General features: G+C 43.9%; 54 protein-coding genes, 1 tRNA gene and 4 pseudogenes. 18 read left to right on the top strand and 41 right to left on the bottom strand.

Annotated elements, in window-relative coordinates; all coding sequences use genetic code 11:
• Positions 1-173, top strand: a pseudogene (locus tag A9957_RS02355) (IS1634 family transposase); the annotation flags it as partial.
• A gap of 86 nt (positions 174-259) precedes the next feature.
• Here the strand turns inward: A9957_RS02355 and nth are convergent.
• From nth to dusB, 6 genes are all read right to left on the bottom strand, one after another.
• Positions 260-925 (bottom strand): endonuclease III, encoded by a 666-nt coding sequence (gene nth, locus A9957_RS02350; protein ID WP_292343047.1) that lies wholly within the window; start codon positions 923-925, stop codon positions 260-262.
• 25 nt (positions 926-950) lie between these two features.
• Positions 951-1829 carry a pyruvate synthase subunit PorB gene (gene porB, locus A9957_RS02345; RefSeq protein ID WP_096712060.1) on the bottom strand — a complete coding sequence of 293 codons (879 nt, stop codon included), beginning with the start codon at positions 1827-1829 and terminating at the stop codon, positions 951-953.
• Entirely contained in the window at positions 1826-3040 is a 1215-nt protein-coding gene (porA, locus tag A9957_RS02340) for a pyruvate synthase subunit PorA (protein WP_292343045.1), read from the bottom strand. Before porA ends, porB begins: the two co-directional genes overlap by 4 nt.
• Complete coding sequence (gene porD, locus A9957_RS02335) at positions 3041-3301, bottom strand: pyruvate synthase subunit PorD (protein ID WP_096712062.1); 261 nt, start codon at positions 3299-3301, stop codon at positions 3041-3043.
• Positions 3301-3846 carry a pyruvate ferredoxin oxidoreductase subunit gamma gene (locus A9957_RS02330; protein WP_096712063.1) on the bottom strand — a complete coding sequence of 182 codons (546 nt, stop codon included), beginning with the start codon at positions 3844-3846 and terminating at the stop codon, positions 3301-3303. Before A9957_RS02330 ends, porD begins: the two co-directional genes overlap by 1 nt.
• 190 nt (positions 3847-4036) lie before the next feature.
• A complete protein-coding gene (gene dusB, locus A9957_RS02325) occupies positions 4037-4990 on the bottom strand; it encodes a tRNA dihydrouridine synthase DusB (protein ID WP_096712064.1) in 954 nt (317 codons plus the stop codon).
• A 67-nt stretch (positions 4991-5057) separates the two neighbouring features.
• Between dusB and A9957_RS02320 the strand changes: the two genes are divergently transcribed.
• The 3 genes from A9957_RS02320 to A9957_RS02310 are packed head-to-tail and all read left to right on the top strand — an operon-like array spanning position 5058 to position 6811.
• Positions 5058-5609: a dephospho-CoA kinase gene (locus tag A9957_RS02320; RefSeq protein WP_096712065.1), complete on the top strand. Its 552-nt coding sequence runs from the start codon at positions 5058-5060 to the stop codon at positions 5607-5609.
• The gene (locus A9957_RS02315; protein WP_096712066.1) at positions 5596-6030 is read left to right on the top strand and encodes an RNA-binding domain-containing protein; all 435 of its coding nucleotides are present in this window, start codon (positions 5596-5598) and stop codon (positions 6028-6030) included. Before A9957_RS02320 ends, A9957_RS02315 begins: the two co-directional genes overlap by 14 nt.
• Before the next feature lies 1 nt (position 6031).
• Positions 6032-6811 (top strand): sugar phosphate isomerase/epimerase family protein, encoded by a 780-nt coding sequence (locus A9957_RS02310; protein WP_096712067.1) that lies wholly within the window; start codon positions 6032-6034, stop codon positions 6809-6811.
• Here A9957_RS02310 and A9957_RS02305 read toward each other — a convergent pair.
• The gene (locus A9957_RS02305; RefSeq protein WP_096712068.1) at positions 6801-6971 is read right to left on the bottom strand and encodes a type II toxin-antitoxin system ParD family antitoxin; all 171 of its coding nucleotides are present in this window, start codon (positions 6969-6971) and stop codon (positions 6801-6803) included. The genes A9957_RS02310 and A9957_RS02305 overlap by 11 nt on opposite strands.
• A gap of 576 nt (positions 6972-7547) precedes the next feature.
• Positions 7548-7621 (bottom strand) — tRNA-Lys (locus A9957_RS02300).
• 773 nt (positions 7622-8394) lie between these two features.
• On the opposite strand from A9957_RS02300, the gene A9957_RS02295 reads away from it, so the two are divergent.
• From A9957_RS02295 to A9957_RS02285, 3 genes are read left to right on the top strand one after another with little or no spacing between them, the layout of a single operon-like run.
• Positions 8395-9084: a metal-dependent transcriptional regulator gene (locus tag A9957_RS02295; protein WP_096712071.1), complete on the top strand. Its 690-nt coding sequence runs from the start codon at positions 8395-8397 to the stop codon at positions 9082-9084.
• Entirely contained in the window at positions 9068-11041 is a 1974-nt protein-coding gene (gene feoB, locus A9957_RS02290) for a ferrous iron transport protein B (RefSeq protein ID WP_308736810.1), read from the top strand. Before A9957_RS02295 ends, feoB begins: the two co-directional genes overlap by 17 nt.
• A 51-nt stretch (positions 11042-11092) precedes the next feature.
• A complete protein-coding gene (locus tag A9957_RS02285; protein ID WP_096712072.1) occupies positions 11093-11311 on the top strand; it encodes a hypothetical protein in 219 nt (72 codons plus the stop codon).
• Between the two features lie 2 nt (positions 11312-11313).
• Here the strand turns inward: A9957_RS02285 and A9957_RS02280 are convergent, their stop codons facing one another.
• The 7 genes from A9957_RS02280 to A9957_RS02250 all read right to left on the bottom strand — a co-directional run bounded on the left by A9957_RS02280 (position 11314) and on the right by A9957_RS02250 (position 16198).
• Entirely contained in the window at positions 11314-12105 is a 792-nt protein-coding gene (locus tag A9957_RS02280) for a C15orf41 family protein (RefSeq protein WP_096712073.1), read from the bottom strand.
• The gene (locus A9957_RS02275; protein ID WP_292343043.1) at positions 12092-12763 is read right to left on the bottom strand and encodes an endonuclease III domain-containing protein; all 672 of its coding nucleotides are present in this window, start codon (positions 12761-12763) and stop codon (positions 12092-12094) included. Before A9957_RS02275 ends, A9957_RS02280 begins: the two co-directional genes overlap by 14 nt.
• Positions 12735-13115, bottom strand: a complete 381-nt coding sequence (locus A9957_RS02270) for a hypothetical protein (RefSeq protein ID WP_096712074.1) — start codon at positions 13113-13115, stop codon at positions 12735-12737. The genes A9957_RS02275 and A9957_RS02270 overlap by 29 nt, the downstream gene beginning before the upstream one ends.
• Before the next feature lie 27 nt (positions 13116-13142).
• Entirely contained in the window at positions 13143-13991 is an 849-nt protein-coding gene (locus A9957_RS02265; RefSeq protein ID WP_096712075.1) for a ribose-phosphate diphosphokinase, read from the bottom strand.
• 62 nt (positions 13992-14053) lie between these two features.
• Positions 14054-14521 (bottom strand): cyclic pyranopterin monophosphate synthase MoaC, encoded by a 468-nt coding sequence (moaC, locus tag A9957_RS02260; protein ID WP_292343041.1) that lies wholly within the window; start codon positions 14519-14521, stop codon positions 14054-14056.
• A 13-nt stretch (positions 14522-14534) separates the two neighbouring features.
• Positions 14535-14720 (bottom strand): hypothetical protein, encoded by a 186-nt coding sequence (locus A9957_RS02255; protein WP_105460256.1) that lies wholly within the window; start codon positions 14718-14720, stop codon positions 14535-14537.
• An 11-nt stretch (positions 14721-14731) separates the two neighbouring features.
• Positions 14732-16198, bottom strand: coding sequence for an NAD(P)H-hydrate dehydratase (locus tag A9957_RS02250; protein ID WP_292343039.1), 1467 nt, complete (start codon positions 16196-16198; stop codon positions 14732-14734).
• 189 nt (positions 16199-16387) lie between these two features.
• Here A9957_RS02250 and A9957_RS02245 point away from each other — a divergent pair, with 189 nt between their 5' ends.
• The 3 genes from A9957_RS02245 to A9957_RS02235 are packed head-to-tail and all read left to right on the top strand — an operon-like array spanning position 16388 to position 19778.
• Positions 16388-17797: a DHH family phosphoesterase gene (locus A9957_RS02245; RefSeq protein WP_367121669.1), complete on the top strand. Its 1410-nt coding sequence runs from the start codon at positions 16388-16390 to the stop codon at positions 17795-17797.
• 7 nt (positions 17798-17804) lie between these two features.
• Positions 17805-18440 carry a YkgJ family cysteine cluster protein gene (locus A9957_RS02240; RefSeq protein WP_292343038.1) on the top strand — a complete coding sequence of 212 codons (636 nt, stop codon included), beginning with the start codon at positions 17805-17807 and terminating at the stop codon, positions 18438-18440.
• A 51-nt stretch (positions 18441-18491) separates the two neighbouring features.
• Positions 18492-19778 carry a 3-isopropylmalate dehydratase large subunit gene (locus tag A9957_RS02235; protein WP_292343036.1) on the top strand — a complete coding sequence of 429 codons (1287 nt, stop codon included), beginning with the start codon at positions 18492-18494 and terminating at the stop codon, positions 19776-19778.
• 121 nt (positions 19779-19899) lie between these two features.
• Here A9957_RS02235 and A9957_RS02230 read toward each other — a convergent pair whose 3' ends face one another.
• Positions 19900-20331, bottom strand: coding sequence for a CBS domain-containing protein (locus A9957_RS02230; protein ID WP_241646038.1), 432 nt, complete (start codon positions 20329-20331; stop codon positions 19900-19902).
• Between the two features lie 129 nt (positions 20332-20460).
• Between A9957_RS02230 and A9957_RS02225 the strand changes: the two genes are divergently transcribed.
• The gene (locus A9957_RS02225) at positions 20461-20754 is read left to right on the top strand and encodes a phosphoribosyl-ATP diphosphatase (RefSeq protein WP_096712081.1); all 294 of its coding nucleotides are present in this window, start codon (positions 20461-20463) and stop codon (positions 20752-20754) included.
• Between the two features lie 4 nt (positions 20755-20758).
• Here A9957_RS02225 and A9957_RS02220 read toward each other — a convergent pair whose 3' ends face one another.
• Complete coding sequence (locus A9957_RS02220) at positions 20759-21634, bottom strand: CBS domain-containing protein (protein ID WP_096712082.1); 876 nt, start codon at positions 21632-21634, stop codon at positions 20759-20761.
• A gap of 117 nt (positions 21635-21751) precedes the next feature.
• Between A9957_RS02220 and A9957_RS02215 the strand changes: the two genes are divergently transcribed.
• Positions 21752-22702, top strand: a complete 951-nt coding sequence (locus A9957_RS02215) for an NOG1 family protein (protein WP_292343034.1) — start codon at positions 21752-21754, stop codon at positions 22700-22702.
• 1 nt (position 22703) lies between these two features.
• Here A9957_RS02215 and A9957_RS02210 read toward each other — a convergent pair whose 3' ends face one another.
• The 12 genes from A9957_RS02210 to A9957_RS02155 all read right to left on the bottom strand — a co-directional run bounded on the left by A9957_RS02210 (position 22704) and on the right by A9957_RS02155 (position 30823).
• Positions 22704-23810, bottom strand: a complete 1107-nt coding sequence (locus A9957_RS02210) for a pyridoxal phosphate-dependent aminotransferase (RefSeq protein WP_292343032.1) — start codon at positions 23808-23810, stop codon at positions 22704-22706.
• 3 nt (positions 23811-23813) lie between these two features.
• Positions 23814-24416 carry a 6-phospho-3-hexuloisomerase gene (gene hxlB, locus A9957_RS02205; protein ID WP_292343031.1) on the bottom strand — a complete coding sequence of 201 codons (603 nt, stop codon included), beginning with the start codon at positions 24414-24416 and terminating at the stop codon, positions 23814-23816.
• Between the two features lie 5 nt (positions 24417-24421).
• Positions 24422-24931, bottom strand: a complete 510-nt coding sequence (locus A9957_RS02200) for a hypothetical protein (protein WP_096712085.1) — start codon at positions 24929-24931, stop codon at positions 24422-24424.
• A 14-nt stretch (positions 24932-24945) separates the two neighbouring features.
• Positions 24946-25305: a DUF2073 domain-containing protein gene (locus A9957_RS02195; RefSeq protein ID WP_105460368.1), complete on the bottom strand. Its 360-nt coding sequence runs from the start codon at positions 25303-25305 to the stop codon at positions 24946-24948.
• A 5-nt stretch (positions 25306-25310) separates the two neighbouring features.
• Complete coding sequence (locus A9957_RS02190) at positions 25311-25946, bottom strand: Era-like GTP-binding protein (RefSeq protein WP_105460250.1); 636 nt, start codon at positions 25944-25946, stop codon at positions 25311-25313.
• Positions 25947-26028: 82 nt separating this feature from the next.
• Positions 26029-27042, bottom strand: a complete 1014-nt coding sequence (locus A9957_RS02185; RefSeq protein WP_105460249.1) for a phosphate uptake regulator PhoU — start codon at positions 27040-27042, stop codon at positions 26029-26031.
• A 79-nt stretch (positions 27043-27121) separates the two neighbouring features.
• Entirely contained in the window at positions 27122-27793 is a 672-nt protein-coding gene (locus tag A9957_RS02180; protein WP_164909079.1) for a protein-L-isoaspartate O-methyltransferase, read from the bottom strand.
• Complete coding sequence (locus tag A9957_RS02175; RefSeq protein WP_096712089.1) at positions 27739-28392, bottom strand: HVO_0476 family zinc finger protein; 654 nt, start codon at positions 28390-28392, stop codon at positions 27739-27741. Before A9957_RS02175 ends, A9957_RS02180 begins: the two co-directional genes overlap by 55 nt.
• Positions 28393-28432: 40 nt before the next feature.
• A complete protein-coding gene (speB, locus tag A9957_RS02170; protein ID WP_096712090.1) occupies positions 28433-29302 on the bottom strand; it encodes an agmatinase in 870 nt (289 codons plus the stop codon).
• A gap of 8 nt (positions 29303-29310) precedes the next feature.
• A complete protein-coding gene (locus A9957_RS02165) occupies positions 29311-29694 on the bottom strand; it encodes a translation initiation factor IF-5A (protein ID WP_096712091.1) in 384 nt (127 codons plus the stop codon).
• 74 nt (positions 29695-29768) lie between these two features.
• Complete coding sequence (locus A9957_RS02160; protein WP_241646036.1) at positions 29769-30101, bottom strand: methylated-DNA--[protein]-cysteine S-methyltransferase; 333 nt, start codon at positions 30099-30101, stop codon at positions 29769-29771.
• A 26-nt stretch (positions 30102-30127) separates the two neighbouring features.
• Entirely contained in the window at positions 30128-30823 is a 696-nt protein-coding gene (locus tag A9957_RS02155; RefSeq protein ID WP_096712154.1) for a matrixin family metalloprotease, read from the bottom strand.
• A gap of 82 nt (positions 30824-30905) precedes the next feature.
• On the opposite strand from A9957_RS02155, the gene A9957_RS02150 reads away from it, so the two are divergent.
• Positions 30906-31673 carry a thermonuclease family protein gene (locus tag A9957_RS02150; RefSeq protein ID WP_096712093.1) on the top strand — a complete coding sequence of 256 codons (768 nt, stop codon included), beginning with the start codon at positions 30906-30908 and terminating at the stop codon, positions 31671-31673.
• 253 nt (positions 31674-31926) lie between these two features.
• Here the strand turns inward: A9957_RS02150 and A9957_RS02145 are convergent, their stop codons facing one another.
• Entirely contained in the window at positions 31927-32214 is a 288-nt protein-coding gene (locus tag A9957_RS02145; protein ID WP_096712094.1) for a MazG nucleotide pyrophosphohydrolase domain-containing protein, read from the bottom strand.
• Between the two features lie 10 nt (positions 32215-32224).
• Entirely contained in the window at positions 32225-33046 is an 822-nt protein-coding gene (gene hisF, locus A9957_RS02140; RefSeq protein ID WP_292343029.1) for an imidazole glycerol phosphate synthase subunit HisF, read from the bottom strand.
• A gap of 97 nt (positions 33047-33143) precedes the next feature.
• Here hisF and A9957_RS02135 point away from each other — a divergent pair, with 97 nt between their 5' ends.
• The 3 genes from A9957_RS02135 (at position 33144) to cbiQ (ending at position 35570) form a co-directional block, all read left to right on the top strand.
• Positions 33144-33446, top strand: coding sequence for a hypothetical protein (locus A9957_RS02135; protein ID WP_292343026.1), 303 nt, complete (start codon positions 33144-33146; stop codon positions 33444-33446).
• Between the two features lie 466 nt (positions 33447-33912).
• Entirely contained in the window at positions 33913-34773 is an 861-nt protein-coding gene (locus A9957_RS02130; protein WP_096712097.1) for an energy-coupling factor ABC transporter ATP-binding protein, read from the top strand.
• Positions 34764-35570, top strand: a complete 807-nt coding sequence (cbiQ, locus tag A9957_RS02125) for a cobalt ECF transporter T component CbiQ (protein ID WP_096712098.1) — start codon at positions 34764-34766, stop codon at positions 35568-35570. Before A9957_RS02130 ends, cbiQ begins: the two co-directional genes overlap by 10 nt.
• Here the strand turns inward: cbiQ and A9957_RS02120 are convergent.
• From A9957_RS02120 to cbiM, 3 genes and pseudogenes are all read right to left on the bottom strand, one after another.
• A pseudogene (locus A9957_RS02120) lies at positions 35529-35976 on the bottom strand (hypothetical protein). The gene cbiQ and the pseudogene A9957_RS02120 sit on opposite strands and share 42 nt — an antisense overlap.
• A gap of 241 nt (positions 35977-36217) precedes the next feature.
• Complete coding sequence (locus A9957_RS02115; RefSeq protein ID WP_241646034.1) at positions 36218-36526, bottom strand: PDGLE domain-containing protein; 309 nt, start codon at positions 36524-36526, stop codon at positions 36218-36220.
• A complete protein-coding gene (gene cbiM, locus A9957_RS02110; protein WP_096712099.1) occupies positions 36523-37182 on the bottom strand; it encodes a cobalt transporter CbiM in 660 nt (219 codons plus the stop codon). The genes A9957_RS02115 and cbiM overlap by 4 nt, the downstream gene beginning before the upstream one ends.
• A 232-nt stretch (positions 37183-37414) precedes the next feature.
• On the opposite strand from cbiM, the pseudogene A9957_RS10560 reads away from it, so the two are divergent.
• Positions 37415-37654 (top strand): annotated as a pseudogene (locus A9957_RS10560) (hypothetical protein); the annotation flags it as partial.
• 141 nt (positions 37655-37795) lie between these two features.
• Complete coding sequence (locus A9957_RS02105; RefSeq protein WP_096712102.1) at positions 37796-38161, top strand: transposase; 366 nt, start codon at positions 37796-37798, stop codon at positions 38159-38161.
• 340 nt (positions 38162-38501) lie between these two features.
• On the opposite strand, the gene A9957_RS02100 is transcribed toward A9957_RS02105, so the two are convergent.
• From A9957_RS02100 to A9957_RS02070, 7 genes and pseudogenes are all read right to left on the bottom strand, one after another.
• Positions 38502-40268, bottom strand: coding sequence for a ribosome biogenesis/translation initiation ATPase RLI (locus tag A9957_RS02100; RefSeq protein ID WP_292343024.1), 1767 nt, complete (start codon positions 40266-40268; stop codon positions 38502-38504).
• Positions 40269-40298: 30 nt separating this feature from the next.
• Positions 40299-40685: a hypothetical protein gene (locus tag A9957_RS02095; protein WP_096712104.1), complete on the bottom strand. Its 387-nt coding sequence runs from the start codon at positions 40683-40685 to the stop codon at positions 40299-40301.
• Positions 40686-40769: 84 nt separating this feature from the next.
• On the bottom strand, positions 40770-41753 hold the full coding sequence (locus tag A9957_RS02090) for an MBL fold metallo-hydrolase (protein ID WP_096712156.1): 984 nt from the start codon (positions 41751-41753) through the stop codon (positions 40770-40772).
• A gap of 105 nt (positions 41754-41858) precedes the next feature.
• Positions 41859-42128, bottom strand: coding sequence for a co-chaperone YbbN (locus tag A9957_RS02085; protein WP_096712105.1), 270 nt, complete (start codon positions 42126-42128; stop codon positions 41859-41861).
• 132 nt (positions 42129-42260) lie between these two features.
• Positions 42261-43049 (bottom strand): coenzyme F420-0:L-glutamate ligase, encoded by a 789-nt coding sequence (cofE, locus tag A9957_RS02080; RefSeq protein ID WP_394328852.1) that lies wholly within the window; start codon positions 43047-43049, stop codon positions 42261-42263.
• The gene (gene thiC / locus A9957_RS02075; protein WP_367121656.1) at positions 43042-44286 is read right to left on the bottom strand and encodes a phosphomethylpyrimidine synthase ThiC; all 1245 of its coding nucleotides are present in this window, start codon (positions 44284-44286) and stop codon (positions 43042-43044) included. Before thiC ends, cofE begins: the two co-directional genes overlap by 8 nt.
• Before the next feature lie 24 nt (positions 44287-44310).
• Positions 44311-44588: pseudogene (locus A9957_RS02070) on the bottom strand (methylenetetrahydrofolate reductase); the annotation flags it as partial.

Raw genomic sequence — 44588 nt, 5'->3', positions numbered from 1 at the left:
TGCGATATGAGTATGATGAACTCAAATCTAAGTCTACAAAATTCATTAAAAATAGCTTATTGAATTTGACAGTTACCGTGGATTACATGAGAAATAAGGCAAAAAGATACATTTACGCTAACTTTGATGCTATAAATACACTGATTTTAAGGCAAAAAGGGATGAAATCGTAGAAATTGACTTGAATTATTTAATACTGTCAAATGGTTTTTCCTGACAAAAAAGTGAAATTTTTAGGTTGGAAGAGGAGACGGTTTCTTCAGCAAGGAGTGGATACTGTCAAACTTGGGTTAATACTAGAAGGACAGAGATGACGTACAACACATTCTCCACAGGCGGGTTTGCGGGCAAAACATATGTTCCTGCCATGTAATATCAGGGTCAGGGAAAAATCATCCCACTCACTTTGATCGACAAGTTCTATCAGATCCTTTTCAATTTTGACAGGATCCTTATTTTCAGTAAAACCCAGTCTTGTAGCAAGACGTTTGACGTGGGTATCCACAGCAATACCCGCTTTTACACCAAAACCCCTGGCAAGCACTATATTGGCAGTTTTGTGAGCCACCCCGGGCAGTTTTAACAGGTCTTCCATCGTGGATGGAACTTCACCCCCAAAATCCTCGATGATAATTCTGGCACTCTGTTGCAGATGTTTGGCCTTGTTGCGGTAAAAACCCGTGGAATAAATATCCTTTTCCAGTTGTCGGATGTCCGCATCCGCATAATCAAAAACCGTGCGGTATTTCTTGAACAACTCACGTGTCACTTTATTGATCTGCACATCCGTACTCTGGGCTGAAAGAATAGTGGCTACCAGCAGTTCCAGAGGGTTTTTGAAATGCAGAGCAGGCTGCGGATCAGGATACTCCTTTTTAAGAAGTTCCCATATTTGAGGGAAATTAGAAAGATTACTTGCCGCCATAGAAAAAGAAAAGGAGATTTCAGACTTATTCAAGCCCGAAATCTTCAATGTTTTTATCTGCAAGTGCCTGGATCAGTTTGAGTTGTTCCTCTCCGCCTTCCATTTTGAAAAGATGTTTGAACCTTTTCTGCATCTTGAGATAATCCTCGACAGGCTTTTTCTGTTTGCCTATTTTGCGTACCTTTGTAACTTCACCATTCTCCATTTCATACAGCGGCCACAGACCGGTCTGTACTGCCAGTTTTGCAACTTCCACAGTCTTGGAAGTGTCAAAACCCCATCCTGTGGTACAGGGCGCATGGGCATGAATGTAGGTTGGGCCTTCAATCTCGGTTGCTTTCTTGATCTTTTTGATCATATCCCTGGGATAACCCAGGGAAGTTGTAGCAATGTATGGAGAACCATGAGCTGCCATAATTGCAGGCATGTTCTTCTTGGGCCTGGGGTTCCCATAGGAAACCTTTCCGGCAGGGCTTGTTGTGGTAGACGCATCAAAGGGTGTAGCACCACTCCTCTGCACACCGGTATTCATGTATGCCTCGTTATCGATACATACATAGGTTATATCATGGCCTCTCTCAAAGGCACCGGAAATGGATCTCATCCCGATATCAAGAGTAGCACCATCTCCTGCCAGAGCGATTACCTTGGTATCACCTTTATTACCCATTGCCTTAAGGGCAGCCTCCACACCGGAAGCCACAGCCCCTGCATTCTCGAAGAGGGAATGAACCCACGGGACCTCCCAGGAAGTTTCAGGGTAAGGTGTACTCATAACTTCCAGACAGCCGGTAGGGGATATAATAATACAGTCCTCTCCTGCGGCCATAAGGGTGAACTTGGCCACCATTGCATCACAGCAACCTGCACAACCACGGTGTCCTGATGTAAACAATGATTTCACAACAATTCCTCCTTCAGATCAGCATATTTGCTCTCAGTGTTGATACCCGAAGAGATTATGCCTTTAGCTTCCTCCACTATATCCTCAATGGTTTTTTCGGGTATGTCACGACCACCGTGTCCGATCATCCGGCCCACTATCGGGACATCAACCTTAGTATTATACAGGCTTGCCTTGGTCTCGGTAAACAGGGATCCTTCATTGAGTCCCAGGGAGATGTTCTTGTCAAGTGCGACAACAACCTTTGCATCCTTGATAACATTCTTTATTGCTTCTGCCGGGAATGGCCTGAAAGTCCTTACTTTAAGTAAGCCGATCTTGACTCCCTTCGCACGGAGTTTATCCACGACATCCCTGATGGTTCCTACAAGTGAACCCATAGCCATAAGGATTATATCAGCATCTTCTGTCTCGTATTCATCGATCAGACCACCATAGTACCTTCCAAATATTTCATAGAACTCATTGGCAGCTTCTTCTATCTTGGGCAGGGCATTATCCATTGCCTGTTGCTGCAGGTACCTGAATTCGGTATATACAGTCGGGTCTGCAAAGGCACCGAATGTAAGCGGGTTTTTAGGATCGAGTGAGTATTCCGGTTCATAAGCAGGCAGATATTCATCCACAAGGTCCTGTTCCAGCAAGACCACGGGCTCATAAACATGAGACAGGATGAAACCGTCCATACAGGTCATTGCAGGCATCATTACATCCTTATCTTCTGCAACCTTGTAAGCCTGAGCGGTCATATCCGAGATTTCCTGCAGATCTTCGGCATACATCTGGATCCAGCCTGTATCCCGCTGAGAGATGGAATCCTGCTGGTCGTTCCAGATATTAATCGGGGCACTGACCGCACGATTTGCGATGGTCATTACAATCGGCAGGCGCATTCCTGATACGTTAAAAAGCACCTCATGCATCAGTTCCAGCCCCTGTGAGGTGGTGGCTGAATAACACCTGGCACCTGCTGCTGCAGAACCTACAAGAGCCGAAAGGGCGGAGAACTCTGATTCGACTGTTATATATTCACAGTTTGGAATCTTACCATCGGCCATGAACTGGGAAAGGTCCTCCACAATATGGGTCTGTGGTGTGATAGGATATGCGGAAATAACATTTGGCCTGCATACCTTCACAGCATGGGCCACTGCATAGGAACCTTCGGCCACATCCATCTTATCCTTGTCAAGGGTACGTATAACTGTCATTTATTTCTCCTCCAGTACCATATCAATGGCTTCCGTGGGACATTCATTGGCACAGATTCCGCATCCTTTGCAGTAATCATAATCAAATTCAAAGAATCCGTCGTCCATGGGTAGTACTGCCATATCAGGACAGAGCAGTTCACATAATTTGCATTTGATACATTTGTCGTAATCAAAGACTGGTCTGAAAGTTCTCCAGCCACCTGTCTTGTTTACCCTCGTGGTACCGGGTTGACAGACTCCTCCGAGTTGTATGCTCATTATTTATCCTCCGCCATCAAGTCATAGGCTTTCTGCACAGCCTCTGCATTTTTCTCTCCTATTTTACCAGAGAAGCGCCCCTTTACTGCATTAACAATTGAACTGGCCCTGACCTCGCCCGTTGCACCGGCAAAGGCTCCTAAAAGAACAGTATTGACAATAGGCCTTCCAATGATATCAAGAGCTACCTTTGTTGCATTCACGGTCATTATACGGGCATTTGTGTCAAGATCAAAATCTTCCGGAGCAAAATCAGAATTAATAAGTATGATACCATCATCTTTTGCCCCGCTGTCAATATCCACTACCTCAAGAAGAGTGGGGTCCTGAACGATTATGTAATCTGGTTCATAAATCTGGCTTCTGAGCCTGATTGGGGCATCACTGATCCTTGTGAAAGCCTGAACCGGCGCTCCACGTCTTTCGACACCAAAGGCCGGGAATGCCTGGCTAAACTGGCCATCCTCAAAAGCGGCGCCTGCCAGTAGTTCGGCTGCTGTAACCGAACCCTGTCCGCCTCGACCATGTATTCTTATTTCTTTCATCTGTATTCTCCGTAACAAACGTAATGAACATATATTGTAGATAGCGGATACGAACCCGCATGCATCAACAATTACCGTTTGGATGGTAATTGGAATAAATGCAATGTTTAATTGTGTAGAATAGCTAATTATTATTTAGTTTTTCGGTGATAACAGATAAAAATTATTTTAAAAAATCCTAAAAGAACAATTATGACTCCTTGCATAGCATTCCCATCCTGGAAATGATATCATCACTACTCTTTACGTTCTGGATGGATTTGCGAAATGACCTGGAACCTGCAAGACCCCTGGTAAACCACGCAGAATGTGCTGCCAGGTTTACATTTTTGTCCAACCCATAGGTTTCCAGCAGTTTCAGGTATTCCTCCAGACTGCTTTTTCTCTGATCACAACCGGCTGGAGGGGACTCCGTGCCGCTTTCAAGAAATGACCCTATCCTTGAGAAGATATCAGGATCTCCCATGGCTGCCCGCCCTATCATAAGACCGTCACATCCCGTATATTCAAGAACCTGGGCAGCAAAAACACCGTCCCGTATATCCCCGTTTGCAATAACAGGAATTGATAGTTCCTCTTTTATCCTGCGAGCGTGCAAATGATCCGCCAACCCCGAATAGTGCTGCATGGCAGTCCTTCCATGGACTGTTATGGCCGAGACACCGGCGTTTTCAAGCCTTGATGCAAGTTCCACAGTCTGTGACACATCCCTGAATACGCGTATCTTTACAGTCACAGGCACATTTACTGATTCCACCACACACTGTATAATATTTTCCAGCACATCGGGTTTTTCCATAAGCTTTGAGCCCGCACCCGTTTTTCGGATTCTGGGAGACGGGCAGCCCGCATTGATATCTATAATTGAAGGAGATGATTCATTTTCAATCAGGCAGGCAGCCTTTGCCATAGAAACCGGAGAATTGCCAAATATCTGGACACCGAATATACCCTCATCCGGAAAACTTAGAGCCATCTGATGTGATTTTGCATTGTCGTGCAGTATCGCCTCGGAATTGATCATCTCGGTAAAAGCAAAAGATGCACCCCTACGCCTGCAAACTACCCGGTAGGCAAGATTGGTTACCTCTGCCATTGGAGCAAGCAAAAGGTTTCCTCCAAGCCTTATCTTTCCGATTTGCATGATATTCCATAGGGATAACGATATATAAATAATAACATATCATAGGGCAGGAGAGGAGAAACAACTCATGAAAATAATAGCCTTTGTAGGAATGCCCGCCTCCGGGAAATCCGAAGCCTCAAAAGTGATCCGTAATATGGGAATTAATGTAATCAATATGGGAGATGTGATACGGGAAGAGGTCAAGCACCGCCAGCTCGATCCAACAGACAGCAACACTGGAATGGTAGCCAATGACCTGAGGGACAAAGAAGGCATGGATGCAGTTGCCAGGAGATGTATCCCGAAAATCAAACAGAATGATAACGATGTTGTTGTGATCGATGGCATCCGCGGGATTGCAGAGGTGGAAATTTTCAAGAAAGAATTTGGAGATGAGTTTTCATTAATCGCTATAAGCAGTCCTATTGAAAACCGGTTTAAACGTGTGCGTAAAAGATGCAGAAGCGATGACATGCAAAAAATCGAAGATTTGAAAATCAGGGACGAAAGGGAGATGAAATGGGGAATGGGTCAGGCAATGGAAACTGCCGATGTAACCATTGACAACACCGCAAGTCTCAAGGAATTTAGAAAACAGGTGAAAGATACGGTGGGAAGAATAAATGGCCAGCGTTAAGTTTTGGGCCCGTGTAAATCCAACAGAGGATGTCTCAAAGGTATGCGAGGCGCTTACAAGGATTAGTGGTCTTGCACCCCGTTTAGATGATAATATCGCAGTTATAGATTGCAACCATCGTGACCTGCAAATATTCCACCACCTGCTGCGGGATGAAGCAATCCTCGATACCGCAAGGTCCGTTCTCGAAAAAGGAATACACAGCCCGGAAGAAAAAATAAGTTTCATGCTCAATAAACAGGTTGCTTTTGTGGGACGCATCAGTTTTCCTGCAGGAGAAGAAGAGCTAGGGTCGATCCATGTGGAAATTAAATGTAATGAAGGGGAACTGGAAGATATAATTAACTGGTTAGCCCCTCCCACAGAAGAAGGAAAACCTGTTTATGAAAAGGAAATGCCCCCATTAAGAGAAGGTGAGTAAGTTGCCACCGGCAATCGGGTTTTCTGCAAGAGCAAGCGGGGAAATGCCACTTGAATGGGCTTATGAACTGGAAGAGATGGGATATTCAGCAATTGAACTTGTACAGGAAGGAAAACAGAAAATTACTGCTGAAAACATTGACAGGATACAACAGATAAAGGATACAACAAACCTGACCTTCACAATACACCTGCCGTTTTCTGACATAAACCTTGCAACCCTCAATCCCGGTATACACAAAGAAATTATAAGGCAGATGGGACATTGCCTGCACATGGCATCAGGTCTTGCTGAAATCGCAGTAATCCATCCTGGTTATCTCTCCCCTGAAGGAGCATTATATCCCGAAAAAGCCTGGGACAATACGATAGGATCACTGAAAGAGATAAGCACGATTGCAGAGGATAAAGGAATTACGATTGCACTGGAGAATATGCCAGATATGCCTCACATATTTGGAAAATATCCTGCTGAAATACTGGAAATAATAGAAAAGGCAGATTCGGATAATATAGGCATGACACTGGATATTGGCCATGCCAATACAATGGGCTTGCTTGATGAGTTTCTGGATTCCTGCAGAGAAGTAATGATCCATTCCCACATACATGACAACCATGAAAAAAGGGATGAACACCTCCCTCTTGGCAAAGGCTGTATTAATTGGAAAAAAGTATTTGACAGGGTTGACGGTTATGAAGGGTTGTTTATTACAGAAATGAAAAATCTGCAAAATGGTACAGAATGCATGGAATATTTGAAATCAAATCTTATTCTTTAATTCTTCCGTGCCTTGTGTCCACATCATCCATCCTATCCAGTAATTTACGGATTGCAGTCCGAATAGCATCCGACTGACTCACGAATTTCCTATCTACCCCTACATGACAATTAAGATCATCAAGCAACTGCTGGGGGATATCCACACTAACCTTGGGCATAAATCTCACTCTCCTGTGAATTTTATATAAGATAATAACTGATAATACATATAAACAACTCGTTGAAAACGGGCCTAAGAAAATAAAGTTGGCATACGTTCAATTATGTTTATAGAATAAGGGGAGTTCTATTTCAACAACCGGATACAACATATTTTTGGGATTTTACAAAATAATAAGCTCTATATTGAAACCTATAGAGGAAAAGCCAGACACAAAATACTCTGGTATTGAGTGGGATGTATCACACAAGCGGCTCAAACCTGGGGAAATATCACAATAACGGGCAATACTAAGCCCGACGCCCGCATAAACATGATCGTGAGATTCAAGGTGGCAGTTGAGGTGCATGATGGCAGGTACAGTCATGATTTCCGGAAAGTGCAAATTCCAGAAGGCCGAATGAATTTAAAGTCCAAACAAGGCCTGTTAAGAACATGACATTTACCGTTAAAATGTTGATGCCTTCCCGACAACACAGGGATGCTGAAGAGTCGGTGGCCACATACATAGACACAAATGTGCCTTCCGGCACCTTCAATATATTCTTAGATTAAAATAAGAAAAGCAAATAGGCGGGCCGGAAGGGATTTGAACCCTCGGCCTATGGATTAAGAGTCCATCGCTCTGCCTGACTAAGCTACCGGCCCATTTGTGCGGCCCTTCATAAGCATTACCTGAATATATACGTTTCGGCAAAAAGATAGGCACTGTTCAGTTAAAAAATAACTAAATGGGGATTCATCCCCCCATTTAAAGGGGATGAAAATGGAACAGAATGCATAATTAGATTTAGTGCCGGTAGATATTAAATCTTACGTGCAAAGGAAAAGAAGGAATCTAAAAGCCATAGCATTATCCATACTTGTGTACCAGCAGGGACTTAAGTTTGAGGAAAAACTCAGAACTATTATTATAACGCGGCTATAAATCCCGATTCTAAAAGAATAATCTATGCCAAGATATATCCTACAAGGAACCACTTAACTACGAAATCTTTCTTTAAGGATTTGAAACGAATATATGGAGAAATGCCAAAGAGGGCAGTTGTGGATGGGGGGCCATGGTACACTGTTATGGAGAAACCCGGGATTAAGAGAACTGTAATATCCGAGGATATCAGAAATTATATCGAGCGATGATTCAAATCTGTAAAAAGGAGGATTAAGGTGTTTGATAAATATTTCCCACATAAAGAGGGACTTGTTCAGCATATTAATAACTGGATACAGATGTTTAATCATAATTACATCAGAAATCATCAAAATCTAAATTCATATACGCCGTATCAATGGGAAAGATGTTTTAACTGAACAGTGTCTTTGTGTACAGCCGTTAAATATATATCTATAGATTCTCTACTTCACTTTCGCATAACCTAATATAATATGTATTCTAATTTTCCTCTAGCAGTGGGTCATTTATGTATATTGAGAGAACCGAAGAATATCTGGAAACCATACAGGGTTTGATCACTCGCACCAGTTCCCCGGCCAAGAACAAGGATATAGCAAAGGAACTTGAAATTGCTCCGGCAACAGTTACTGAAATGATACAGCGTCTCTCGGATGAAGGTCTTGTGACTCATGCTCCTTATCGCGGGGTTGAATTGACCGAATCCGGAATAATACAGGCCAACAATCTCCAGCGAAAACATCTGGTGCTCAAGAACTTTTTCACCAGGGTACTTGATATAAATGAAGAAGTAGCGGACCAGGAAGCCTGTGCGCTCGAACATGTTATGTCAGATGTTGTACTTGAAAGAATGTGCTCTTATCTGGCAGAAAAAGGCCTTTGCGATATTTCTGAAACCACTCTGCCTGCTAAATGTAGTTTGAGCAGGGAACATTATATTTCTCTTGTAGAAATGAATGAAAAGACTAAAGGAAAAGTGGTAATGGTTGCCCTGCCAAAAGAGACCAAGGATAGGCTCACGTCACTGGGGATGGTCGCAGGAGAGGATATTGAAATCAAAAGAAAACAGAAACAGGGATGCATTTCTATAATTACCAAGGGTACTGAAATAGCCCTGGGAAAAGAAGTGGCGGAAAAAATCTTTGTAAAACCTGCAGAAAACGACCACAGGCAGCGGAGACGTGGTACTCATTCCTGATTCTTGCTGCGGGGCAGCCGAAAAACGCATGCATGACGGCGATCATGACATGACAATTGCCTTTGTTGGCAATCCCAGTGTAGGTAAAAGTGCTTTTTTTTCCAGGGTCACCGGTGTGGGTGTCATGGTTTCCAATTATCCGGGAACCACTGTGGAAATGACACGCGGGACTGTAAAGGTTGGCCAGAAGAAAATAGATATCGTTGATTTGCCGGGTATTTATTCACTGGGTACATCCACAGAGGACGAACGGGTCTCAAAGGAATACCTGCTGCGTGAATATCCCGATGTGATTGTAAATGTGGTGGATGCCACAAGACTGGAACGTAACCTGTATCTTACCCTCCAGATACTGGAACTCGGTGTACCCGTAGTAATTGCCCTAAATCAGCTGGATGCCGCCAGGGAAATGGGTATTGATATTGACGCCCCCAAATTATCCCGGCTACTTGGTGTGCCGGTTGTACCTACTGTTGCCACCAAGGGAATCGGGCTTGAGGAGGTCCTGAAAGAAGCAGTTGACCCATCCCTTTCACCAGCAGGGCGAATCCGTGTTCACTATGATAACCATATAACTAACGCTATCAATGACCTTGGAGTGGATTTTCCTGATACTGCCTCTGTAATAAGATTGCGTGCCCTTGAAAATGACAGTGATTTTGTACGCATGTGCTGCAGACCCCATGAGGCAGACCTGCTTTTGTCAAAAGCTTCAGAAATGGCTTCAGAGATCGAAGATGCCCACAATATGGCTATTTCAGATACCATGGCAAGAGACCTCTATGGGGAAGCCGGCCAGATTACAGACTCGGTGCAGTCAATTGTAGAAAAGGACACTTCTCTAAAGCATCGTATTGATGATATGCTCACATCTGAATATGTGGGTGTCGTGGGTCTTGCAGCAGCCCTTTTACTTACTTTCCTTCTGGTTTTCAGGGTTGGGGGATTCCTGGAAGAGGGAATCGTCCATCTTTTCGAAACCTACCTCATAGCTCCGGTTGAAGCGGAGCTTGCAGCAAGCAACCCCCTTGTGCGCAATGTGATCATCTATTCCCTGCTGGGCATAGAGGCTGGATTTGCCATTGCAATTCCCTACATAGGGATTTTTTATATTATACTCTCCATTTTCGAGGATTCGGGATACCTGACTCGCGCAGCTTTCCTGCTGGATAACCTGACCCACAGGATGGGATTGCATGGTAGGGCAGTGATTCCCCTGGTACTGGGATTGGGTTGTAATGTACCGGCAATCATGGCTACCCGTGCATTGAATACATTGAGGGAAAGGCGTATCGCTTCGGTTCTCATATCCCTTATCCCCTGTTCTGCAAGGACTGTTATTATTCTGGGACTTGTAGGCACTTTTGTAGGTTATTGGGCTGCAGTATCTATCTATGTGCTGGAAATCTTTATAATTTTCATAACCGGCTGGATATTGGGTAGGGGTCTTCCCGGGGAGCGGACCGGTTTTATAATGGAGATGGGTCCGTTGAGACATCCTGATGTTGTGTCCACTCTTAAAAAGACCTGGCTTAGGATACGTGAGTTTGTCTACATCGCTTTTCCTCTGCTGATAGTGGGGAGTGCATTTTTGGGTGGGCTGGATAGCCTGGGTATACTGGATATTTTCGAGAATGCCGTATCTCCTATATCTGTGGGGATTCTCGGTCTGCCTGCTTTTGCTGCCACAGCACTTGTATTCGGTATATTGCGCAAGGAAATGGCGCTTGAGGTACTGGCGGTACTTGCGGGTACTGCTAATTTTGCAACGGTATTGACGCCTCTACAGATGTACGTGTTTGCTGTAATTACAACAATATATATTCCATGTGTTGCAACCATTGCAATACTTAAACATGAGCTGGGCACAAGGGATACTGTTATGATCTCCACATTTACGATACTCCTTGCATTCACAGTGGGTGCAGTGGTCTACCAAATCGGAATGCTCTTGTAAAATAGGTAAAAATCGGCAGGTTTTTAAAAACAATCAACGGTGTTAACTTTAATGACACGCATCACTGATCCCCGGAAAAGAAATGCAATATCTGTTTTACAAGATATTTTTGAAATGAACAATATGAGGGAACCTGTGGGAGAAGAGGTAGATTCGTTGCTCGAAACCATAGGCACACATGCCAGTCTTGTAGAGGGCGATGTTTTATTAAAGGAAGACTTTGGTGATACAGGCCCTTATTCGCCATTGAGAGACAATGAAGGAATGTAATTTTACCAGTCAGGCGCGAGATTGAGTAAATCTACTATATCCCGCAGGATGTCTGGATCAAACTCATCATCTATCCTGTAGTCACTTATTACATGGCCTTCCAGGCTGATCCCATCCACATAACCGTACCAGTATATCACCATTCCACTGCCATATAATTCTTCATAGTGGAAAAACTGCTTTTTGATATAGGTCTGATGATCGGTTTCGTTACCAAATACGGCTTTGCTTTCGATCCAGTTTACCTGCTGACCCCGGATCTCAACAGGATCAGGAAGGAAAAAATCAGGTGTCTTTTCTGCACTTTGTTTTCTCAATTCTTCTTCTGTTAGATATTCGATATTTCTGTATTCAAGCCACTTGGCTACAATCATTTCCCCTAATATTCCTTTCCTGGCCTGAAAAGAGTGGGCTTCAGGTGAAAAATAAAGATCTATTTCAAGAGCTTCCTTTATTTCAGATGCAAGCCGGTTGTCTTCTATCTCATCTAGGTGGTTGAATACGTATTTCTTGGACATCCCCATCTCTTTTAGCAGCGTTGTAGCTATAAGTGTAGGAGGGAATTTGTATTCTTCTGAAAGTTGAATTATACTGCTGCCCCTTTTCCATTTTTTGAGCAGTAAAGCACTTTTATTCTGTATGATATAGTATTTTTTCTTGACATAATCGATAATTTTCTGGTGCAGGATGGAAGCGATTACGCCTACGGGCTGGCAGTAATCCAGGGCCAGTTTTTCGAAGTCTGAAGCATTCGTGACGCTTCGGTGTATCTCATTGAATTCAGTTTTGTCCATCTTTGTTCCCCTTCAGGAGACATTTGTGGCACTGCTTGGTCGCACAGTACCTTTTAGCGTACTCCACTATCAGGGCGTGATATTCCTTGTACATTTCCACATCTTTTGGAATATTCTTCTCGAACATTTCCTGCAGCTGGTGGTAATTGCTCTCAATTCCGATACATCGCATTATTCTGGTCGTATATGCATCAATTACAAAACAGGGTTTCCCGGCAGCATATAAGAGGATACTATCCGCAGTTTCAGGTCCGATACCCTTTAATTCAAGTAAAAGCCTGCGCAGTTTTTCTGTTGGAAGCGAAAAAAGTGCTTCTTCTCCGTGATGATCAAAATAGATTGATATCTCCTGTAATCTGCTGGCCTTTTGTCTGTAAAATCCGGTACATCTGACATCCTCTTCAAGTTCCTGCAGATCTATCTCTGCCAGTTTGCCGGCCTCAATCATATTCTTCTGTTTGAGGTTATCGATAGCTTTTTCCACATTGGTCCATTTTGTCTGCTGGGTAAGTATTGCTCCGACTATAACCTCAAAAGGGGTTTCAGCAGGCCACCACTGCTGTGAACCAAATTCCCGGATAAGTGTGTTATAAACAGATTGCAGCATCTCTGCATGCATATTATCTGCTTTATCTGTCGGACCAGAACTCTTCTTCATAATCATCTGGAAGGTCAAGTTCCATTGCTTTATCTATACTTTTCCTCTTTCCTTCTGTGGATATCTCTCTGGTTTTTTCTTTTGTGGGAGCCTTATCTCTTCCTGGTTGTGGGATTTCTTTTGTGGGTTCTCTGGAATCTACCGGTGGTTCTGTTCTGTCCCTGAGTTTTTCCTTCACACGTTGAGCATATTCATCCACTACAGATTCGGAACTCCTTCTCATTTTTGTGGTCTGATTATACCCAACGGAACAGTTCTCATCACCGCTACGCCAATCCACATGGTAGAGGTGACACTTTCTTTTTTTGCACACATGAGTCCTATCAATGGGACAGATTTCCGGTAAAGACATACTTAACACTCCTCATATAGGTGAATATTAGAGGCTTTTAAGAGTATCGGCTATCAGGGGGGCTACCGAGATACTGCTCTGTGGTTTTTCAAGGGTATCAGTGGATATAATCTCCTTGACACCAGCATTGTAAAGACGCACCACGGCATTGCGTGCAAGTACCGGGTGTATACAGGCAACATATATGTCTGCTGCACCCTGCTCTTTAAGCATACGGATAGATTCTGCCATGGTACCACCGGTTGCAATCATGTCGTCCAGCAGTATCAGATCCCTTCCGCTCACATCAATCTCTTTTTCAGCAATCGTTACACTTTCTCCGCTATGCCTTGTTTTTTCAAGTTGTTCGTAGGGAATGCCTATATCTGCAGATGCACTTTTTGCAAGTTCGAGGGCACCAACATCCGGGGAGATTATGAGTGGATCTGTCAGGTTCAGAGAACGTATATGATTCCCGATTAAGTGTGAAGCGTCAAGGTCAAAGGAATCGGCATTGAAATGTTCAAGTATGCTTCTCTCATGTATGTTTACAGTGAAAACCCTGTCAGCATTAATGGTTCGGCCAATTGCACGCGCACTGACCGGTTCTCCCCGATTGAAAACTTTGTCCTGTCTGGCATATCCCATATACGGTATTACAACGTTGATGGTTGGTGCTTCTTCACAAGCATCTATTAATTGTAGCAGGGCTACATAATCACTATCTGTAGGTGTACTCTGTATTATAGTAACATCATCGATGCTGTCATCCCTGATGCGGGTATACAGTTCCCCGTCAGGGAATCTTTTATAGTCGCATATTGTGGGAGGCGTATTGAGTTGCTGTGCCACTTTAGAGGCAAGCAATTGGGAAGCTGGTCCGGCTATTATTTTCACATCATTCCCTCGCTTTTTTGATAATGGTTATGAATGCACTGGTGACTTATAAGAATTAGGTATCAGCTTTCTTTTACTTTATGTATTACCTCAATATCAGTGATCCGGGTATGGGGATAGTTTCCGGTTTCATCCTTCTCAAGTGCCTTGACCATGTCCCATATTGCAAGGAGGGCACAGCTTACGCCTGTAATTGCTTCCATTTCCACGCCGGTCTGGCCTCTGGATTTGACGGATAGGTTAACAGTAATCCTGTCTTTACATATCTCAAAATCCATGTCGATACCGGTTATCGGGATCTGGTGGCACATCGGAATAAGTTCCGGAGTCTTTTTGACAGCCATTATGGCGGCAATACGGGCTGTGGCCAGTACATTGCCCTTTTCGACATATCCCTTTTGGATTTCTTCAATGGTTTCTTTACAAAGGAATATACTCCCCCGGGCAAGAGCAGTGCGTTTGACCTCGCTTTTTCCGGATACATCGACCATATGAACATGGCTATCTTTGATGTGAGTGAATTCTCCCACGGATTCGCCCCATTTAATCTATTCTGAGATTCTGGCGCTGCTTATAGTCCTCAAGTTTTTTCCCGAGGGCTTCGTACAATGTCTGGGCTTCACCAAAACTCAACTTGATGATTTCTTCATCTTCTCCATGACTGATTATAACTCGCAGTCTGTTCCTTTCAATATCCACTACAACATTCCTGTCTTTTGTATGTGTCATTTTATCACCTGTTATTGTCTCATAATGTCTGTAATATGTTCGATCACATCTGTTGCCAGTAATCCGTACCCCTTTTTTGCAAAAGCCACATCTCCTGCCTCTCCATTAACAAATGCCCCGCAGCAAGCGGCATTAAACGCATCCGTGCGACAGAACAGGGCACCCACGATTCCTGCGAGCACGTCTCCTGTGCCGCCAACGGACATACCGGCATTTCCACTATAGTTTTGTCTTATGTATTTGCCATCAGAAATAATATCGGTTTTCCCCTTTAGGATGGTTATAACTTTATTTTCCCGGGAAAAATCATGTAACATTTTGGCCCTTGCAGGCAGTTCTTTTTCAACTTCCTTTCCTGTAAGTCTGGCGAATTCCCCGGGATGAGGCGTAAGTATCATTTCACAATTTTCAGGAGGGGGCAGTTGTAATTCATTAAGGGCATCTGCGTCCGCAACAACTTTCTTGCATAGGGGCAGGATTTGGTGTATTGCCTGGTGTATTGTTTCTTCGTTACCCAGCCCCATTCCGATAACCACCACATCGTGTGCATGAATAAGGTCTTTTAAGATTTCAATATCGTTTGTATGCAGAATTTCAGAGGATAATTTCCTGACAATGAGGTTGGGGGAAAATGAGGCGATTGTGTCCGACACATTTGCCGGGGAGGCAACGGTCACAATGTCTGCACCGGTGCGCAGGGCAGCCATTGCTGAAAGGGCCGGTGCTCCGGAGTATCTACCTCCTCCGATGATAAGTACCCTGCCTGACTGTCCTTTATGTGAATCAATACGACGTTTGAGCAGAGGTTCCAGGTCCCCTCTGTTTACAGTGTCTTCTGCGTCCCTGCAAACGCCGATATTGATAACTTCGACATCTCCTGTAAATTCACCCTGGTTTTCGAGGCCGGTTTTCATTCTGTGGAATGTCAGGGTTGTATCTGCCATGACAGTATTCTCACCCTTTCCAGTAGCAGGATCGAGACCCGAGGGCGTGTCTACTGCAACCACATAGGAGTTGCCGGTATTAATGGCATCTATCAATGTAGCTTCAGGTTCCCTGACATGTCCCCGGATTCCCGTGCCAAGCAGGCCATCTACAATGACATCCGCTTCTTTGAACCATTGGAAAACATCGGATTGTGTGGAATCCGTAATCTCAGCCAGGCCCTTAATACCACAATGTTTCAATAAATTGAAATTTTCCAATGCGTCCTTTGTTCTTATGCCGCTTGCTTTCCCCGCCAGGATCACCCTTGCTCTAATATTATCATAATAACTTAGATGACGGGCGGCAACAAATGCATCGCCGCCATTATTTCCCCTTCCTGCCACGATCAATACATTGTTGTGAACATCCAGGGATAACACTTTACGTGCAATCGCAGCTCCTGCATTTTCCATAAGCTGTATCCCTTTCAATCCCAGATGTGTGCAGTTTGTGTCTATGGCTTTCATTCTGTCAGGTGTAATAGATTGCATTCTTTCCTCTGTTATTTATTGTTCTTCTGAGTTAATGAAATTTCTGCTGTTTTATCTTTTATTCACCATTTTGAGACGAAAATGTCTTAATAGTTAGGGATTATTTCATCTTCTACAGGGAGGTATATTCTCATTCCCGCCGCACCAAAAGAAAATGAACCTGAAAGGACACGTTTTAAACCTACCTATCTGATACTTGGAAGTGGAAGTATTGGTTTTGCCACAGCAAAGGCATTGAGGGAATTAGGAAAAGAACTTATCATAGTTGATAAGGACCCACAAAAAGTCGAGACCCTGCGTGAGGAAGCCTATGAGGCGATAGTGGGTGATATTTCCGAGATTGAAACTCTACGTGGCCTTCAGACTAAAAAACTATCCGGTGTATTGATTGTCAGTTCAGATAACGAGGCCAATAAACAGGCTCTCAGGAATGTGAAAAAACATTTCCGTCCTTCTCTCTACTGTGTTGCAAGGGCATCGGATGTAATTAATCTGCAGGAAATGGAAGAAATTGGTGCGGATTTTGTGTTCATGCCATCCCGGATAGTATCAAAATCCCTTTCAAGGTCCCTTGAACGTGCTGAATCTGTGAGAATCGGTAACCAGCTTTCCCAGTGGTTCAGAAAAAACACTGGGAAAAGCCTTGCTGTAGTGGTTCATGATAACCCTGACCCTGATGCTATAGCAGGTGCCCTGGCCCTTAAACTCATGGCCGAAAATTATGGTCTGTATCCCACGATTCTCTATAATGGTGAAATAGGCCATCAGGAGAACAAAGCATTTGTAAACCTGCTGGGTATCAATCTCGAGCATATGGAAGGTCGGGATATATCTGAATTTGATGAGATTGCTCTTGTCGATTGTGCGGTGGCAGGGTCAAACAATATGCTTCCAGAAGGGACACATATTGGTGTGGTAATAGACCACCATCCTGTAGGTGATGCTGAAATAGATGCTGATTTTATTGATATTCGCCCCAATGTGGGGGCTTCTGCTACTATAATGACCAAGTACCTGCAGGAATTGAATATAGAAATCAGCAGTGAAATTGCCACAGCTCTGCTGTATGGCATTCGTACCGATACACTGGATTTTAAGCGCAACACCGATCCCAATGATCTTTCAGCTGCTTCTTTCCTTTATCCGATGGCCGACCATGAAGTTCTGGATCAGCTTGAAAGGCCGTCAATGTCTATCGAAACCCTTGATGTACTCGGCCAGGCTATCAAGAACCGGCAGGTCATTGGTAGCTACCTGCTTTCCAATGTGGGAATCATCCGGGACAGGGATGCTCTTCCCCAGGCAGCCGATTACTTACTCAATCTTGAGGGTATATTTACCACAATAGTATTTGGTGTAAGTGATGATGTTATCTATATTTCAGGACGCAGCAATGATATCCGTGTCAATTTGGGTACCATCCTGAAAAAGGCCTTTGGTGAAGGTTCTGCCGGAGGTCATTCCACAGCTGCAGGTGCACAGATCGCTCTGGGGGTTTTCAGTGACATAAAGGACCGTCAGACTTTACTGAAACTCGTGGATGAAGCAGTAGTTAAGAAATTCCTCAAGGCTGTTGGGGTAGAGGAAGTGGATGAATAAGATCTGAATGAAAGAAAAAGAATCTCGCTCACTTATTTTGAAGGATCTGGAAAACCAGATCCTGGAATCTATTTCTATACCTCTTCATGATCTGGTCATGGAAATAGCCCGTACTGGTTTCAGATGCATTGGATGTGGCAGGTGCTGCAAATTTTCCACAGGAGATAACAGCGTACTGCTAACCTATTTTGATATTGGCAACTTGAAAAAAAGTGGCAATATAGATGCTATTGAACCGACAGTAGCAGAAGAAGATATGTTTCTGGCAGATACTGAAGGTAATGTACATACATTTGGCTGGAGGCTCAAAAGGAAAACAAACGGCGAGTGTGTCTTCCTGGGTGATGCCGGATGTACCATATATCCCTTCAGGCCCCTTCTCTGCAGGACCTATCCCTTCTATATTGCAGAAGGCAAGCTGGAAATTTCTGAATGCGGTGGTATGGATAGGGTTTTTTCCCTTTATCATGCGCGCAGGCTTGCAGATGAAGTGTTACAACGCTATATAATTGAACTTCGGGATACTCTGATGACCTACAGGCACTTTAATGAGGGATTATTATTTCTGGTATCCCGGCCTGTTGCTGATTATAAAATGATTGTACATGATAGCAGGGGTAAATGGAAACCCGATGACAAATGATTCTATCGATTGGTTTATTAATTATATCACACATTATTTTTGCTGATTATCATGTCTGCCAATGACTCTCATCCAATGACAATTTCAGAAAAGATATTTTCCCGGGCATCGGGCAAGGAAGTCAAAGCCGGGGACTTTGTCCTTGCTAATATTGACCTTGCAATGACCCATGACATAACCGGTCCACTGGCTGTAGATGGTTTCTATGAAATCATGAAAGGCAGGGACGAGAAAAAAGTGTGGGATCCCAGCAAGATTGTAATCCTGTTTGACCATCAGGTTCCGGCTGATTCCCTCCATGCAGCAAAGAATCATATCATGCTGCGTGAGTTTGCACAGGAACAGAATATTCTCAATTATGACGTTTATGAAGGGGTCTGTCACCAGGTGGTGCCCGAAAAGGGACATGTGAAACCCGGTGACCTCGTAGTAGGTTCGGATTCACATACATGTGCCTATGGTTCCCTGGGGGCTTTTTCCACCGGTGTGGGCTCTACGGATATGGCAGCGGTACTTGCTTCTGGCAAACTCTGGTTCCGTGTTCCCCAGACCATTCGCTTTGAAGTTGAAGGAAAATTGCCCGAGAGGGTTTATTCCAAGGACCTCATCCTTCACCTGATAGGAGATGTGGGTGTTGAAGGTGCAAGATACATGGCTGCGGAATATGCAGGTTCGACAGTACGTTCCTTTTCTATCTCCGAAAGGATGACCATGTCCAATATGGCCATAGAGATGGGAGGAAAAGCAGGTATCATCGAACCGGATAGTGTTACCGAAAAATATCTTCAGGAAAGGATTCCTGGATACAAGCTTGATTCCCATTGGGTTTCCGATGAAGGTGCGGATTATCAGGATATCCGTCACTACGATGTGTCGAACCTGGAGCCACAGCTTGCCTGTCCTCATAATGTTGACAATGTAAAGCCCGTTTCAGAATTAGAAGGAACAAAAGTGGATCAGGTATTCGTAGGCTCCTGTACCAACGGCAGGTTTGAGGACCTTGAAATTGTTGCCAATATGATGGGTGATGAACCCGTTGCAGAGGGCGTCAGGCTGCTGGTTATACCTGCTTCAAGGACTGAATACATGAAAGCCCTCAGGGCCGGCTATATAGAACAGTTCATGGAAGCCGGTGCAATTGTGGAATCTGCATGTTGTGGACCTTGTATGGGTGGCTCATTCGGCCTTCTGGGTGACGGTGAAGTTGGCCTGGCAACCTCTAACAGGAACTTCCGTGGCAGGGAAGGAAGTGCTGAATCCTTTGTTTATCTGGGCTCTCCTGCGACAGCTGCAGCTGCTGCACTGACAGGTGAAATAACCGATCCAAGAAAAATATAAGTAAGCAGTAGACGGGAGACCACAAAAAATATATTTATCAATGTTAATTGGATGATAAGACGTTGGCTGAAAAGCTTAAAGGTGTCCCGTCATACTGGTTTTTCTTCCAACGTCATCCTATTTATTTTTGAACAAGATATTTTATTACGTCTACCGGGCTCAGTATCCCGATTGGCCTGTATGACGCACCTACCTTTTCCTCTGACATTACTATCAGGCGATGAATGTGCTTTTCAGCCATCTGTTTTGCCGCATCCTTTAGTTTCATATCCGGATTTACGGTTTTAACAGATGATGCCATCAAATCTTCTATTGAGGCAATTTCCCAGTTTTTGTTTCCGAGTCTGGAGAGAATATCCATTTCGGAAACAAATCCAAAGGTTTCACCATTTTCGTCAACTGCTACAACAGCAGAAACATCACGATTTGCCATTGTTTCTGCTACCTCTGCTGCGGTTGCATCCATTGGTACTGTAACCACTCCTCTGCTCATTGCATCTTTTACCTGCATATTTTCCCCTATCATTTTTCTGACTCCTTGGAAAGATATCATTTACCTCTTCCTCATTTAATTTATTTTTTGCAGGCATATATAGGCATTGGCTATTGAAGAAGGGAAAATCATATAATATCATATATCCTTTGGAAAACTTGTATTCCTTTCTTCAGGGAGTGATTACCAATGAGTTCAATTTCAGTTCTAGAAGACGTATATGATGTTATAGAAGATCGCAAAGAAAACGCAGTTGAGGGTTCTTATGTATGCTCTCTTTTGAAGCACGATAAAGGGATGGATAAGATTCTGGAAAAAATAGGTGAAGAATCCACTGAAGTAATCCTTGCCGCAAAAAATGGACAGAAAGACAGGATTATTGAGGAATCCTGCGATTTGTTTTTCCACATGCTGGTTATGCTTTCAGCCAACAATATTACCCTGGACGAGATATCTGCTGAGATGAAAGGCAGACGTCACTGATATTTCAGTAAACAGCAAGTTCGTGCAGTACATCGGTTTTTGATAACAGTCCTGCAGGCTCGTCGTTGAGTGTCACCACAAGTCTTCCGATGTCATACTTGTTGAACATCTGGACCGCATCACTGAGGGAAGAATTCCCGTTAATGGTGATAAGATCCCTTGTCATAATATCTTTAACTTTGAGTGTCATTTTTCCACTTGCAAGAGCTTCTCCTATATCTGTGAATGTCACAACCCCGACCATCTTGCCATTATCTTCCACGGGAGCACCGTGTATATTGTTGCTTACCAATATCCTGGCAGCTTCCTGGATGGTTGAATTGACATTCACATAAATTGGCTGGTGAGTTATGTAATGTTTGACGGATTTTTTGGGTAGTGAAACCATTTCGTTTATTGAGAATAGAAGGGAATTTTCGGTATCATCCCTGCCTACAATTTCCCCTCGGACTATCAGCCTGTTTACAGGTGTTGGGCCTACCTGCACCTGGTCTCCTTCGAGGAAACTGCGGACATTGCCTATTACTTTAATCCTGCCATTGCAAAGGTCTGGATGCCTGACTGTTGTGAATATGATCTCAGCAGCTGTAGCTCCCTGTACAAGTTCCCCATTACGATAGATAGGCACAATTGCTTCATGTTCCATGGATGTGACACTAAGAGCTTCATAGGCGGTACCCGTTGCACGGTATCCTCCTTTTGGGCCGGGGACTCCTTCTACAAGTCCCAGCATTTTCAGGGATTGCATCTGGTTTCGGACTGTCCCTGGATTGCGGTCAATCAGATCGGCAATCTCTTCCCCTTTAACGGCCGAATCTTTCTGGCGCTGTAAATTTATCAATGCAATTAGTATTTCTTTCTGGATTGGAGTAAGTTCCATGATGACCACCGCTTTGTAGTAAGAAATGATCAAAAGCTGTATTTATAAATAGTGTTTTTGCAGAATAAAGACTATATATCTTACTTGTGTTTGTCGCAATCGGAAGGTAATCGTATCATGATATTTGAGAAGATTAGTACAGTACCTACAGAAGATGAACTTGTAGACAAGGCTTTCAGGCGGGCCAGTCGTGCAAATGCAGGTAAGAAGAGAGGAGGTAGGGAGGCTGCTCTGAAAGCAGACGAATCAATGGTACTTACTGCAGGTAACATCCTGACAGATAATCTCTCCAATATTGTGAGGAGGTTCCCCAGTTTTGAAACCATACCACCTTTTTATTATGAACTGGCCCAGATTCTTGTTGATGTCGACAGGATGAGGCAATCCTTATCCCGGCTTGACTGGGCATCTTATAAGATCCATGATCTCTCCAGAGAATATGTCCAGAAAATGAGAGGTGCCCCTTCATCACCACAGGTACGAAAAGAAGCTTTTGGCAGGATGGCTTCCGTTATTTCATCCATCAAGAAGGACCTTTTGTATCTGAATGAAGCACGCAACAAGCTTCGCAAGCTTCCGGATGTGAGGGAAGAACCCACAATAGTTGTGGCGGGTTATCCCAATGTGGGTAAGTCGAGTTTTGTGGCTGCTGTCACCGATGCAAGACCAGAGGTTGCCTCATACCCCTTTACAACCAAGGGTGTTACGATAGGTCACTTTATGCGAGGATATAACCGCTATCAGGTAATCGACACCCCCGGTCTGCTCGATCGTCCTATGTCGGATCGCAACGAAGTGGAGATGCAGGCTATTACTGCTCTGAAATATCTTGATGCAGTGGTAATTTTCATCCTTGATCCCAGCGAAACCTGTGGCTATGAAATGTCCCAGCAGGTAAAATTGCTTGATGATGTGCGGAATAATTTTGGATTGCCTGTGCTGGTCGCTGCAAACAAATTGGACCTTTGTGGAAACAACACATTTAAAGTGGATATTGAAATGTCCACCCTCTCCGGTGAAGGAATAGATGAGGCGCTTTCGTTGTTACTCGAGCGTCTGGAAGAATAATTTAGAGTATTTCTTCCATAATTTTCATTGCTTTTTTTATGTTTTCCATGGAGGTGGCGTATGATATGCGCATATGTCCTGCTCCACCTTCACCGAATGCTTCACCCGGCACGACCACTACTCCATTTGCGATAAGTTGCTGGGCGTATTCAGGTTCGACCTCGGGAAATGCATAAAATGCACCTGCGGGCTTGTGGCATTTGATACCCATCCCATTGAGCCCTTCTATGAGCATATCCCTGCGTTTTTTAAATTCTTCGCGCATATGCACAACCGGGTCAAAGGGTCCCTGAATGGCAGCAAGGGCAGCCCTCTGGGACATGGAACATGCACACGCCTGTACATATTGATGAACTTTTAACATTTGCTGGATGTATTCTGAAGAAGCGGTTACATATCCCAGTCTCCAGCCGGTCATCGAATAGGTCTTTGATGTTGCATTCACGGTAATTACATTGTCAGAATATTGGGCGGGGCTGACATGTTCTCCTTCATAGATGAAATGCTCATAGACTTCATCAGAAATCAGTGTAAGGTCATAGTCATCTGCAATCTCGGCAAATCCTTTCATATCCTTTTTCGTCTGGACGGACCCTGTGGGATTGGAAGGAGAATTCACGATAAAAGCTTTGGTTTTTGACGTGATCTTTTCCATCACGTCTTCAGGTTGCATTCTCAGGTCATCGGACAGGGGCACACCGATTCCTTTTCCTCCCATGATTCCTGCCAGAGATGCGTATGATACGAAACCCGGATCTGCAAGAAGAACTTCATCTCCCGGGTTTACCAGTGATGCAAGTGCAATCTCCAGGGCTTCTGAGGCACCGGACGTTACGATTATGTCATCCGGTGTAGTGGCAATTGCATTTTCTTCCCGGAACTTTTTGCTCAATGCCTCCCTGAGTTCTGTGATGCCGGGTCCCAGGGTATAGCCTGTAAATCCTTCATTTATGGCATCGATTGCACCCTTTTTTACATGTTCGGGAGTGTCGAAATCCGGCTGGCCCAGGCCAAGATTGATGGCATCCGATCCGGCCGCTTCGAAGATCTTACGGATGCCGGATGTATCAATGCCCTGTACCCTTTGTGAGAATTTCCCGGCAAACATGTTTCACTCCAGTTTAGCGTGGCGTGATTTAAGATCTGCTTCTGATGCACCTGTGATATAGATCAATTCTGTAATAAGGGCATCAAGGAATACAAGAGAAGAAATTTCAAAGGAAGTTCCCAGAGGTGTGAGGTGGGAATATTCTCCTCTCATGTGTCTTTCAAGATAACCACCGGTATCTTCCTTGCTGCGTCCATGTATTTCCAGGGTTGCATCTGATATATGGCCAAGTGTGGAATCCTTGTTGGAGGTTACTGTTATCAGAGTCGCTCCGATATCCTTAGCAATTCTTCCCAGATCGGATATTGAACGTGTTTCTCCTGAGCCGGAAATGGCAATTACTACATCGTTCTTGTGTACTGCAGGGGTTGTAGATTCTCCTACAACATAACTTGTAAATCCCAGGTGCATGAGCCGCATAGCAAAAGCTTTCCCAACAAGGCCTGACCTTCCAGCTCCTGTTATAAATATGGAATCTGCATTCATTATGTACTCAATGGTTTTCTTGATACTTTCCTTGTCAAGCCTCTGTGCTATGTCCTTTATTTGATCGGCCATCAATTCCATGGATAATGTGAGGTGTTCACATTCATTACAGGTATTCATTCTCTTTATTTCTCCTGTTTTTCTTTACTGCTATCCTTGTAATTTATGTTTTTTACTTTCCAGTCATCAATTTCTTTGAGGTGCTCGGTTAATCGGGTGATGTCTGAATCATCCCCATTCCAGTATATATCTATTTTTACATCTCTCTGCTGCAATTTTCTGACTATGTGTTCTGCAAAAAAGAAAAGGGCCTTTTTGTTATAGAAGGGTATGTGGAATGTAGCCCTGTAACCACTTTCACATTTAGCGTAGGATACCAATACATATCCATGGCTTTCATATTCTGTTATTTTCTCAAAAGGACAAACAATTTCCACTTCATGGACGGCGGATTTATCAATCCGGGAAATAGATATAAGAATTCTCCCAACAACGACTTCAGGAGTCTGCCTGCCAAACCACACAGATATTTTTCCATAGGTACAAATGACATTGACGTCGTCTCTCCCCATTTCATAAGATGAAAGGGACTGGTTGCTGGTATTTTCCTTAATGTCTCTTTCTATGGATTCCATAGGTTAAACAACACTTATCTGTTTGAGGATACCAATGCTGTAATCATATCCCTGTCTTTTTTGAGGGTCTTAAGCTGATCGGCCGGGCCTATAAGGGTCAGTCTGCCTTTTGGGCCTTTGTTGAAAAGTTTTCCCAGAAAAGACTTTGTTTCGTGGGCTGGATACGTCTCCATTTCGATCCCTGAGAATTCATCAGGTGCTATTTGTGTCATTGTCATCTCGATAAGATTGGCTTCTTCCTCAGGACTGAGTCCTCTTTCCAGTACAAGGATTTTACCGTTTTTGACTTCATCAATGATGAAACGAATCTTTTCCACAGGGCTCATCCTTGCAAGCCGATCCTCTGAAAGTAAATCCATTTGAATTCCCTGCATTTCAATCACCCGAATCTCTTTGCAATTTCCTCATAAAGAGTATCAATGTTCTTTCCTTCAAGGGCAGATATGGCAACGAGTGGATGCTGGGGGAACGCTTCCCTAATTGTTGAAGGCGATGAATCTTCACGATCAATCTTGTTGGCAGCTATTAAGAGTGGAAGACCGCGGGCTTCCATATTTCCTATGACCGTGACATTCACCTGGGTAAACGGGTCTTCGGTTGCATCCATTACAAGGATTATACCGTCAAGGCTTTCCAGCCATTTGACCGCTTCAATTACTCCTTCGGTGGCTTCCTTTGCCCTGCGTTTGGATTCTGCTTCACTCATTCCCTGCTCCATGAATTCATGGAAATCTATCTTTGTAGCAAGACCGGGAGTGTCTATAATATCAAGTGATAATGAATTACCATTGCCTTTGATTGTTACCCCTTCTCTTCTCCTGGCACGGCGTGTCTCATGTGCAACATTGGATACCGAACCCATGGCATCTCCTGTCCAGTCACGTAGTATGCGATTTGCAAGGGTGGTCTTTCCTGCATTCGGGGGACCATAAATGCCAATCCTTGCACTTTTTTTATTGAGCAGTTTCTTCAGGAGACCTGTGAAGTTTCTTCTTAATGATCTTATTACTCCCATCTATTTCCTCCATTTATGATGTGGGAATTGTCCTCTTGATTTCTGATATTATCATTATATAAATAAGCGTCTGTTTTTCAATTCAGGCACTTTCTTCTGTAGTGGCGATGGCCATATTTATAGCAGTCTCAGCGATATTTGTGCCGTATTCTGCTGTCCTCTCTATACTATCGGCCACAGTTCCCAGTCCGACTACAGTCCCTACATCTTTTAGCTTCATAAAGGATGCATTGAGTTTGTCAACATCGGTTTTTATGTGCTGTATGTTCTCAATGGTTTTATTTGCCAGTTTCACATCACAACCATAGAGGGCATCAATTGCCTTTTCCACAGTACTGCGTGCCTCCTCGCTCGCCCTTTCTATAGGCCCCATTATTTCTTCGGGAACAGGCCCTTGCAGTTTTCTGGTAACTCCTGCGATCCTGTGGGCATGGTCTGCAATCCTTTCCAGAGAACTTGCAACAAGTCGGAAGTCATGATATTCATCAATGGATGTCTCTGTAGTATCGGCAAGCCGTGTCCCTCTGAACAGAGAGCGGAACTGTTTTGAGATAAGTAAAAACAATCTGTCCACTTCATCATCCCTGAGCATCACATCAAGTGCAAGGTCTTTTTCACCGGTCCTGAGAGACTGGATGGCGTCCTTGTGCATTGAAGTGGAAATAAGGTACATTCTGCGGATACTTTTTTTGATGGAAACTTCTTCAGGGTTGAGTAGATCCTGTATGAGGACACTTTTGGAGGTTTCCTCGATGATTTCGGGGCCGATTAATTTGTGGCAAATTTCTCGTATTATTTTTTTTTGCTCGGCAAGTATTCTTGGGGACACAAGTTCAATAAGGTCGTAACCGGCAACATAGGCAGCAATTATGTTACGTATCAGGCCTTCTCCCTTGTAATTGGTGATTTCCATCTTACGTTTTTTGGGTTTTGTTGTGGTGTCCAGAGTGGCTATATTAAGGGATCCATCGGGTTGGTTTCTGACGGATACTCTGGAGCCTGCTTCAACTCCCATTCTCTGTGCCCAGGGTTTAGGGAGAGAAATAATATATGTAGAACCTCCGGTTTGCTGTACTTTTCTTGTTTCTATATCCATCCCTCGATTAATTCGTCATCACTATATATGCGTATATAGATGGGTTCCTTGTATATATGTCCATCGTATATAATTTTCATTAAATAGATTCTCTGTACCCGTATTTTCCAATAAGGGGTACAAAAATAACGCCGCCAAGGTTTTCCTCACTGAAGGTTCCGTCATCAAGTTTGTGGACAAGAATCAGATTTTGCATGTATTTGCCAACCGGAATCACCATAATTCCGCCAGCTGAAAGTTGCTCTTTGAGGGGTCGAGGGATAGATGGAGCTGCAGAGGTTACGCACATACGTTCATATGGAGCCTGTGGAGAATAACCGAGAGTGCCGTCGGCTTCGATGACAGTAACATTGGTGTAACCCGCCTTTTTAAGGTTACTTTCGGCAAATTGTTTTAAAGAAGGGATTCTTTCCAGGCTGTATATATGGCCCTTTTTGCCCACCATTTCGGCCATAACAGCAGCATTATAACCGGAACCGGTTCCGATTTCAAGAATCTTCATGCCTTCTTCTATTTTCAGGACATCACACATTATGGCTACCATATGAGGTGCTGAAATCGTTTGCCTGTTCCCTATAGGTAAGGGAGAATCAATATATGCAGAGTCTTTAATATCTTTGGAAACAAAAAGGTGTCTGGGAACTTTACCCATAGCTTCAAGCACCTGTTTTCCGATTCCTTCTTCTTTGATCTGGTTTACCAGTTCCTTACGTTTCTCTTCATACTCCAAGCGGTCCTGCCCCCTCCCCATCCTTTCTTATAGGCCACCCTGCCGAAGATTCTTTTTATATATTTGGCCTCTACTTTGTCTCCCCTTTTAAACCTGAATTTTCCTCCACGTATCTTTATTCTTGTGATCCTGAAGCGCTCTCCCCCAGCTTCGTATTCCAGGCCGACTTCAAAAATTTCTTCTCCGGGTACTCTTTTTGTATGGGGATTAGTATTTCCTATGGATTGTACTGATATTTTGACATCGACTTCATCAATCGCACGTGCCCAGATGGTTTCAACATCTGCAATCTTTGCGTATTCTTCACGTTTTGTAGGTGTTTCGATGGAAGTGATCTGTATGGGGTATACATCTTCACCGTTCTGGTCCTCCACAACCAATTCTTCGTTTGTCGTGATGACCTGTGTCTCTTCAAAAAGTGCATTTGTCTTGAATGATTCATCCCCTCGACTGATTACTAATCTTACGGGGATGGTCTTCTCTGTCTCGATCTCTGTGGGATGTACATCACCGCAAACCTGGCACCGGACAAGCATGTTCTGTCCATCCTTCAGTATGTCGTGCCACACGAATTCCTGTGGTGAGCATGCAGGGCATGTGGTCTCGATCTCTTCACTCATAATCGCCAGTTAGGTTTGAGGGTATATATCTAATTGATGCTTATTGGATATTGCCGGCTGCATGTGCGGCTATGAATTCCCTTAGTAGTTTTGTACCGAGCAGGGCTGTCTGTCCACTGTCATAGTCCGGAGCAATTTCCATAATATCAAAACCAACTGTGTGGGGGGCAAAAGCATGTATCAGGTCCCTTACCTGCCAGGGATCAAGGCCAAAGGGCTCAGGAGTACCTGTTGCAGGGGCATAAGCAGGGTCCAGACAGTCCATATCCAGAGAAAGGTAGAATTGTGAGGTTCCTATTTCTTTCATAACCTTTGTAGCAAGTTTTTTGGCAGAATATTCTTTCACATATTCCGGTGTGTAATAGGATATGTGATTATCTTTTGCAAAATCCCATTCGCCCCGGGGTCCGCTCCTTGTTCCAATGGATACATACCTGTCGGTGGCCTCTTCTAATATATGCCGGCTGACGCACGCATGGTTATTTCTCACTCCGCCAAACTCTTCCCGCAGGTCAAAATGGGCATCCAGTGCGATCACTCCAATGTCATCATCGTCTTTTGTACAGGCTTTAATGGTGGAAAGGGTAAGAGAGTGTTCTCCCCCTATCATAATGGGGATTTTTTCATTTTTTACGATGTCCCTGGTATCATAGTAAAGGTCCCTGAGGGTTTCATCAACAGAAGAATAAACTTCAAGGTTGCCTGCATCATGGATCGGAATAGATGCAAGGTCAATATCAAAAAAAGGATTGTAACTTTCAAAATTTTCAGACGCCTGTCTCATAGCATCCGGAGCCCTGCGACTTCCCGGCCTGTAAGAGGAAGTCCCGTCAAAAGGGACTCCGAATATAACATATTTTGCGGCCCCGTAATCCCACAGGGCGTCCATCATAAGGGGCTGGTAGAACATTTCATTATTTAACGCAGGTCTATCTTCATTTTACCCATGGCGGTTATGTATGAAATGTCTCCCCCTTCGTTCACCCTATCCTTGTATTCATCGGGGATTTCCATTTCGAAGGTGGAATAGTCTTCCATGTCCATGAGCTGGGCGATGTTTCCTGTGACGGAAAGTACCTGTGCACTTTTCCTTTCGACAATAGGCACAAAGGTCTTTGAGGAAACGGAGCTTACGATTGAGCGTTTTTGTCCATCGAATATACCAACTGCGTCAATCCTTGCTTTAGCAGAACCATGTTTTCCGGGTTTGGATTTTGACAGGCCCTTGATAATACATGGTTCGTCATCGATAATTACGTACTTGCCTTCCTTGAGTTCCTTTACTTCAACCTGTTGTTTCATGTGATTATACTCCTTTGATAAATTATGAGCATCTAATGAGTCAGGGGTATAATTTTCAGTTCCCGTATATCAACTTAACGAACTGATTCATCGTAATTAATGGCTTTTTCCATTTCCAGTAATTTTTTCTTTAATTCTTTGCCACCTGCATAGCCACCTATATTATTTTTAGCAACTACTCTGTGGCAGGGTATTATCAGGGGGTAGGGATTTTTGTTAAGTGCCCGGCCGACTGCCCGACTTGCTTTGCTTTTTCCAATGTCTTCTGCCAGTTGCCCGTATGTGCGTGTTTGTCCGTAAGGGATTTTGCGGGTGGCTTCCAGGACTTCCCGCTGGAACTTTGTAAGATGTGTAAGGTCCGGATCATATTTCAGGAAATCCACATACTCGCCTGCGAGATATTTCATGATGTCGCAACACAGCTGCTGCATATTCATTCTTTGCCTTTAAAAACCTCCTTCTCGATTTGTTTGCGTTGCTTGCGCATTTTTCTCCATCCAATCCCGTGGTATCCTATTATGGTTACGATTACTATTATTGCACCTATCAGGTAGGGGAAAGTGGATTCTAATAGAAGGGGATTGATGTTATCACGTTGTTCATAGCTGGGATACATGATATCTCCTCTTTCTGTGCTATGTCCCAGTCCCAGGGCATGTCCTATTTCGTGCTTGGACACCTCCTGCATATTTGCATCACCATATTGCACCCAGGAAAACCCCTGGTAGTTTCCTGCTTCAAGCACTATTTCAGCATGCAGGTATTTGTTCCCGACAATGGTGGGTCTACAGTATCCAGCCACTCCTTCACCGGCTCCCTCTACCTTTTCAAGATTCTCCACCCAGCGAACATTTATGTCTGCGTCAGGATTATCGATGATTTTGAATTCAGGCTGGTAACTGAGGGCCCCGTTTCCACCTTTTTCCCAGTAATCCAGGGCAATTTCTACCTGTTCTCTGTAGGTGGGACTGTAGTGTTCAGGTGTATCCTTATCATCTATATATACGGATATGGGGCTGTGGTCCCAGGGTTTGTCTGATATTTTTTCAATATCTGCAAGGGAGGTGCTGGTGAAAAATATCATGACGGCAAGTAGTACGAAAAGGATTTTTCTAGCCGGTATTTTCATACCAACCAATAATCCCCCATCAAAAATAAAGATTGCCCGGAATACAATTATATTTTAATAGTAGTAGAATTATTTTCCTCCTATGTTTAAAAAGTCATTAATTATGGTCGTTGCTCTTCTCATACTTATTTCGTGTGGATGTCTTTCTTCGGAGGAAAGCCAGATCGGGAATTCGACCACAACGGTTGCCAGCGTGATAGATGGGGATACTTTCGTGACGGATTCCGGGGAGAAAGTAAGACTAATCGGGATAGATACACCGGAGGTGGATGAACCCTATTATACCAAGGCAAAAGATTATTTGTCCAACCGGATCGAAGGTAAACAGGTTTTGCTGGAAGGGGATAGCAGTAACCGGGATACTTATGGCCGTCTCTTGAGATATGTCTGGCTTGACGGTGAACTGGTAAACAGGGAGCTTGTGGAAGAAGGTTTGGCTCTGGCCAGGGCCTATGAGCCCGACACGAAGTATCAGCATATTTTTGCTGAAGCCCAGCAACATGCAAGAACTGAGAAATTAGGGATTTGGTCCTATTCGAAAAATAACAATACCGCAGTTATTTCTTATCTGGAAGCAGGCAGCCATGTAGGTGAGGTGAACACGGTTGAAGGTAGGGTGGTATCAACAGCTAAAAATGAAGAGGATGGCATAATCTATCTGAATTTCCATGATCCTTACAAAGGTTACTTCACTGTAATAATATGGCAGGACAGCTGGTCAAATTTCCCCCAATCTCCTGATACTTACTATGAAGGTAAGGATGTGCTGGTGACAGGCAAGATCAAGGATTACAAGGGCACACCTGAGATTGAGATAAGTGGAGTTTCACAGATTGAAATTGTGGGGTGAACTTAAAGGAATCTTTGTCACCTCCTGTTGCACAATTGGTTTACCGGTAATAATGTAGCATCGTCATTATTTTCCTTGATATTTTTTTGAAAACTGAAATGACAATAGCAATCATTGCATACAGCAGTAAAAATCAAATATCCAGAATGGATGAATGACGGATAAATCATTCCTCCCTTCGTACTGATACAACTAGATCTTCACAAAAATACAGAGACTATCAAACAAATTTGTTATTATATGAATGAATATATCAATCCGTGCAGATGCACGGATTCTTTCCACAGGTAGGACAACTCTGTGGATATTTTTCGTTGAATACCTCTTCCAGATCTATCCCGTAGAGATTTGCCAGTGCCCCAATCCATGCAAAACAGTCAGCCAATTCCTCCCGGATGCTCTCCGGGTCATCCCGCCGGATAGCCTCGGCCAACTCACCCACTTCTTCCACCAGCCAGAGGGCGGTCGCTGTTTTTCCCCGCCTTTTGTCGTTCTCCAGATAGAGATCGCACATCAATTGCTGGAAGGCTGCTATCTCCATTACTGTCACCTCAGGTGCGTACAGGCACGTTGTTCTTACGCAGGTGTTTTTTCACATCATCAACCGTATATTCCCCGAAGTGGAAAATGCTGGCAGCCAGTCCTGCATCGGCTTTACCTTTTACAAACCCTTCCTTCATGTGTTCAGGGCCACCCACACCGCCGGAAGCAATAATCGGGATTTCCAGTTCCTCGGACAGTTTGCGGGTTATCGGCAGGTCAAAACCATCATAGGTACCATCACGGTCCATGCTGGTTAGCAGGATCTCACCCGCACCCAGTTCTTCCACCTGTTTGGCCCACTGTACAGTATCGATACCGGTACGTTTGCGTCCGCCATAGATGACGACCTCATACCACACACGGCTTCCATCCTCAAGTTCGATGATGGTCTTGTCGGGATTGTTCTCAACGTCTGTATTGCGCTTACAATCAATAGCAACAACAATACACTGGGAGCCGAATATGTCCGCACCTTCCCGCACAAGTCCAGGGCTTTTGACCGCGGCGGTGTTGATGGAGACCTTATCCGCACCCGCACGCAGGATTTCACGGATACGTTGCACCGAACCAATTCCTCCCCCCACTGTCAGGGGAATGAAAACCTCGTTGGCTGTGCGCTGTATTACATCGATCATGGTATCCCTGCCTTCATGGGATGCCGTGATATCCAGGAAAACCAGTTCGTCAGCGCCCTGTTCATTATAGCGTTTTGCCAGTTCCACCGGATCACCGGCTTTCCTGAGGTCAAGGAATTCCACACCCTTGACTACGGTCCCGCCGGCTTCGTCCAGGGTAACATCAAGACAGGGGATGATTCTTTTTGTGAGCATGCAAATGACAATGAAGTATTATTGTATTAAATATTGTTGTAGAAATGCAGTACCTACTTCGTAAATTACATATATGTTCAATAAATACATTCTATTGTTGACTGAAAACGGGAGTGGTTGTATGATGTATAGCAGGCGTGCATATGCCTCACCCGTGAGACATATGCTACATGACATGCCGCATGATTCCTTTGTCAATGCACACGTAGTGCTGCAGGATAAAAGAGAATGCGACATACCCCGGATCACTGATTGCAGGGAAACTTCCGACGGCAAATGGATTGTATTTGCCCAGCATATCGAGGATCGGGAAAAGGCAACATTCCTTAAGAAAAGGGATGTGCAGAGTTTCTATGTTTTTTATGTGCATACCCCGCATGACACCGGGGCATGTGCTTAATTTTTTTTCAATATCTTAAGAAAAGGTGATATGAAAGCATAAATTCAGCCTTGATTAGCCTATACTACATGCAATTAAATCACAAAATAATAAATATTAGTAACACTTATTGCTTTTCCTATATATAATAATCCTACAGGAAGAGTACAAAAGACTGATAAGATCATATTTTGAGAAAACACGGAAAATCGTAATGTATGTGCGGAGTTTTTGAACATCAATTTATTATGTGTTGTCCTGTTACTAGATGTATTTTCGTGCCTCTGACTTCTTATTGGGATTCGTAAAGATAGTATATTCTTAACTCCGGACTGACCAACAGATCACAGACACAATAAATGAATATGATAAACGGTGAAATAGGTAATACTAAACAACTATTTATAACAGCGTCCTTATGTAGAACCAAAAATTCCATCCTGAAAAGTATCTCATTTTCCCGTAAGAAGCACAGTGATCGATCAACATGACAAGTGATAGCCCTTTGATAGAGCTTAAAGAAACCTCATATTTCTACGCAAACAGCAAAACAAGAGCTCTTGACAATGTAAACCTGAGGATATACCCCGGAGAGAAGATAGCACTCCTCGGAGCGAATGGTGCAGGAAAGTCAACACTTTTCAAACATCTGAACGGCATACTCAAACCAAGTTCAGGCCAGGTTATTGTCAATGGACAGAAGATCTCCAGGAAGAACATAAAAGAAGTGAGACAGACCGTGGGGATCGTATTCCAGGACCCCAATGATCAGATACTGGCACCTACTGTCGAGCAGGATGTTGCTTTTGGACCAATGAACATGGGACTTCCCATCAAGGAGGTTGAGAGCAGAGTCTCCGAAGCCCTTGAACTTGTACACATGTCAGGTTTTGAAGAACGCTCACCTCATCACCTGAGCGGAGGGCAGAAAAAACTTGTGGCAATCGCCGGTATATTGGCCATGCGACCGCAGGTAGTAGTACTTGATGAACCCACTGCGGGACTGGATCCGCTGACCGCCAATAAGGTAATCAGTGTGATAGAGAAAATGAACAAAGATATGGGAATAACTGTAATACTTTCAACCCATGACGTTGATATCGTACCTCTATTTGCTGACAGGGTCTATGTTATCCACCATGGAAGGATTGAAGCAGAGGGAACCGCCAGAGAGATATTCAAAAAACATGAGATACTGGAACATGCACACCTGAGGATGCCCAGAATCGCAGAGGTCTTCGAGCTGCTGCTGGAGAGTGGAATCGAGGTGGATATAAAGATAACACCACACGATGCAAGGGATGAAATACTTCGTCTTCTGGGAATGCAGGCAGGAAAATGCAGATAACGCTTACCGATATCGAGAGAGAATCCTACAAGAACAGTCCCGTTCACGGCCTTGACGGCAGGGTCGAGATACTTGTGACAATTGCAATAATAGTCTTTGCAGTAAGCCTTCCGCGCATAGATGACAGCAATTTCATTCGCCTTGCAATAATTGAATTGTACCTTATCATCCTGATACTGCTAGCAAGACTGAATCTTTTCTACGTGCTGGTCAGATTCCTTGCAGTGCTGCCATTTGGACTGTCAATAGTCCTGATTCAACCCTTTGTGAGACAACCTTTCATTGATACGTTCACAGTATATACAGAGCTCCCGCTTGGCATCACAATGACCTATGAAGGCACATACTTCGGATTGACACTTCTTGCAAAATACACAGTCTGTGTGACAGCCATCGTACTTCTTTCCTCCACAATGAAGATGAACGAAATGGTCGTATCCGCAAGGCGCCTTGGAATTCCCAGGGAATTCACGCTTCTGCTGACAATGATGGTAAGGTATCTCTTCGTATTCTGGATAATGCTCAAGCGCATCAGGACAGCCCAACAGACCCGCCTTTTTGACATATGGAACAAAAATGCACCGCGCAGATGGATACTTGAGCAGGTGGGATATACAATCAGTTCTTTGTTCATCCGCTCCTATGAACAGGGGGAGCGAACGTACATCAGCATGTTATGCAGGGGTTACGGGAATGATACTGCCAACATCTATATGCACAGTAACAAATTAAGATTCAAGGATGTTTTCTTTTTCTTAGCAACAACCGTAATTTTGATATTTTCTGCTGTTATGTAAAAAAGGCTCTGTAGAAAAACTCATTTGAATAATTACTGAAACAGAGATTGCCCGACCTATATTATGGAATAAGAACTTGAACTTAACTTCTTTGACCTGATTTCTGTATTTCCTTGTCCTCAATTCTTCTCTATACTTCCTTTCCAAAACAGAAAACATCGTCTCTGCCAGGTTTCTATAATGGTATATATTTTCATCAAATTCATCTCTCATCTTTCGACGATATACCATTAATTCAACAAGTTTAACTAACTCAACAAGGTTAACAACATCTCTATAGTTCTTACCTGTGTACTCTTTGATCAATACCAGTGTCATTAACTGATGTTGAGTATATTTTCGTTTGGGATACTTACAACTGTGGATTGGAAGATGAGATATACAGCTACAGACAAGCTGTATCAATAAAGTTTAATTAATCGCTTGACATGCCATCAAATCACAGATTTAATGGGAATTCCAGATTTCCAATCTGGAACAAAATACATTCATCACCTTTGTGTTTTTATGGCTAAAATCACATTGGGAATTGTTCTTATAAAAGTAATTATTAGTGGAAATTAGAAGAAAGGGTTTCTACAGAGATGCAAAAAATTAAAAGAAGGTATAAATACTCCACACCAAACGCAACGCTTAAAGGCAGAGGATCATTTCTTTACTAATTTTCCGATGACAAAAGCAATGACCAACATCATGAGAGTGCCAGAGACGATAGCTACCACTTCACCCGTCTTACCATGGCCTTCAATCGCGTAATCAGGCACTGGTGACTCGAAGACCGGATCCATTTCTTCCATGGCGGCCATCTTTACTTCATCAATTACATCATAGGATGCACTCTCAAGACCATCAGGGTCCTGAGATGCAATAAAAGGTGCAAGGACGGATATTAGCAATGCAATGGCAATACCTGCGTAAAGGAACTTCATGTTGTTTTCTGACATGATCTCACTCATGCTGTCACACCTCCTGACTCTGCACTCAGAAAGGAGTTATCAAGAAGATCCGGCCTTGATTTCTGGATTGCTGTTATCACTATGGCAGTGATAAGACCTTCGCCTACGAACCCTATTATCAGATGATACAGACCCATTGCTGTAAGTCCTGCAGCAAGCGGGAAGGTTCCTGCAATGTACATTTCAACAGCACAGGCAAGGGCAGATACGAATAGACCAAGCCATGCACCGATGAAGGCGGAAATTGTTATACTGAGCTTGCTTTTCCTGAGAGCGACAAATGTGTAATAGCCCAGAAATCCAGAAATTACGCCCATGTTAAGGATATTTGCGCCCATTACAGTGATACCACCGTCAGCAAATACAAAACCCTGCACAAGCAGGACAAGTGTGAGTACAAGTACACCTGCAAAGGGGCTTCCGAAGATAATAGCCACAAGAGCTGCCCCGATCATATGACCACTGGTACCCATGCCGATTGGAATATTTAGAGCCTGTATTGCAAAAATACCAGCTGCAAGAGCTGCCAGTATAGGTACTTTTGTGTCATCAAGTTCTTTTCGAGCCCATTTGACGGACATAAAAATAAATGGGAGGGCAATGACCCAATAAATCATTGCCTGACTTAAAGGCATAAATGAATCTGGTATATGCATTTTAATTCCTCTTTTTGTTAATTGAACAAAATTCAATATGAAATTTGTTCTCATTCGTAACACTTACATGAATGGAAATAGTGTCATATATATTTATGGGATAGATTAAGCCTGCTACCGTATTGTTCTCTGATATTTTAGGATGCAGAATAAGTCCTGCGACAATAATGAACACAGAACGCAGTTGCTTTGCAAAACTTGAAGGTTTTGAAAACAAAATGAACAATACCTTAAACAATCTCCTGTGATCAATCTGGATGAAACTGGGATGAGGATTAATGCAACTCGTGATTGGCTCCATGTGGCGGGGACGAACAAACTGAAATATTATTTCCCACATAAAAAGAGAGGTTCAGATGCAATGAACACATGGGTATTCTACCAGGTCACACTAGTGTTGCAACTCATAATTTCTGGAAACCTTACAACAAATACGATTGGAAGCATTCATTATGAAATGCGCATCTATTGAGGGAGTGGAGCTTCTGAAAATAGTGATCAACAATGGCCAAAGATAATGCCAGATCTGTTGATGTGCATCAAACATCATGTTAATAATGGTCTTTTAGATCCGGAGTCAAATCAAAGGTTAAGTGAAGATTAGGGTCACGTCATTTGTTTTGGGATAAGTGAAAATCCTCCAGACCTTGAATCAAATGTTCAGTCTGGAAAACAAGGACCTAAAAAGCAAACCACGGTAAAGAATTTGCTGGATCGGTTTATAGGATACAAGGAAGATATCATGCAGATTATGTACTACCCAAACGTTCCCTTTGATAACAATCAGGAGGAAAGAGACATCAGGATGACGAAAGTACAGCAGAAGATATCAGGTACTTTCCGTAGCGAAAAGGGTACAAGGAATTTCTGCCGCCTTAGGGGTTACGTTTCTGCTGTCAACAAGAAATCTGTATCTGTTATAGACTCGATCAGTGAAATATTCTATGGGATTCCACTTATTCCATTATTGCAGAATTGAGCGCAGATAGAGAAGTCAGCGTGGTGGAAACGAGCTAGGCTGAATAGTTACAAATCGGGAAATAATTGCCGAAGGTACGCCTCGCGAAATATTTTCAGACTGGCAATTACTCAGGGATAACAATCTGGAGGCACCCGATGTATTCAAGCTCTTCCAGGTACTCACATGTTTTGGATATGACTGCAAGAAATTGCCCTTAAGAATCAATGAAGCAGTTGACGAATTAACAAAAACGATAGAAAGTGGCAAGGACATGTCCACCTGCACATTCATGAACATACCCACAGGGACGTAAACGAATGTCTGAATAACTACAATCATCACTCATGAAAAATTGCACTCATTCATCCAGATTGTAATAATAATATTCGCCTCTGGATTTTTGCAACCTGTCCAGATGTGAATCCTTTTTATTGACCCTGGGTCGGGATGTGTCTTCATCGCGGCGGAAAGTTATGTCCAGATTGGAGAGGAATTTATTCATTCCTTTCTGCATGCCGGTCGGGGAATGAGCTTCACCATATACAGCCGGCTCACCTTCAAACACAATCAACCTTTCACTTAGCATATCGATCATGTAAATATCATGATCTACAACCATGGCGGTTTTCTTATTGTTCTCGGCAAAACGCTTGATGGTCCTGGTGGCCTGGGAACGCTGCTCTACATCAAGATGAGCACTGGGTTCATCCAGAATATACATGTCTGCATTCCTGGTCAAACAGGCTGCTATTGCAACCCTCTGTAGTTCACCACCACTGAGGTCTGTCAGCATGCGGTCATAGAGTCTTTCAAGCTGGAGTGGTTTGGCAATCTCGGCCTCATAGTAACTGGTATCGACCTTTGAGGAAATGCCCCTGAGGAAATACTTAACCGGTAGATTCTGGTCAACCACGATATACTGGGGCTTATAGGAAATGGATATGTCAAAATCCATCTCTTCACCATCCGGTTCTTCCTCGCCAGCAAGAACCTTTACGAAAGTGGACTTACCAATTCCATTGGGACCCACAACACCGAGCACTTCACCGTTTTTAAGAGAACCTCCAGCTGCTTTGAGGCTAAACTTATCATAGTTCTTGGAAAAGCCCTCATATTCCACAAGCGTGCCTACTTCTTTTTCAGCTCTTGGGGGATGTACCTCAAAATTAATACTGTCCGGCCTGACACGCACATTTTCCTCGGGAAGATAGCCTTTGAGATACTGATTGATGGCAATACGCACTCCCTTGGGATGAGTAATCACACCATAGCCGGAAGGCATACCATAAGCAACATGTACCACATCAGAGAGCATGTCCAGAATTGCCAGATCGTGTTCTACAACCAGTACGGCCTTGTCCTGTGAAATTTCCTGAATCAACTGGGACACTTTTATCCGCTGATAGATATCAAGATAGGGGCTGATCTCATCAAAAAAGTAGAAATCAGCATCCTTGGCAGCACAGGCAGCAATCGCTACCCTCTGGAGTTCTCCACCGCTCAGGTCCCCGATATTGCGATCCATTATATGAGATAAACCGAGTTTATCCACAAGGTCATCCAGCCTGCCGCATTCATCTGTATTTTCAAGCAATTCACGGGTTTTGCCTTTGAAAGCTTTGGGGATCATATCCACATACTGAGGTTTCTGGGAAACTTTTATAGTGCCTTGTGCAACCTTGCTGAAATATTCATACATAGAGGTTCCCGAATAATATTCAAGTACCTCATCCCAGCTTCCTTCCTCACCACCAAAATTGGGGATCATGTTTCCTGAAAGAATCTGTACACAGGTACTTTTACCTATACCGTTGGGCCCCAGAATACCGGTTACCCTGCCGGTTTCGACTGATGGCAGGCCATAGAGTGCAAAGCCATTGGTACCATAGCGATGGATTGGTTTATCCAGTTCCTCGGGCAGGCCAATGATCATAATGGCATCAAAGGGGCATTTATTGACGCATATACCACAACCCACACACATTTCTTCTGAAATAATGGGTTTCCCGTCTTCTCCAAAAATGATGGTTTCATCGCCTGTCCTGACGCGGGGACAATATTTCTCACACTCGTGGCTGCATCTTCTGGGCTGACATCTATCTTTATTCAGTACTGCAATTCGCATATCAAAATACCTGCCAGACAAGAGTGGATATCAGTTCAAAAGTAATGTCCATGTGACAAGGCAAAAATCAATAACTATGAACTCTACGTAAAACCAATCTTTCATACCAAATTCCTTGGTATCGATATTGATCTTTGGGTAAATCAGGCGCTGGGCGTAATAGGCAAGTATTGCAACAATTACAAGGATAGCATACCATTTTGTGTCCGCTCCTATTCCCAGTACGTTGAATGCTATGATACCTGCGAAAATTCCTATAAAAGCAGCAACTGCAGTCTTCACGATACCCTCAACATGAGCTGCTCTCTTCTCCTCGGGGGTCATGACCTTCGTAGCTGTGGCCACTTCTGCAGCAGAAGCCTTTTCCCCTTCAGCAGGCTTATTTTCCTTTTTTGATTTATTTGCTTTATTTTTCAAGGGGCATCTTCTCCTGAATGAATATTATAAATGAACATACAACACAATAACCTATATAAACGTTTATTCATAGGTGATCACCTATTACATAAATTCATTGCTGACAACATTATTGATATCCGCAAGGCAAACGGCATCATAACCCAATGAATTCAGATGACAAGCAAATCTAGAGGGACGATGTCCCCCGGGATGATAAACAACCACAAATTCAGGATCGATATCCAGAACCATTTTTTCCAGGCCTGAAGCATCCAGGTGGTCGCTGATATTAATGGAAGGAAACCTATGGTCCCGGCGTCCTGTAATCATGTATTTGGACATATAAAGGGGAAGTTCTTCGAGTTTGCCCGGAGAAACAACATTGACTCCAGCTCCTGCACCCATTGAAACAAGTTCACCTGCATCCTCAAGCAGGTTTTGTGTAAGTTCCTGCGACTTATCATCCATCCCTATTGGCCCTTCATAACCTGATTGCCTGATCAGTCTGACAACTCTTTGCGCCTTCCCGAAGGGATACGCGCCAAATGCTACATCCTGGGGAGATTCAAGAGCCGCATATAATCCTTCCAGGTCATCCTCAAAATAACAGGAAAGGTCAGCAGGATCTCCATAATTTGCCTCGGTTATGAGTACATCACAAGAGGGAAGATTTGAGGCATCCTTCACATCACCTGTTGCAAGAATACGCATCCCATTTTCATTTTCCCACCCAAAGGCCACAGAACCATCGGTGTGATGGGTTGGATAGGTCTGGATTTTTACTCCCCTATGCTCAATAAGCCCATTTTCCCCTGTCAAATTGCCTTTAAAGTTACGACTATGCCGTACCTCCAGGGCATTCATGGTTTTTTCCGTGCATATTGAGCACTCAGAAAGCATTGCTGAACTTCCATGATGGTCAGAATGGGCATGGGTTATCAAATAAGCGTCTGGCTGCGGATATTTTGCCGCAACTCTTGTAGAATCAATAAAAAAAGAACGCAAATTCCCTTCTTCACTTCTGAACTTTACAGCCAGATGGGGCTTGAAACTTCCACGGGCGTTTTTTTGCCTATACGGCATCATACCCATCCTGACCAAACGCTGCACTTGTTATACCTCAGGACAGGAAAGGATTACAACTTATTTACCATTTCCGAAAAAAGAAGATAAAAGAAAAAGGAGAATGTATCAGAACAATTTATTCAGTTCAGCACTCAGTATATCGGCACTGGTTACACCGGTATACCTTTTAATTTCCGAACCATCTTTTTCGATGATTAGGGTAGGTACCGCATGAATTCCATATTTCCCGGCAAGATCCGGACTCTGGTCCACATCAACTTCCTTAATATCGACCTTGTCGCCGAGTTCCTTCTCCAGGTTCTCAAGAATTGGTTTCTGCATCTTGCATGGGCCACACCAGGTGGCGCTGAAATCATATAATACAACATTACTCATCCGATATCACCTTGAATATTACCATATATATCTACAACAGTATCTTTGAAATGCTTTACCGTGGGTTGCACGGTGTTGCACCAACCATACAAAATCATGTTTTTATCCTATATAAATTTGCTGGTGCAAGAATCAGGGTTTCGATGTACCGTTCATACGAATATTGCTATAATACATACATTCTTCCCTGGAAAAGAGAGGCATAGGCACATCTTCATCCACCAGCCTGACAGGTGCATTCCTCACAATTACACAGGGAACACTTTCTCCAGCCTCACCCATTACAAGCTGGCAGGCAGACATGATATTATCTGCCACAGCCTTATGAGTAATATGCAGGGTATTTCCAAACAGGTCACTCTCCCCCCTGGCATCCTCAACCGGAATCAAACCGGAGGTGCCAAGCGCCACACCCACACACCCCAGGCGCAGGGGCTGGGTGCGACTGTCACCCACAATTACACCGATATCACATCCAAATTTTTCCCTGAGTCCTTTCCTGATAACTGAAGCACTTTTATCGGCATCCTCGGGAAGCAGGACAACGTGGCCAGCCGGGGCATTGGAACCATCAATTCCTGCATTGGGAGAAAGGTTTCCTTTCGTTATAGTCAGTGCTGCACCTGGCACCCCTCCGAATACTTCATCACATTCCTGCAGCACCAGTTCCATTTCCCGTGGATCGAGACTGTAGCGGTGGGCCAGTTTCAGTGCCTGTTGTGTGGGACTTATGTCTGAAAGATTTACTACCCTTCCTTCAGCTGTAGCAACCGCAGATTCGGCCAGCACTACCACGTCACCATTTTCCAGAGTGAGGGATTGTTCTGCAAAAACTTTTGAAAGTACATCTACAACATTGTCCCCGGAATTTATTAGGGGAGTCCTGACACCAATAAGCTGCATTGAAGGGGATTTATTCACCTTCTGCAAGATATTCCCCCATTATCTGGATGGCACAGTATTCCCCGCACATTGAACAAGGCCCCTCCATCGGGCAGAAATCCCTTGGACGATCCGGATCAAAAGCAAGTTCCATCTGCCCTTCCCAATCAAAACTGGCGCGTCTTTTTGCAAGCAGACGATCTTTTTCTGCCATACCATATTTCATCGAGTCACCTATATGAGCCGCTATCTTGAAAGCAACCAGGCCTTCCCTTACCTGGTCCGGGGTTGGCAGGGAAAGGTGCTCGGAAGGAGTTATGTAACAGAGATAGTCGGCACCTGCACCGCTTGCTATACTTGCCCCTACAGCACCTGCGATATGATCATAACCCAGGGCAATATCCGTAGGCAGAGGACCTGCCACAAAAAGGGGATGGGGAGATTTGGAACGATAGGTCTCAACAGATTCAGGAATGGAAGCTGCCGCCACATGGCCACCCATCCCTTCTATGATTACCTGTACGCCTTGCTCATTGGCACGTTTTGCAAGGGCTGCATTGTTTTCCATCTCCATAAGCTGGGCCTTATCCGGCCTGTCATGGATACAACCACTTCTCATAGTGTTACCCAAAGACAGCACCACATCCTTATCCCGGAGAATTTCCATGACCTCATCGAAGTTTTCAAGGAATGGATTTTCACAGCCACTGCCAAGCATGAAGACACTGGTAAATGAGCCACCTTTGGAAACCATACCCATCAGCCTGCCTGAACCTTTCACTTCTTCAAGCATTTGTTTTTCAACACAGTGCAATACAACGGAGCTGATACCTTCAGCTACCTGGGATCTGAGATAAGAAAGTATGTCAGCTGAAGTGACTTTTTTCAGTCCGCATTCCACAACTGCCTGATAGACAGGAACCGTGGTAAGGGGCAGGGTGGTATTTTCAATAATTGCTTTGCGAATCTGCGGGATGTCTCCTCCCATTGAAAGATCGGTTATGGTATCGGCACCGTATTTTTCTGCAATCAGGGCTTTTTCAATCTCTGAGGAGGGATCAATGCTCGCAGCGGAACTGCCGAGATTTACATTGATCTTGGTGGTTGCCCCTTCCCCGATGGCAACCGGAGGATTGCCCTGTCTTGTCATGATTACAAGGCTGCCCCTTGCGACACGGGATAGTACCATGTCAGGATCCATGTTTTCCTGTACTGCGACCTGCTGCATCTCAGCGGTCAATTCACCGTTTTTGGCATGATCGATCTGTGTAAGCATAATAATCCCTTAGAGGGGTGGTAATCAGTCCTTTTCATATAAACCGGCCATTTCAAAGAGGGCCGTTATCTGCCTGTAATGACCAATGGGCATGAGATGTATGCCCCTGCACACCTTTTTTAATTCACGAACTTGTTCGGCACATATCAGAAGACCTTCTTCTGCAGGGTCAGTTGAGGATTCCATGCGTGCAATCAGTTCATCCCCTACCTGGATACCAGGAATCTTCTCATTCATGAAACGGGCCATATGAGCGGATTTGAGAGGAATGAGTCCTGCAAGCACCGGTACCTCCATATGAG

The organism is Methanohalophilus sp. DAL1, from assembly GCF_001683555.1.
In the GTDB taxonomy this organism is placed as follows: domain Archaea; phylum Halobacteriota; class Methanosarcinia; order Methanosarcinales; family Methanosarcinaceae; genus Methanohalophilus; species Methanohalophilus euhalobius.
This window is presented reverse-complemented; position numbering and strand designations above follow the sequence as displayed.

Coding starts and splice junctions, on each gene's coding strand:
- nth (WP_292343047.1), bottom strand. CDS start 925: ATGGCGGCAAGTAATCTTTCTAATTTCCCTCAAATATGGGAACTTCTT.
- porA (WP_292343045.1), bottom strand. CDS start 3,040: ATGACAGTTATACGTACCCTTGACAAGGATAAGATGGATGTGGCCGAA.
- porD (WP_096712062.1), bottom strand. CDS start 3,301: ATGAGCATACAACTCGGAGGAGTCTGTCAACCCGGTACCACGAGGGTA.
- A9957_RS02330 (WP_096712063.1), bottom strand. CDS start 3,846: ATGAAAGAAATAAGAATACATGGTCGAGGCGGACAGGGTTCGGTTACA.
- dusB (WP_096712064.1), bottom strand. CDS start 4,990: ATGCAAATCGGAAAGATAAGGCTTGGAGGAAACCTTTTGCTTGCTCCA.
- A9957_RS02320 (WP_096712065.1), top strand. CDS start 5,058: ATGAAAATAATAGCCTTTGTAGGAATGCCCGCCTCCGGGAAATCCGAA.
- A9957_RS02315 (WP_096712066.1), top strand. CDS start 5,596: ATGGCCAGCGTTAAGTTTTGGGCCCGTGTAAATCCAACAGAGGATGTC.
- A9957_RS02305 (WP_096712068.1), bottom strand. CDS start 6,971: ATGCCCAAGGTTAGTGTGGATATCCCCCAGCAGTTGCTTGATGATCTT.
- A9957_RS02295 (WP_096712071.1), top strand. CDS start 8,395: ATGTATATTGAGAGAACCGAAGAATATCTGGAAACCATACAGGGTTTG.
- A9957_RS02285 (WP_096712072.1), top strand. CDS start 11,093: ATGACACGCATCACTGATCCCCGGAAAAGAAATGCAATATCTGTTTTA.
- A9957_RS02280 (WP_096712073.1), bottom strand. CDS start 12,105: ATGGACAAAACTGAATTCAATGAGATACACCGAAGCGTCACGAATGCT.
- A9957_RS02275 (WP_292343043.1), bottom strand. CDS start 12,763: ATGAAGAAGAGTTCTGGTCCGACAGATAAAGCAGATAATATGCATGCA.
- A9957_RS02270 (WP_096712074.1), bottom strand. CDS start 13,115: ATGTCTTTACCGGAAATCTGTCCCATTGATAGGACTCATGTGTGCAAA.
- A9957_RS02255 (WP_105460256.1), bottom strand. CDS start 14,720: ATGACACATACAAAAGACAGGAATGTTGTAGTGGATATTGAAAGGAAC.
- A9957_RS02250 (WP_292343039.1), bottom strand. CDS start 16,198: ATGCAATCTATTACACCTGACAGAATGAAAGCCATAGACACAAACTGC.
- A9957_RS02240 (WP_292343038.1), top strand. CDS start 17,805: ATGAAAGAAAAAGAATCTCGCTCACTTATTTTGAAGGATCTGGAAAAC.
- A9957_RS02235 (WP_292343036.1), top strand. CDS start 18,492: ATGTCTGCCAATGACTCTCATCCAATGACAATTTCAGAAAAGATATTT.
- A9957_RS02230 (WP_241646038.1), bottom strand. CDS start 20,331: ATGATATCTTTCCAAGGAGTCAGAAAAATGATAGGGGAAAATATGCAG.
- A9957_RS02225 (WP_096712081.1), top strand. CDS start 20,461: ATGAGTTCAATTTCAGTTCTAGAAGACGTATATGATGTTATAGAAGAT.
- A9957_RS02220 (WP_096712082.1), bottom strand. CDS start 21,634: ATGGAACTTACTCCAATCCAGAAAGAAATACTAATTGCATTGATAAAT.
- A9957_RS02215 (WP_292343034.1), top strand. CDS start 21,752: ATGATATTTGAGAAGATTAGTACAGTACCTACAGAAGATGAACTTGTA.
- A9957_RS02210 (WP_292343032.1), bottom strand. CDS start 23,810: ATGTTTGCCGGGAAATTCTCACAAAGGGTACAGGGCATTGATACATCC.
- hxlB (WP_292343031.1), bottom strand. CDS start 24,416: ATGAATACCTGTAATGAATGTGAACACCTCACATTATCCATGGAATTG.
- A9957_RS02200 (WP_096712085.1), bottom strand. CDS start 24,931: ATGGAATCCATAGAAAGAGACATTAAGGAAAATACCAGCAACCAGTCC.
- A9957_RS02195 (WP_105460368.1), bottom strand. CDS start 25,305: ATGCAGGGAATTCAAATGGATTTACTTTCAGAGGATCGGCTTGCAAGG.
- A9957_RS02190 (WP_105460250.1), bottom strand. CDS start 25,946: ATGGGAGTAATAAGATCATTAAGAAGAAACTTCACAGGTCTCCTGAAG.
- A9957_RS02185 (WP_105460249.1), bottom strand. CDS start 27,042: ATGGATATAGAAACAAGAAAAGTACAGCAAACCGGAGGTTCTACATAT.
- A9957_RS02180 (WP_164909079.1), bottom strand. CDS start 27,793: ATGGGGAGGGGGCAGGACCGCTTGGAGTATGAAGAGAAACGTAAGGAA.
- A9957_RS02175 (WP_096712089.1), bottom strand. CDS start 28,392: ATGAGTGAAGAGATCGAGACCACATGCCCTGCATGCTCACCACAGGAA.
- speB (WP_096712090.1), bottom strand. CDS start 29,302: ATGTTCTACCAGCCCCTTATGATGGACGCCCTGTGGGATTACGGGGCC.
- A9957_RS02165 (WP_096712091.1), bottom strand. CDS start 29,694: ATGAAACAACAGGTTGAAGTAAAGGAACTCAAGGAAGGCAAGTACGTA.
- A9957_RS02160 (WP_241646036.1), bottom strand. CDS start 30,101: ATGAAATATCTCGCAGGCGAGTATGTGGATTTCCTGAAATATGATCCG.
- A9957_RS02155 (WP_096712154.1), bottom strand. CDS start 30,823: ATGAAAATACCGGCTAGAAAAATCCTTTTCGTACTACTTGCCGTCATG.
- A9957_RS02150 (WP_096712093.1), top strand. CDS start 30,906: ATGTTTAAAAAGTCATTAATTATGGTCGTTGCTCTTCTCATACTTATT.
- A9957_RS02145 (WP_096712094.1), bottom strand. CDS start 32,214: ATGGAGATAGCAGCCTTCCAGCAATTGATGTGCGATCTCTATCTGGAG.
- hisF (WP_292343029.1), bottom strand. CDS start 33,046: ATGCTCACAAAAAGAATCATCCCCTGTCTTGATGTTACCCTGGACGAA.
- A9957_RS02130 (WP_096712097.1), top strand. CDS start 33,913: ATGACAAGTGATAGCCCTTTGATAGAGCTTAAAGAAACCTCATATTTC.
- cbiQ (WP_096712098.1), top strand. CDS start 34,764: ATGCAGATAACGCTTACCGATATCGAGAGAGAATCCTACAAGAACAGT.
- A9957_RS02115 (WP_241646034.1), bottom strand. CDS start 36,526: ATGAGTGAGATCATGTCAGAAAACAACATGAAGTTCCTTTACGCAGGT.
- cbiM (WP_096712099.1), bottom strand. CDS start 37,182: ATGCATATACCAGATTCATTTATGCCTTTAAGTCAGGCAATGATTTAT.
- A9957_RS02100 (WP_292343024.1), bottom strand. CDS start 40,268: ATGCGAATTGCAGTACTGAATAAAGATAGATGTCAGCCCAGAAGATGC.
- A9957_RS02090 (WP_096712156.1), bottom strand. CDS start 41,753: ATGATGCCGTATAGGCAAAAAAACGCCCGTGGAAGTTTCAAGCCCCAT.
- A9957_RS02085 (WP_096712105.1), bottom strand. CDS start 42,128: ATGAGTAATGTTGTATTATATGATTTCAGCGCCACCTGGTGTGGCCCA.
- thiC (WP_367121656.1), bottom strand. CDS start 44,286: ATGCTTACACAGATCGATCATGCCAAAAACGGTGAATTGACCGCTGAG.